Raw genomic sequence first — 57,311 nt, 5'->3', positions numbered from 1 at the left:
ACATGACAGTTCCGGCCGACGGCGCCACCGGCCCGCTCGGCTCGCTGATGATGTACAAGTCAGCCGAACTCTCGAACATGACCGTCAAGGTCGCCGACAAGACCGCCTTCTCGATGGATGGACTTGCCATCGAGATCACGCCGCCGGCGGACGGCAAGGCGATGGAATTCACCGCCACCACGGGGAAATTCAACGCCGACCTGACGCTGGTGGACGATCCCAAGTCCAAGGAAGTCATCAACGCGCTCGGCTACCAGAACATCGCGGGCAATCTCGAAATGGCCGGCACCTGGCAGCCCACGGACGGCAAAATGGAACTGTCGAAATACGACATCTCGGTCGAGAATGCCGGCACGCTCGGCATGACCTTCAATCTCGGCGGCTACACGCTGGACTTTATCAAGTCGCTGCAGGAAATGCAGAAGAAGATGGCGGCACAGCCTGAAGGCGCCGACAATTCGGCGCAAGGCATGGCCATGCTCGGCCTGTTGCAGCAGCTTTCGTTCAACAGCGCCTCGATCCGCTTCGACGACGATTCGCTGACCAACAAGGTTCTGGACTATGTCGGCAAGCAGCAAGGCATGTCCGGCAAGGACATCGCCAACCAGGCCAAGGCGATCGTGCCGTTCGGCATGGCGCAGCTCAACAATCCGGAACTGACGGCGCAGGTTACGGCTGCGGTCAGCAAATTCCTCGATGATCCGAAGAGCCTCGAAATCTCGGCCGAGCCGCCGGCATCCGTGCCGTTCGCACTGATCATGGCGGGCGCCATGTCCAACCCGCTCGACCTACCGAAGACGCTCGGCGTCACCGTCAAGGCCAACGAAGACTGATCGAAGTAGTTCCCTTCTCCCCGTCACTATACGGGGAGAAGGTGCCGGCAGGCGGATGAGGGGCAGCGCCGACGCCTACAAATTGCAATTCATGCCGAACCGATTGCCTGTCAGAAGGCGTCAGCTGCAACGGCCGTTCGCCAATTGCCCGCATCCGCGCTGCCCCTCATTGTCCTGCCGGACATTTCTCCCCGTATAGAGACGGGGAGAAAGGGCAGTTGCAACGCCGCCGTCAGTCCTTCTTGGGCACGGCAACGCGCAGCGCCAGGTCGCGAAGCTGCTGCGGGCTCGCTTCCGACGGTGCGTTCATCAACAGATCGTAGGCCTGCTGGTTCATCGGGAACATGGTGATCTCACGCAGGTTCTTGGCGCCGAGCAGCAGCATGACGACGCGGTCGACACCGGCGGCCATGCCGCCATGCGGCGGCGCGCCATACTGGAAGGCGCGGTAGAGGCCGCCAAAGCGCTCCTCGACCGTGGCTCGGTCCAGCCCGACCGTCTCGAATGCCTTGACCATGGTTTCGGGCAGATGGTTGCGGATACCGCCGCTGGCGATCTCGAAGCCGTTGCAGACCATGTCGTACTGGAACGCCTTGATGCCGAGCAGGTCCTCGCCATTCAGCGCATCGATGCCACCTTGCGGCATCGAGAACGGGTTGTGGGCGAAGTCGATCTTCTTCTCTTCCTCGTTCCACTCGAAGAACGGGAAGTCGACGATCCAGCACAGTTCGAAACGCTCGCGGTCGACAAGGTTCAGCTCCTCGCCGGCACGGGTGCGCGCAGCCCCCGCGAAGGAGACGAACTTCTTCGGATCCCCGGCGACAAAAAAGGCCGCATCGCCGTCGGCAAGGCCGAGTTGAAGGCGGATCGCCTCTGTGCGCTCCTCGCCGATGTTCTTGGCGAGTGGGCCGGCGCCTTCGAGCTTGTCACCCTCCTTGCGCCAGAAGATATAACCCAGCCCCGGCTGGCCCTCGCCCTGCGCCCAGGAATTCATGCGGTCGCAGAAGGCGCGACTGCCGCCGGTCTTTGCCGGAATGCCCCACACCTCAGCCTTCGGATCGTTGGCCAGGATGTTGGCGAACACCTTGAAGCCGGAATCGCGAAAATGGTCGGAAACGGCCTGCATTTCGATCGGGTTGCGCAGGTCCGGCTTGTCGGAACCGTATTTGCGCATGGCCACATCATAGGGGATGCGCTGGAAATTCTGCGTCACCGGCTTGCCGTTGGCGAAGGTCTCGAAGACCCCGCGCATGACAGGTTCCATGGTCGAAAGCACGTCGTCCTGCTCGACGAAGCTCATTTCAAGGTCGAGCTGGTAGAACTCACCAGGGAGACGATCGGCGCGCGGGTCCTCGTCGCGGAAGCAGGGCGCGATCTGGAAGTAGCGGTCGAAGCCCGACACCATGATCAGCTGCTTGTACTGCTGCGGCGCCTGCGGCAGCGCGTAGAAGGTGCCGGGATGGATGCGCGATGGCACCAGGAAGTCGCGCGCGCCCTCGGGCGACGACGCGGTGAGGATCGGCGTCGAGAATTCGGTGAAGCCGACCTCGCCCATGCGCTTGCGCATTTCCGCGATGATTTTTGTACGCGCAATGATGTTCTTGTGCAGCGTCTCGCGGCGCAGATCGAGGAAGCGGTATTTCAGCCTGATATCCTCGGGATAGTCGGGCTCGCCGAACACCGGCAGCGGCAATTCCTTGGCCGCCGACAGCACCTCGATCTCGCGGGCGAAGATCTCGATCTCGCCGGTCGGCAAATTGGCGTTCGTGGTCTCGGGCAAACGCGCCTTGACCTCGCCGTCGACCCGAATGACCCACTCGCCGCGCACGGTTTCGGCGACCTTGAAGGCAGGAGAATCCGGATCAGCGACGATCTGGGTCAGGCCATAATTGTCGCGCAGGTCGATGAAGAGCAGGCCGCCATGATCGCGCACGCGATGCACCCAGCCCGACAGGCGAACGGTCGAGCCGACGTCGCTCTTCCTCAACTGGGCACAGGTATGGCTGCGGTAACGGTGCATTGTCATTGGTAAAGTCCGGGGTGCTCTAGTTGCCGGCCAAGGCATCACGGCCCGGCCCTGAAAATTTGCGCGAAAAGCGCATGGGAGGCCGGATTTGTCAAGGCAAGCGGACTTCCGTGTCCATGGTGTTCGCCGCCCGGTAGCCGCAGAGAGGCAGCGCGAGGATCAGCGCGGCACTCAGCCTGTGAAGGAAACCGCCACAGGGCCACAACCGTCAGGCTTGCTCTTCAGCTTCATCGTTGCCTTCCAGTTTTTTCCGCAGCGCCGTCATGACCCTGTGCGTGGTGTTGATGTCCTCGACCAGCAGGCCATCCGCGAGGTTTTCGATCCATGGCGCCTGCAAATGCACCGCGGCATCGAAAGTCTGTCTTCCCTTGTCAGTCAAAACGACAAGCTGCGCACGCTGATGATGCGGATTGGCCTCGAAGGCGACGAGCCCTTCCCTATGCAGGTCGTTGACGATCCGTTGGACATTCTGGCGGCTGGCTCCCAGATCGCGCGCCAGCCACGCGACTGGCTGAGGGCGTTCGGCGGTCACGACAGCGCCGAGAATCTGCCAGCGGGCGCTCGTCAAACCGAGGTCGGCGACCAGCCTGTCACCCGATGTGAGCATTCGGCTGCTGAGCCTGAACAGGTCGAGAATGAGATCGGTCAAGGCATTGCCGGCAGGTGTTCGCTTGGCATCAGGCATATGACATCCTATATTGCTATTGACATTATGTTGTCAAATTGATAATGTAATCAAGGTAACAGATTGGCACCATAACACCAATTAACGGAGCTTATCATGTCGCTCATGCGCCCACTGAACCCCGCTTTCCCGATCGACCGCCAGATCGCGATCGATGCTACCTCCGTCGTGCTGGTCAACGTCTTCACGCTCGACAAGGCCGACGAGCAGACCTTCCTCCATGCATGGCAGGATGATGCGGTCTTCATGAAGCAGCAGCCCGGCTTCATCTCGACTCAGCTTCACCGCGCAATCGGCGAAAGTCCGGCCTATTTCAATTATGCCATATGGGAAACGATGGCTGACTTCCGGGCAGCGTTCTCGCATCCCGAGTTCAGGGCGAAGCTCTCGGCCTATCCGTCCTCGGCCGTCGCCTCTCCGCATCTGTTCCAAAAGGTGGCGGTGCCGGGCATCTGCCTGGCTTAAACGATTGCAAGAATGGTGGGAAAGCCATGATCAAGGTCATTCACCCAGTCGCCGGGACGGTCGCGATGCTGACGATCGCAAGCCTCTGGCTGTCGACGGTCCTCAGTGAGATGTTTGCCTCCCAGGTGGCGATAGCCGCCGTCAAGATGGCCATACCGTGGAGCTTCCTGTTGCTCGTTCCAGCGCTGGCGGCGGCGGGAGGTTCGGGCTTTGCGGCGGCCAAGGGCCGGCAGGCCGGGCTGATCGGCGCGAAGATCAAGCGCATGCCATGGATAGCCGCCAATGGTCTCCTGGTTCTCATCCCCTCCGCACTCTTCCTCGCATCCAAGGCGAGAGCCAGCGAGTTCGACACCAGCTTCTACGCCGTGCAGGCGCTCGAATTGGCCGCCGGCGCGACGAACATCACGCTACTCGGCCTCAACATGCGCGACGGGTTCAAAATGAAAGGCCGGCTCCGCCGTCGGCCCGCTCGGCCCGTCAAAGCATCACCTCTATGACCCAAGCGCCGACAGCCGGAGGCGATGGGAAAGGTGATCTACGACCAGTAAAGCGCTGGCGGAAGAGGTCTCCGCCCGGTGAAGACGAATCTCCGCCCCGGGCAGCGGCGGCGCATGGCGGCCTGGATGGACGCCGCGCAGGCCTGGCGCAAGCATGCTGCCTTTGACCACGGTGACCGCCAGGCCCTGTTCAACAATTGCCTCCGTGGCTGAGAGGCTCGGGCTGACATAGGCCAATCGCCATGGCCGGCCTGCCTTGTTGAGCGCCTCAATTGCCCAGGAACGAAATAGGCAATCGGGGCTCGACAGAGCGACGGGCAGCGGATCGAGTTCCTCGACGGCTCGCGTCGCCGCCGCTGCCCAAATCGCCCTTTCGCGGCATATCAAATCTCCCTCGGTCGTACCTTCCGGGTGCATGGCGATGACGGCGTCGAACGAGGACCCAAGCCGTTTCAGGAGCCGGGCGGTAAGACCAATCTCCATTTCGACCTGCACCAACGGAAATCGCTCGGCGATGCCCGAAAGGAGGCGCGGCAGGATCTTGGTGCCATAATCTTCCATGACCCCGATGCGAACCTGTCCGCCCACCTGCTGACCGGAAACACGCGCAATCGCCTGCTCATTGAGAGCAAGTATGCGGCGGGCATCGATCAGAAAGCCCTCCCCGGCGGCGGTGAGTTCAACGCGGGCTGTCGAGCGCCGGAACAAGATGGTCTCGATGCGCTCCTCAAGACGTTTCACCTGCAAGCTGACGGCCGCCTGCGTTCTATTGAGCTGCTCGGCGGCTCGCGTGAACGAGAGTCGCTCGGCAACGACGACAAAGGCCCGCAGAAGGTCCGGATCGAGATTCGGGATGCTCATAGTGGAATGTTATCAAACTCATTGAGCTTATTCGATTCCTTATGGCCCGCCTTCCCGATATCCCCGGTTCCGAGCCAGCAAGGTCGGGAACCATGGAAGTCACAGGAGTGCTCGCCGCGATTCTCTCCAGCGCTTTCGGGGGCACCGCCGTTGGCGCAACGCGATATCTCGCGGGCACGCTCGATCCTCTGGCTATCGGTGCCGTCCGGTTCGGCGGCGGCTTTCTGGTTTTGGCCGCCGTCGCTCTCTGGCGGCGAGACAGGTGGCCGCCGAAGAGCGATTGGCTCGGCACTGGTGCATTGGGCCTTCTGTTCTTCGGGCTGTTTCCGGTGCTCTTCAATGGAGCCCTTGTCTACACGACGGCCGCGCGAGGTGCGCTTGCGCTTTCGACACTGCCTCTGCTCACGATGCTTGCCGCGGCAGTTCTGAAGATCGAGCCGCCGACTATCCGCAAGATCGTCGGTGTCCTGATCGCAATGGCAGGAGTGGCCGTAGCGCTCGGCACGAGCCTGACGACTGCTCCCCCAGATGCCTGGCGCGGAGATCTTCTCATGGTCGCGGCCGCTTTCTGCATGGCGCTCTACAACGTCTGGTCGAGACCATTTCTATCCCGCACCGCGCCAATCCCGTTCGTGGCGTTTGGCATGGGCGTGGGCGCGGTCTGCCTATCGGTCCTGGTGGTTTCGAGCGGAGGCTTCGCGCGACTTGCCACTCTCAGTGCACCTCAGTGGATCGCGAGCGCTTATCTGGCCATAATTTGCGGCGCCTTCATTTTCTTCCTTTGGGCATTCGCGCTCGAGCGCGCGCCGCCGACACTGGTTGCCGTCTCCATTGCGGTAAATCCGGTGACGGCATCGATCTTCGGTGTCGTCTTCCTGGGCGAACAGGTAAGCGCGAACCTGATTGTCGGGCTGATGGCAGTCCTCGCCGGAATAGGTATCGCGACGGGAGCAACCGAGCGGCTCGGCCTGTGGCCCGACGATCGGCAGTCGCGTCGCCGGCAGCGCTGAGCGCTGACCAAAGCGAAATGCGATCATCCCTGTTGGCGCAGGGAATTGCTGCTGGCGTTGGCCAAGGCGATGGTCCAATAAGGGATCACCGACACGTGATCGCCTCTTCATGTCCTCCATCCGCCCGATGATCCCGCTCCTCCTCGCCGCCGGCATACTGCTCGGCGGCAATGGGCTGCAGAGCACGCTGATCGCGCTGCGTGGTGCGCAGGAAGGGTTTTCGGCTTCCGACATCGGCCTGATGGGAACCTTCTATTTCGCCGGCTTCCTGCTCGGCTGCCTTGCCATCACTCGGATCATGAAGGCGGTCGGTCATATCAGGGCGTTTTCGGCACTGGCGGCGATCGCTTCGGTCGGCACCTTGCTCCTGGTGCTGGTCATCGATCCGGTGATGTGGTGCGCGGTGCGCCTTGCCGGCGGCTTCTGCTTCGCCGGGCTGTTCACCATCGTCGAAAGCTGGCTGAATTCCGGCGTCGGCAATCACGACCGGGCACGCGTGCTGGCGATCTACCGGATGGTCGACATCGGTTCGGTGACATCAGCCCAGTTCCTGATCCCGGTCTTCGGCGCCGGCGGTTTCGCCATCTTCGCCATCATGTCGATGATGATCACCTTGTCGCTGGTGCCGGTGTCGCTCGGCGACCGCTCCAACCCGGCACCACCCGAAGAGGTCAAGCTCGACCTGGCGCGCGTCTGGCGGATTTCGCCGCTGGGCTGCTTCGGCTGCATCGCCGTCGGCGTCACCAACAGCGCCTTTCGCACCTTGTCGCCGGTCTATGCCGAGCAGATCGGCATGTCGGTCGCCGATGTCGTCACCTTCGTCAGCGTCGGCATCTTTGGCGGCGCCATCATCCAGTATCCGCTTGGCTACCTCTCCGACCGCTGGGATCGGCGCCGCGTGCTCTTGATCACGACCTGCTGCGCGATGCTTTCGGCGCTGGCGCTGGTGTTCATCGCCGGCAGCAATCCGGCGCTCAACTTCATCCTCATCTTCATCTTCGGCTGTTTCGCCATGCCGCTCTATTCGCTGTCGGCGGCGCATTCGAACGATCGCGCCGACACGGGCGAGTTCGTGCTGATCAACGCGGCGCTGATGCTGTTCTATTCCTTCGGCGCCATTGGCGGCCCGTTCGCCGCCTCGACGGCGATGCAATATTTCGGACCGGGCGCCCTGTTTGTATTCAGCGCGGTGGTCTATGCGATCTTCATCGCCGTCATCCTTTACCGCATGCAGGCCCGGTCCGGTGTGCCGGCAGGCAGGCGCGGCCGCTTCACCGCGCTCCTGCGCACTTCGACGGTTTTCGCGCGGCTGGCCAGGAGAAACGACGATTCCGATGGTCCGGGAACCTGATGATGGCGTTGCCAAAGCTTGACGAAAGCCCCGGCGGCTGAAATCTAGGAAGACCTTACTCCTGTCAAAAGCGATTTGATGCACGTCATCACCACCCAGAAAGAACTCGAGACCGTTCTCACCGCTTTCGAAAAGTCGGATTTCGTCACCGTCGACACCGAATTCATACGAGAAACGACGTTTTGGCCGATCCTGTGCCTCATACAGATGGCCGCACCCGGCGTGACGGCGCTGATCGATCCGCTGGCTCCCGATATCGACCTGAAGCCGTTCTTCAGGCTGATGGCCAATGAAGCGGTGGTCAAAGTCTTCCACGCCGCGCGGCAGGACATCGAAATCATCGTCCACCTCGGCGATCTGGTTCCGCATCCGGTGTTCGACACGCAAGTGGCGGCGATGGTCTGCGGCTTCGGCGACAGTGTTTCCTACGATCAGCTCGTGCAGCGCATCACCGGCGCACGGCTCGACAAGTCATCGCGCTTCACTGACTGGCGCCACCGGCCGCTTTCCGACAAGCAGCTCGACTACGCGCTGGCCGACGTCACGCATCTCATCGAGGTCTATCAGCACCTCAGCGCCGAATTGGAGCGGGAAAACCGCGCCCATTGGCTCAACGAGGAGATGGAGGTGCTGACCTCCCGCGAGACCTATGATCCGCATCCCGAGGACGCCTGGAAGCGGCTGAAGATGCGGCTGCGCAAGCCACAGGAACTGGCGATCGTGCAGGGCGTGGCGGCGTGGCGCGAGCGCGAGGCGCGCGAACGCGACGTGCCGCGCGGCCGCGTTCTGAAAGACGACGCGATCTACGAGGTGGCGCAGCAGGCGCCGCGCGACGCGGCAGCCCTCGGCAAGCTGCGCACGACGCCGAAGGGCTGGGAGCGCTCGTCGACGGCAACGGCGCTGCTTGGCGCGGTCAACACCGCGCTTGCCTTGCCCAAGGAAGAGATGCCGAAACTGCCAAAGAGTTTCCAGCCGCCCGAGGGCTCGAGCGCCGCGGCGGAACTGTTGAAGGTGCTGCTGCGGATCGTCGCCGAAAAGGAAGGCGTCGCTTCCAAGGTGCTGGCCTCCAGCGACGACATCGACCGTATCGCCGCCGAGGGCGAGGAAGCCGACGTACCGGCGCTGCAAGGCTGGCGGCGCGCGGTGTTCGGCGAGGCCGCGCTCAAGCTGGTGCGCGGCGAGATCGGCATCAAGTTCGACAAGCGCAAGATCGCGGTGTTCGACCTTTAGGCGAACGGACTTCCCTTCTCCCCTGTGGGAGAAGGCAGAAGCGCTCTGCTCAGACCGCGCCGAGCAGGTGCAGCGCGAACCAGATCCATCCCAGCAGGAGAATCACCGCACTGACGAAGAATGACCGGCTGCGCAGCAGCAGATTGTTGCTGGTCAGGTGAATCCAGGCATGGAAATAGCGGGACGCGACGAAAATCCACATCAGCGACAAGGTCAGATAGTTGACGCCGTTGGTCAGGTGCAGCGTCAGGCACAGCACGTAAAACAGCACCGGCAGTTCGAACTGGTTGGTGAGATTGGCGGCAACGGTGACGCTGGAGGCCGGTTCGGCCGAACGCACCTTGAACTGACCGGCCTTCGCCTCGCCTGACCTGATTGCGCCGTATCTGCGACGACCCAGGACGCAGTAGACGATGTAGATCAGCAGCACATGCGCGAGAACGGGCCAGAAGATCGTGGTCTGGTTCATCAAGTGCCCCCTGCCCGGTTGGGCTTCGCGTGCGGCATCAGGCCTGGCGTTTCTGGCCCGCCAGCCAGAAGGCCGCGATGACGATCACCGGTATGGCGAAAAGCGCGAATTTGGTGACGGTGAGCGCCGAGGCGAAAGACAGCGAGTCCGGGTTGGCCGACAGGAAATCGGACAGAAGCCGCGCCACCGCAAAGTTCTGAACGTAATGTGCAAGCGTGTAGGGAAGCACCAGGACCAACGCGAAAATCGACTGCAGCTGCGCCGGCAGCACGCGGAAAGCCTTCAATCGCCGGCCGGTGGCCAGGATGAGGCTGACCAGCGTGACCGACAGCAGCGCCGGGAACAACAGATCGAAGGTCAGATAGTGCCAGACGAGAATGATCTCGCCGCCGCGCCGGCCGAGCGCCGTCAGCCAGGCCATGCCTTCGTCCGGCGTAAACCCTAAAATGCGCATGTCGAGTGACGGCAAGCCGCCGCTCAACTGGCGGAAATAGAAGAATTCCAGAGCCGTCATGGCGATGAAAACCACCGCCGACAGGAAACAGAGCGCGCCTGCGTGGCGAGACAGCCGCAGGATCGTTGCCGTCAGGTTCCGCCCGAGCCCGTACTGGTCAGGCTCCACCGGGATAGTTCGGGCTTTCGCGGGTAATCGTGACGTCATGGGCGTGGCTTTCACGAAGTCCGGCATTGGATATGCGCACAAAAGTGGCGCGCTCGCGGAAATCGGCAAGGTCGCGGCCACCAACATAACCCATAGCGGCTTTCAAGCCGCCCGCAAGCTGGTGCAGCACGCCAGACACAGGTCCCTTGTAGGGAACCTGCCCTTCGATGCCTTCCGGAACCAGTTTCAGCGTGTCGCGCACCTCGGCCTGGAAGTAGCGATCGGCGGAGCCGCGGGCCATCGCGCCAACCGAGCCCATGCCGCGATACGCCTTGAAGGAGCGGCCCTGGTGCAGATAGACCTCGCCGGGGCTTTCGTCGGTCCCAGCCAGCAGCGAGCCGATCATGGCGGCACTTGCGCCGGCGGCGAGCGCCTTGGCGAGATCGCCGGAATATTTGATACCGCCATCGGCGATAACCGAGACGCCGGATTTGTGCGCCGTCTCGACCGCCGACATGATCGCCGAGAGCTGCGGCACGCCGACGCCGGCGACGATGCGGGTGGTGCAGATGGAGCCCGGACCGATGCCGACCTTGACGGCGTCGGCACCGGCGTCGATCAGCGCCTGCGTGCCCGCGGCGGTGGCGACGTTGCCGGCCAGGATGCGAACCGAGTTGGAGAGTTTCTTGGCGCGCGTCACCGCGTCGAGCACGCGTTGCGAGTGGCCATGCGCGGTGTCGATCACCAGAAGGTCGACGCCGGCATCGATGAGACGTTCGGCGCGTTCATAGCCGTCATCGCCGACGCTGGTGGCCGCGGCGGCGCGCAAGCGGCCCTGTGCGTCCTTGCTGGCGTGCGGGTTGAGCTGCGACTTCTCGATGTCCTTGACGGTGATCAATCCGACGCAGTTGCCCTGCCTGTCGACGACAACCAGCTTTTCGATGCGGTGCTGATGCAGAAGCCGCTTGGCCTCGTCCTGGTCGACGTTCTCCTTGACCGTGATCAGGTTGTCACGGGTCATCAGCTCATGGACCTTCTGCGCCGGATCGGAGGCAAAGCGCACGTCGCGATTGGTCAGGATGCCGATCAGCCGCCCGACCTTGTGGCCGCCAGTGCCACCATTCTCGACCACCGGAATGCCCGAGATCGAATAGCTGCGCATCAGGCCCAGCGCGTCGGCGAGCGTCGCGTCGGGGCCGATGGTGACAGGATTGACCACCATGCCGGATTCGAATTTCTTGACCTGCCGCACCTGCTCGGCCTGTTCGGCCGGCGAGAAATTGCGGTGGATGACGCCAATGCCGCCGGCTTGGGCCATGGCGATGGCGAGCCTGGCCTCGGTGACGGTGTCCATCGCCGCCGAGAGGATCGGCACGTTGAGGTCGATGTCGCCGGCGATGCGGGTGCGGACATCGGTCTCGCCGGGCATGACCTCGGAATGGCCGGGCTGCAGCAGCACGTCGTCAAAGGTCAGCGCCAATGCGCCGGTGGACGTTTCGATGATTTTTGCCATGGCCAGTCCCTTGAATATAAAACGCGGTGGGGGAATACAAAAAAGCGCTGGACCGGAATGGACAGCGCCGACTCGTTTCTTCCCTTTCAGAATTGGCGCTGGCTGGTACCACGTCCAAGCGCCGATGAAAAGCCGATCGTCTCGGTGTTTCGCGTTCTATCCAGAAGACTCCCCCAAGAGAGCATTGAGCAGTGCGTGACGCGGCGATGCGAAAGGGCTGACGACAGTTACGCCACCCCATGTGAAGCCATCTTGCAGGTCTTCCGAAAGGAGCATCCGACAACCGGTTTGCGAAGCGGTGGACAAAATGACCGCGTCCCAAATGCTGAAGTGGTGGTCCGTAGCCAGATCAGCCGCCATCATCATTACGTCTTGCACTGTCGCGGCAACTGGAAACGCGTCGCGCCAGCTCAGAAGGGCATCCCGAGCTTCCACAGGCGGTCTTCCGGCCTTGCGGACAAGAACATTGTACAGCTCACCAAGGACCTGGACGGGAATAACAGCAGCCTCTTGCGGCAGGTTGCGCAGCAGTTCGAGAACGATATCGCGCTTCTCGGCACCGTTGACCCCTTCCGCGTAGGCAAGGACATTGGTGTCGAGCGCGACCTTCACCGCTCGTCCTCGTAGAGCTCGTCACGGGTCCAGCGTCCGACATCCAAAACAGGCTGGCGTTCGAGGCGCGACAACAACGCTAAGCGCGAGCGGGAAGCCACACCCTGCTGTCGATCCGCGGGCACGATCCGCGCGACGGGTCGCCCATGACTGGTCACAACATAGCTTTGTCCTTCGCGAACACCGCGCAGGATGAGAGAAAATCTACGGTTGGCATCGGCTGCCGAAACGGCTTCTTCCATGACAAAGTCCATATAGTAGTTATATACACTACAATAGCGTGGCGCATCGCTATTCGCAAGCTATTCCTTGCTGCTTGGCCAGCGCCGGAGACGGAACGAGAGGACCTTAGCCGTCTCGGCAGTTCTGATTTAGGCACGGCGGCAGGCCAAGCGAACTGCCTGTCTCCCCGCAGTCGCACAAAAGTGACAGCAAATTAATGCGACATCAGAGCCAGCCCATGATAACCGCCCTGCATGTTGGCTTGCCTCCCGTCAACCGTAAAAGAATCAAGTCGGACGCGTTTTGTGAACCGCACCATCCCGCTCATCCTGGCGGTCGCCCTTTTCATGGAAAACATGGATTCGACCGTCATCGCGACATCGCTGCCGGCGATCGCCGTCGACATCCACACCAGCCCGATCGCACTCAAGCTGGCGCTGACTGCCTATCTGGTATCGCTGGCGATCTTCATTCCGATCAGCGGCTGGATGGCAGACCGTTTCGGCGCCAAGAATATCTTTCGCGCCGCGATCGCGGTCTTCATCGTCGGGTCGATCGCTTGCGCCCTCTCCGGTTCGCTGCCGGCTTTCGTGGTGTCGCGCTTCCTGCAAGGCATCGGCGGCGCCATGATGACGCCGGTTGGGCGGCTGGTGCTGGTGCGCGCGACACCGAAAAGCGAACTCGTCGCGGCGATGTCCTGGCTGACCGTTCCGGCGCTGGTCGGGCCGCTGGTCGGACCGCCGGTCGGTGGCTTCATCACCACCTATTTCACCTGGCATTGGATTTTCCTGATCAATGTGCCGATCGGCGTGGTCGGCATCTGGTTGGCGACGCGTTTCCTGCCGGAGACCGAACCCGCGCAGACCCCGCCACTTGATTTCATCGGCTTCGTGCTGAGCGGGCTGGCGGCATCCGGGGTGGTGTTTGGCCTGTCGGTGGTCAGCTTGCCCTATCTGCCGCCAATCGTCGGTGTCACCACCGTAACGGTCGGCCTCGTGTCGGGGGCGCTCTATCTGCTGCACGCGCGGCGCGCCAAAAACCCGCTGCTGGCGCTCGAACTGTTCCGCAACCAGGTGTTCCGCTCCTCGGTGCTTGGCGGCGGACTGTTTCGCATCGGCATCGGCGCGGTGCCGTTCCTCCTGCCGCTGATGTTCCAGATCGGCTTTGGGCTGACGCCATTCCAGTCCGGCATGATCACCTTCGTCTCTGCAATCGGCGCCATCGGCATGAAATTCGTCACCGCGCTGATCTTCCGCGTCGCCGGCTTCCGCCGCGTGCTGGTTGTCGGTTCGCTGGTCGCCGCCGCCTCGATCGCCATCAACGGCCTGTTCACACCCGACACACCTTATCTCTTGATGCTGGCCATGCTGCTCGTCGGCGGCTTCATCCGATCGATGTTCTTCACTGGCGTCAATGCGCTCGCCTATGCCGAGGTTTCGGCTGAAGACACCAGCAAGGCGACGCCGATTACAGCGGTGTTCCAGCAGTTGTCGGTCGCGCTCGGCGTGGCGCTGGCCGGCGGAATCCTGGAAGTATCGACGTCAATCCATGGCGGCCCGCTGTCGCTGGACGACTTCCACATTGCCTTCTTCATCGTCGCAGCGGTCTCGGCGGCGGCATCGCTATCCTTCGTCCGGCTGGCACCCGACGCCGGCAACGCCATCTCCGGTCACGGCCGGCTGACAACACCCAAGACGCTGGAAACGGTGAGCCCACCCGGCAACTGATGGCAGCCTACGCTTCGGTCTCACCTTCTCGACGGCCCGATTCGCCCGACGGCGGACCGGCGGTGCCCTGTCAGTCGTCGGCGTCCCCCGGCCCTTCGCTATGGCTCCGGGCGCTCGAGGCCTTCGGAACGTCCACTGGACGTTCCGATCCGCCTGACGGCGGACCGGCCTCTCGCCCTTTAAAATCTTTGGCCAGCAAATAGAGCTCGACCGATTCATCCCGCGACGCCGGCGGCTTGACGTGATGGACGGAGCGGAAGTTCTTCTTGAGCATGGAGAGCAGCTCGTTTTCGGCGCCGCCCTGGAAAGTCTTGGCGAGGAAATGCCCGCCCGGCTTCAGCACCGACAGCGCAAAATCGGCCGCCACCTCGCATAGATGCATGGTGCGGATGTGGTCGGTCCGCTTGTGCCCGGTGGTTGGCGCCGCCATGTCGGACAACACGATATCGGGATCGCCGCCCAGCGCCTCGGCCAGCTTCTGCGGCGCCAGCGGATCGAGGAAATCCATCAGCAGCACCGGCGCGCCGGGCACCGCGTCCATTTCGAGATAATCGATGCCGATGACATGCGGCTTGTCGGCCGTCGATTTCGTCCGCGCTGCCGCGACCTGGCACCAGCCGCCGGGGGCGGCGCCGAGGTCGATGACCTTCATACCGGGTTTCAGCAGATGGTGCTTGTCGTCGATCTCGATCAGCTTGTAGGCCGCGCGTGAGCGATAGCCGTCAGCCTTGGAGCGCTGGACATAGGGATCGTTGATGTGGCGCTGCAGCCAGCGGCGCGACGATTCCTTCAGCCCGCTCTTCTTCTTGATCCGCGTCTTCAGCACACGAATGCTGGCTGATCCTGGTTTTTCCGGTTTCTTGGTCATTGCTTAATTCTTCGGTTCGGGCTCACGCTCTGCCACGCCCATCGTTGCGCCAGACGCCATCATCGGCCATCAGTTCGCTCAAAATACCTTCGCGCAGGCCACGATCGGCGACTCGCAGCCGCTCGGACGGCCACACGGCGCGGATCGCCTCGAGGATAGCACAGCCGGCCAGCACCAGATCGGCGCGATCGGCACCGATGCAAGGGTTGGCGCAGCGCTGCTGGAAATCCCAGCCAACCAGTCGTTCGACCATGCGATCGACGCTGTCGCGGTCCATCCACAGCCCATCGACACGGCGGCGATCGTAGCGATCGAGCTCAAGGTGGACACCGGCCAGCGTCGTCACGGTTCCGGACGTGCCCAGCAGATGGAAATTCGGACTGGCCTTGAGATGGCTCAGCCGATCGCGACCGTCGAAGCTGGCCAGCCGGCCGGCAACGTCGTCGACCATGGCGGCGAAGATCTCGCGCGTCACCGTGCGGCCGCCAAAGCGCTCGGCCAGCGAGACGACGCCGACCGGCAGCGACGTCCACGACACGATATGATTGGCCAGCCTTGGCGAACGGCGGCCAGCGAGATCGATGAGCGCGATTTCCGACGAACCACCGCCAATATCGAACAGGACGACGCCTTGGGTGTCGCGCTCGACCAGCGAGCCGCAGCCGGACACCGCCAGCCGCGCTTCGGTCTGGCGGTCGATGATCTCAAGCTTCAGGCCGGCCTCGCGTTCCACGCGGTCGATGAACTCGACGCCGTTTTCGGCCGTGCGGCAGGCCTCGGTGGCGATCAGCCGGGCTTTTCTGATCTTGCGGTTGCGCAATTTGTCGCCGCAGATTTTCAGCGCCTCGACCGCGCGGTCCATCGCCGGCTGGCCGAGCCGGCCATTGGCGGTGAGCCCCTCGCCCAGCCGGACGATGCGCGAAAAAGCGTCGATGACGCGGAACTGGCCATGCCGCGTCGGCACGGCCACCAGCAGCCGGCAATTGTTGGTGCCGAGGTCAAGAGCCGCAAACACCGGAAGCTCCTGGACCGGCGGCCGACGGGCGCTCTGTTCCGGCCCTGGCACTACAGCGGCGGGCGAGGCCAGCGATTCCGACGGTCTGTGGGCCGCCGCCGCCGGGACACCGGTCTTGCCCGGCGCCGGCGATCGATTCTCCGCGGGACGTGTCTCGTCGCGCGCAAAAACCTTGCGCCCGCGCCTTCGCTTGCGCCGCTTCTTGGGCTTGCCTTTGTGGGGTGCGTCGCCCGCCTGCCCGTCCGCGGAGCGGAACTCCGTCGGGCGGCGTTGCTGCCAGCTTGCATTCCCCGGGCCAGCCGACCGCCGGGAAGCGCTGGACACGCCCACCTCCGGCGCGCTGGCGCCGGTGTCGTGGTCTTCCACTGTCGTTCCTTCCGGCGCCGCGCGAACCTATGATGGACGCAGCAGGCGCTTCAGTGTTTTAAGTTGCCGCCAGACTAACAGCGCCGCGCCCGATCACCAAGAGCCGCGTGCCGAATTTTGCCGGCAGGCCGCAAACCGCCGTTCCGGGGCGGCCGCGTAATGAACCCGCACGCCGCAGTTGCCGGCTACGCCTGCCGGCATCTCTTTCGGCCGCTCACTGCGGCAAATCTAGCCGGCCGACGCTGCGACAAGGGTTCGCGGTTGAATAGCCGGCTTCGATGAGGCATTTCTGAAATGAGCGGAAGAATCCGGCAAAGCCGGCCTCCCACCAGCCACGAAAAGGAAGCGGACCCGCAACGCATGGCAGTCAGGCAATGAACTGGAGACGCTATTTCTGGCCGGTTGTCGGCATCGCTGCCGTGATCTTCTCGCTGCTGCTGCTCTGGCACGAACTGCGCGGCGTTTCGCTCGACGACGTCTGGGACGGTATCACGGCCATTCCGACCCGGGGTTGGGTTCTTGCCGCGCTGAGTTCGATCATCGCCTATGCCTCGCTTGCCGGCTACGACCACATCGCGCTCCTGCATATCGGCAAGCGCGTGTCGTGGCTGTTCGTCACGCTGTGCTCCTTCACCACCTATGCGCTGTCGCACAACATTGGCGGTTCGGTGTTTTCGGGCGCCGTCATCCGCTACCGCGCCTATGGTACCAGGGGCCTGACCGGACAGGATGTCGGCGTGCTGGTGGCGGTCTGCTGGATCACCTTCGTGCTGTCGACGATTTTTGCCTCGGGCCTGGTTCTGGTGTTCGAGCCTGAGATACTCGACCGGTTTTCCGGCATCGCCCATCATGGCCTGTCGGAAGCGGCCGGTATCGCGATGCTGCTGCTCGTCGCCGCCTATGTCTTCGGCAGTTGGCTGCATCTGCGCCCGCTGAAGATCGCCAGCTTTCAGCTGCATTATCCGGCGCTGCCGATCGTCGCGCGGCAATTGCTGATCGGCCCGATCGAGTTGCTGGCCGCCGCCGCGATCATCTTCTTCGCCCTGCCCGCAGCCCAAAATCCCGGCTACTTCGTCATACTGGGCGTCTTCCTCGTCTCCTTCTCGATCGCGCAGATCTCGCATGCGCCGGGCGGGCTCGGCGTGTTCGAGGTGGTGTTTCTCGCCGGCCTGTCGGACATGGATCCGGTCGGCGTGCTGGCGGCGCTGCTGGTGTTCCGGCTGTTCTACCTGATCATCCCGCTGATTCTTGGCCTGGGTGTGGTGCTGTTCTTCGAACGCTCGCAGTTCAGCCGGACGGAGAGCTGAGGCGCGGAAACCGACACGAGGCCTAAGGGCCTCCATCTTCAAACGTGGCGTCTGAACCCGCTGAGGAAACGTAGCAATTGAAACGCCAAGCAGGCTTGACTATTTTCCACTGGCGGCTACAAGGCAGCGCTCAAGCGGCTCAGCCGCTCGGCCCGCGCGGTTCATGACCGCGCCTGCTGGGGAATAGGTTAACGGTAGACCCACGGACTCTGACTCCGTTAGTCCTGGTTCGAATCCAGGTTCCCCAGCCAGTTTAATTTCATAAGCTTTTGGCCTTTTCCTCAAAATATTTACCAACATCGATCCGGCTGGCGTCAAAATCTCGGAAGCTGCAAGCGGTCAATCTCACGCGCAATGATTTTCAAAGGAAATCGAACCAACCATCGGACCGACCTTCCCCTTTCGACGTCGTTATTCGCGGACGACGCCTTAGTTCGCCGCGGCGTCGAGAAATCGCTTCGCTAGCGCGTTGCTAGCGAAGCGCCCGATCTCTTCATAGTCGGGCTGATCCTGTGCATTATCTGGAGACCTTAAGACGACAAAATCACTCGCATCCGGTACAATGAGACGCGTGAGGTCTTCACTTTCAATTGGTGTAGCATGACGAGCGCCGCAATTTGGACAGTCATCGTCGCACATGCATGACCATTCGTCGACCCAATGTTCGCCGCACCTGTAGCATTCATAATGGTTTGCATACCAAGACATTTAGGCATCGTCCCTTTGCTCGGCCTTCAAAAACTCTCTTTCCTCAAGCGATAGCGGCCGCGGGCCACAAACTCGAGATATCCGTTGTCTCTGAGGAACTGCAATTGCTGACGAATCTTCGGTCTTACATTTCTGTTGTTCGGGTACAGAGCGCTCAGTTTCTTTTCGAAGGCGTAGATTTGTTCGATGTCGAAATCCGTCGCGCCGATCATATCGACACATCTCATTACTTCAATTAGCCAGCCACGAGCATCTGCCTTTTCCTCACGCAGAAAAAGGGTGTGCTGCCATTTTGCGACGACGACCTCCTTAGGGATCGGGACGCTGTTTCTAACCACAAATATTCGGCCCGCATCCGGGATGCGATGGAGCAGAATATTGGAACCAATCCAACCCGCCCTCCTCGCTGTCGGCGCCAGTGGGCTCCTCCTCTCGATGATGTCTGGTACGAAGAAATGCTTTGGAATAACGCAAACATGCCTTACCGTTTTTTGCGTCAAGTCATAATTCAGCAATATCAAATTCGGGTTGGTCGATGACGCCAATCTGTCAATTTTGGTAAAATAGGCTCCGTCGGCGACCTTCGTGCCAAATGCCTTCTTTTGGCTTTTCAGCTCGAATTGATCATTGCAATTGCTGCAGAAGAAGTCGGCAACCGGCAAATTAGCGATGAATTTTTCTAGACGGGGGCTTCCACAATTTGGGCAATAAATCCATTGGGAAGCCCACTGCTCGGTCCAAACTCTGGCTTGTTGTGATCCACTGTTATATTTTGCTTGTGTCTCTTCAAAACCAAATTTCATTCGCGGCTAAAACCATCTGTTTGCGGACGCCAAGAGCTTGAACTTACAGTTCGGCAATGGGCGAGCAAGAGCTTCTTGGCTGGCGCAGCCGGTTTGCCCTTGTCTCCACGGACGATATCTGCATTTTGTCGGACCGAGCATACATGGATCGCTTCAACCTCGGCGCCTAACGTCGCCCCATCACCACCCAATCAGCCGAAACCCAGCGCTGGTTCGATATCGGCCTCAACTGGTGCTACGGCTTCAACCATGAAGAAGGCATCAAGTGTTTCGAGAAGGCGCTGGAGACGGATCCGGACTGCCCGATGGCCCATTAGGGCATCGCCTATGCCGCCGGGCCTTTCTACAATCTGACCTGGAAGGAGCATGGCGCGGCTGAGGCCAGCAGCGCGACCAAGCGTTGCTTTGAGCATGTCCAGTTGGCGCGCGCCAATGCGGCTGCCGCCGGCGCCGGCGAGAATCCCGGAGCGAAAAAGATTGTTGGCCGCAGGCTTGTGCTACTGGCTAAGCTTCATGAAAAGCTCCTCCACAAGGCCGCGTCATGCTCACTGATAGCCAGTACATTCTCGAACGCATCAGCCAAGGCTGCGTGACGCTCTCCGACGACGAGTTCGTCATCGACCGGCTGGTCAAGTATTTCGGCAATGGGAGGATCCGCTGGCATGTCGAATTCCGTGGGCATCGCATCGAGCTGACGACAGGCCAGCTCAAGAAGCAGCCCACATTCCGCAGGAAGATACTCGAACAGGCTGGTATGCTGCCGCCCCAGCGTGCCGGGACCGACTACAGGCGATGGGCACTCGATCTGAGGAAGAATGCGGTCGAGCTTCCCTGGCGTGATAGACCGGTCGACGCCGGTTTCGCCATCGACAGGCTCACCAGCCATGGGGATGGGCGCTGGACGGTCGAATACCAGGGCAAGGCCATCAAATTCACGACGACGAAACTCCGCAGGCAGGTGAGTTTCCGCAAACGCATGCTGGCCAAGGCCAAGGTGCTGCCGCCCGAGTTGGCCCCGGCCGCCTATCGGAAGTGGATGGATTGGCTCATCCAAAACGCCACCGAGGCTGCTCCGCAGGCCGGCGATGCTTTGGTGACCGAGAAAAGCTGGCTGGACGACCTGCCTGAGCTAGCCGGCTGGCAAGATGAAACACCGTCCCGAGAGACCAGCTAAAAGCGGCGACAGTATCCAAATGCAAGCAGCGATGGCACTCGTTGCGTTTGCCATGCCTGCCAGTTTCGGCACACATTGATGGCGAAGGTAGTCTGACCAGAGCTGGCTCGCTGGCAATCAGAATTGAAATGAGACCCCATGGACCGCTTCGACCTCGGCACCTACCGCCGCCCCATCTCCACTTGCTCCACGGAAACCCAGCGTTGGTTCGATGTTGGCCTCAACTGGTGCTACGGCTTCAACCATGAGGAAGGCATCAAGTGTTTTCAGAAGGCGCTCGAAACAGACCCTGAATGTCCGATGGTGCATTGGGGCATCGCCTATGCCGCCGGACCTTTCTACAATCTGACCTGGAAGGAACATGGCGACGCCGAGGCCGACAGCGCGACGAGGCGCTGCTTCGAGCATGTCCAGCTGGCGCGGGCCAATGCGGCTGCCGCCAACGAAATCGAGAAGCGGCTGATCGAAGCGCTGGCCGCCCGCTTTCAGAAGCCGCACCGGGTGAGCCCGGAGGAATTCGAACGGTGGGATGACAGCTATGCCGCCGCGATGCGGCTTGTGTATCGGGACTTTCCCGACGACCACGATGTGATGGCACTGCTGGTCGAAGCGCTGATGATGCGCACGGTGCGGCGGCTGTGGAACCTCAAGACCGGCGCGCCGGCGCCGAATTCCGATGTCGTCGAAGCGCTCGACGTCTGCGAGCGGTCGATCCGGCTTGCCGATGCGGCCGGCGCAGTACAACATCCGGCGATCGTCCACCTGCACATCCATCTCCTGGAAATGTCCACCATGCCGGAACGCGGCATCCGGTCGGCGGATCTGCTCGGCGAGATGTGCCCCGATGCCGGGCACATGAACCACATGCCGGGGCACATCTATGTGCTGTGCGGCGAGTATGAGAAAGCCAAACGTGCCAGCGAAAAGGCGGTACGCGCCAACGACCTCTATCTCGCCTATGCCGACGAGCCGACCTACTATTTGCTCGGCTGCTGCCACGATCTGCACCTGATGATGTTCACCTGCATGTTGTCGGGCCAGTACCAGCCTGCACTGTGGGCCGCCGACAGAGTGCGCAGCCTGGTCGCGCGCGACGTGGTCGCCATCCCCGGCCGGCCCAAGCTCACGCAGACGGTGGAAGGCTACCATGCGATGAAATCGCATGTGCAAGTGCGCTTCGGCCGCTGGCAGGAGATCATCGACGAACCGGCGACCGCGGAGCCAGGCCTCTATGTACTGACGGCGGCCATGCAGCACTACGCCAAGGGTGTGGCCCATGCGACGCTCAGGCAATTTGCTGAAGCCGAGCGCGAGCGCGAAGCGTTCCATCGGCATCTGAAAGGCATTGCGCCCGACCGGCGCTTCCTCAGCAACCCGGCGCAGGCTTCGCTGGCTGTCGGTGTGGCCCTGCTCGACGGCGAGTTGGCGTACCATCAGGGCCGGCATGACGAGGCCTATGGCCATTTGCGGCAGGCGGTCGAGCTTGACGACAATTTGTCCTACACCGAACCGTGGGCCTGGATGCACCCGCCGCGCCATGCGCTGGCGGCGCTGCTTCTCGACCAGGGCCACGCGCAGGAAGCAGAACAGGTCTATCGCGACGATTTGGGCCTGAGCGGCTCGGTGCAGCGCTGCGCCCAGCACCCGAACAATGTCTGGGCACTGCACGGGCTGGTGGAATGCCTGAATCGGCGCGGCGAGACTGATGAATTGCCGATATTGCAGACAAGCCTTGCCGCGGCGCTGGCCAAGGCGGATGTGCCGATCACCTCCTCCTGCCTGTGCAGGACGAGCGCGCAACAAGGCTGCTGTCACTGACGCGAAGTCAGCCTACCGCCACTGTTGCGGCCGATCGGCTCGCCAAACAAATTGTCGGCCGATCAGCGTTGGCGGTGGAACCCTCGCCGCCCGGTCGTGTCACCTGCCGATCAGCCCAGGCTCCACGCTTTGTCTCGTATCACGCCTCCCTCGATCAGCACCGAGCAGTCTATCTCATCGTGAAGTTGGGCGTTTGGGTCGGACGAAAGCCAGGAAGCATAGGACCGAAGCTGCTTGAGCCTGGCTGTTTTCTCAAGCCGGGCCTGGCGCTCGTCCTCGGCTGCCGGTCTTCTGTCCTTCTGGGCAGGAAATTGCATGCTGGCTCTCCTCGGTCACCGAGCTGCGCTTCGACTTGAAGCCAACACATGCGCTGGCGAGAGTCGCCATCCATCTGGATGATGGCGGAGCCTTATCAACAATGCACCCGCGCCACCGCCGGGTGCTCCTGGTCCGGGTTCGCTGCGGCGCATCGGCACTCGGCAGCCGGACGCAGCCAGGGGAATGGAACCAGATCGGCCGTGCGACGTCATAGAAGCAGGTGCTCATACAGGAGTGTGACCTCCATGATCAGGCTCGTTCTTGCCGCTGCCGCCATGCTCGTCATGGCATGCGATGCAACGGCGGCGGCAAAACTGGACGCGGCCACTGTCAACAACGCCCAATTTGACGGCAGCGAAGCGAAAGGCGTCAGTGCGACCGTGCTGAAGGCGCAAATCCTCCTGGATCGTGCACGCTTCTCGCCAGGCCTGATCGATGGCCGCCAAGCAGAGAACTTCAGCCGGGCAGTCAGTGCGTTTCAAGCGGCCAACGGATTGCCTGCCGACGGCAAGCTTACCCGCGAGACATGGGACAAGCTGGTCGCGAGCTCCTCGCGCCCCGCGCTTGAGACCTACGAGTTGACGCGCAAGGATGTGCGTGGACCGTTCACCAGGCGAATTCCGGCGCGCATGGAGAGGATGGCCCGCCTGCCCCGGCTCGCCTATCACAATGCCCTGGAAAAGATGGCGGAGCGCTTCCACAGCAGCGAGGAACTGCTTGAACGGCTCAATCCCGGCATCGGCTTCAGGAAGGCGGGGCAAAAGCTGCTGGTGCCAGCTGTAACCCGAGGTGATCCGCCGCAAGACATTGGGAACGTCGAGGTCGACAAGAGCGCTCGCCAGGTTCGCGTGCTCGACCCTTCCGGCAAAGTGCTTGCGACGTACCCCGCCTCGATCGGGAGCCAGGAGAAGCCCGCGCCGAGTGGCGAGGCAGAGGTCAAACGCGTGGTGCGCCACCCAACCTATCACTACGATCCCGAGTTTGCCTTCAAGGGGGTGAAGACGAAGCGCCCCTTCACGATCGCTGCCGGGCCAAACAATCCGGTGGGATCGGTCTGGATCGACTTGTCCATCGACAGTTATGGCATTCACGGGACTCCGGACCCAGGCAAGATCGGAAAGACCTTCTCGCATGGTTGCATCAGGCTGACCAACTGGGATGCCGAAGACCTCGCCTCCGAAGTGCAAAAAGGCACAAAGGTCGTCTTCAAGGAGGAAGCGGCAGGATCGGTCGAACAAGGATCGCAGTAGGCAGGCGCTACGGCCTACCCACTTTCGACCGTGTGACTGGCGTCACCGAAGGCGTAGGGCGGCGCCCCTACCCCAGCCACTTCTCGTAGTCGGACACCAGCAGATGGACCGGGGCAACGTCTTCGTCGATGTTGGAAAAACGGCCGATCGGTTCGCGAAACACATTGTCGGTGAGATCGTCATTGACGGTCGAGACCTCGCCGATCAGCACATCCTTGCCCTCGGCCCAGAAGGCATGCCAGACGCCGGGCAGCAGCGTGACGCTCTGGCCCGGGTCGAGCTTCAGCAGCCCGCCCGCAGGCAGCCTGTGGATGGTTCCGTCGACCGGCACCGAAACCTCGGCCTTGGGATCGATGCCGCCGTCGCGGTCATGCATGAACAGTTCCAGCACCAGCTTGCCGCCGCCACGGTTGATGATGTCCTCGGCCTTGATGTTGTGGCGGTGCATCGGCGACAGCTGGTCCTTGCGCGAGATCATGATCTTCTCGGCATAGAGCATGCCCATGCCCTTCTTCATGTCCTCGTAGCGGCCGTTGCGAACGGTGAACAGGAACAGGCCGAGTTCCTTGAATTTCTCCTGGCCGTAATCGGTGATATCCCAGCCGAGCCGCGAGCTAAACACCGCCGACGAGTCGGCTTGGCGCGCCTTCGCCTCCTGCGGCGACCAATAGGCGAAGGGCGGCATGATGTAGCCGAACGAGCGGATGAAAGCGTCGGCTTCGCGGATGATGTCGTTGATGGCGGAGCGCTTCATGATCATGATCCCTTCGTATCGATTTGTCTGGCAAATCGCATAGCCGAACGCCGATGCGGTGTCGATCCATCTTGCCGCCCTGCCCGGCGTTGCGCAGGGCGTATGGACCACAGATCCGCTTGCCTGGCCGCGTGACATCACGGATTTTCAGGGCCATAAAACCCGCGGATTCCTCATGGGGTAAAAGATGATGCCGACCGTCCACGATCTCGATACGCCATCCATCCTGATCGACGCCGCGCGCGCGGAAGCCAACATTGCCCGCGCCCAGGCGCATGCCGACAAGAACGGGCTGAAGCTCAGGCCGCATATCAAGACGCACAAATTGCCCTACTGGGCGAAGAAGCAGGTAGCGGCCGGCGCGGTCGGCATCACCTGCCAGAAGATCGGCGAGGCCGAGGTGATGGCCGACGCCGGGCTGACCGATATTTTTCTTCCCTACAACATCCTTGGGCGCGCCAAGCTGGAACGCCTTCTGGCGCTGCACGGGCGCGTCACCCTGTCGGTGACAGCGGACAGCATGGAGACGCTCGAAGGGCTGGCAACCACCTTCACCGATGCCGGCCATCGACTGCCGGTGCTTGTCGAATGCGACACCGGCATGGGCCGCTGCGGCGTGCAGTCGGCTGATGAAGCGGTTGCGCTGGCAAGACAGATCGACAGAGCCGGTGGCCTCGCCTTCGGCGGACTGATGACCTACCCGGCCGCCGGGCGGGCAGCGGAGGCCGAAGCCTGGCTCGCCGGGGCCAAGCAGGCACTTGCCGCGTCGGGCCTCGCCTGCGACCGCATCTCCAGCGGCGGCACCCCGGATATGTGGCGCTCCAGCGATACATCTGTTGTCACCGAGTATCGTCCAGGCACCTACATCTATCTCGACCGCTATCAAGTCGCCAAAGGCGTCGGCGGCCTCGACGACTGTGCGCTGACGGTGCTGTCGACGGTGGTCAGCCATCCCGCAGCGACGCGCGCTATCCTCGATGCCGGGAGCAAGGCGCTGTCCAGTGACACGCTGGGTCTCGCCGATTTCGGCGAGTTGCTCGGCGTGTCGGGAGCGCGGGTGACGGGCCTGAGCGAGGAGCACGGCACCGTCACGCTTTCGGGCGACGGCAAGCTGCGCATCGGCGAGCGCGTGCGTGTCGTGCCCGACCATTGCTGCGTCGTCACCAATTTGTTCAACGAGGTCAATCTGGTCGACGGCGACAAGGTGCTGGAAACGCTGCCGGTGGCCGCGCGGGGAAGGATGGGGTGAACTAAGAAGCGTCTTGCCTTCTCCCCCTGTGGGAGAAGGTGGATCGGCGCGCAGCGCCGAGACGGATGAGGAGTGTTCCAGCGGAATGAGACGTTGGCGTTCCCTGGAACACCCCTCATCCGTCGCCTTCGGCGACACCTTCTCCCACAAGGGGAGAAGGGGGAGAGCGCTCTGCCTGCCTAGCCGCGACCCGTCTCATGGCAATCACCCGGCGGCGGCGGATTTCGGTGCGCATCGCCATCAGGTGCAGCGCGAAGAACAGCACGGTAAAGCCGAGCGCCATCACCAGCAGCGGCCATAGCAGGCTGGGGTCGATGGTGGAGCCGCCCATGCGGAACACCGAGGCCGGCTGATGCAGCGTGTTCCACCAGTCGACCGAGAATTTGATGATCGGGATGTTGATGAAGCCTACCAGCGTGATGATGGCCGCGGCCCAGGCGGCGCGGCTGGCATCGTCGAGCGCGCGGGTCAGCGCGATGATGCCGAGATACATCAGGAGCAGCACGAACACCGAGGTCAGCCGAGCATCCCAGACCCACCAGGTGCCCCACATCGGCTTGCCCCAGATCGAACCGGTGATCAGCGCCAGCGCGGTGAAGACGGCGCCGATGGGTGCGGCTGATTTCAGCGCGACATCGGCCAACGGATGCCGCCAGACGAGCGTGCCGAGCGCCGAGACCGCCATCAGCGTGTAGCACATCATGGCGAGCCAGGCGAAAGGCACGTGGATATACATGATGCGGACGGTGATGCCCTGCTGGAAATCCTCAGGCGCGGCGAAGCTCATATAGAGCCCCACGGCGAGGATCAGTGTGGCGATCGTGGCCAGCCATGGCACGACCTTGTCCGCCAGCCCGACGAAGCGCGTCGGGTTGGCGAGGTCCATCCAGCCGGTCAGGCGTGAAGTCGTATCGCTCATGCGGTTCTACATAAACCGCCGCGGCGTTCGGGGCAATCGAGCGGTGGTGTCGCAGACGCAATTGGGGCGGCCGTGCCTGTACTCTCACCCGGACCTACGGTCCGACCTCCCCACAAGGGGGAGGTAAAAGAAAGAGGCTCAGGCAGCCGCTTCCTGCTGTTGCTGCACGGTGCGGCTGAGGCGGCGAACCTCCTCGTCGTTGAGCAGGCCGCCGGCGCGCAGCAGGCTGGCGAAGCGGCCATTGCGTAGCGACAGCTCGGTGAAGCCGCCCATCTCGACCACCCTGCCCTTGTCCATGAACACGACCAGATCGGCGTCGCGAACGGTGGTCAGGCGGTGGGCGATGATGAAGGTCGTGCGGTCGCGGCGCAGCTCGTCGATCGCTTCCTTGACGCGGTCCTCGGTCTCGACGTCGAGCGCGCTGGTCGCCTCGTCGAGCACCAGGATCGGTGCGTCCTTCAGCACGGCGCGGGCAATGGCGATGCGCTGACGTTCGCCGCCCGAGAGCTGCCCGCCACGTTCGCCAACCACCGTGTCGTAACCATTGCTCTTGGACAGGATGAAGTCCTGTGCGGCAGCCGCATTGGCGGCGGCATGGATCTCGTCATTGCTTGCATCGGCGCGGCCAACACGGATGTTGTCCTCGATCGAGCGGTTGAGCAGCCCGGCATCTTGGAACACGGTGGCAATCGAATGGCGCACCGACTTGCGGGTCACGGTGCGGGTGTCGATACCGTCGATCAGGATACGGCCATGAGACGGCGAGAAGACACGCTGCAGCAGGTTGATGAGCGTGGTCTTGCCGGCGCCCGTCGGGCCCACGACGGCGACGGTCTGGCCGGCCTGCACCTCGAAGGACACGTCGTCGATGCCTTGGCCGGAATTGGCGAATTCGAAGCCGACATTCTCGAAGCGGACATGGCCGGTGACGTTGGCAAGATCGCGCAGGCCGTCCGGCTCGGCGGCATCAGCCGCGGAGTCCTCGAGATGGTAGAAATCCTCGAGCTTGGCACGGGCCTCGGAAATCTGGTTGGCGAAAGCCGACATCTGGTCGAGGCGTGCGATCAACATCGTGGCAAAACCGGTGAAGGCAATGACGTCGCCGACACCCAACTGACCACGAGTGACGAGATAGGAGCCGATCGACAACACGATCAGCATCGAGATTGCCGATGACAGACGGTGCAAGGCATTGGCCAGCGCCCACCAGTCGAGAACAGGGTTCTGCGCGTCGAGCAGGTTCTTGACGTAGCGGCGCAGCGTATCGGCCTCGTGGCCGAGGCGATTGTAGCTCTGCAGCACCGCAACGTTGCTGACCGAGTCGGTCACATGCGCGAACACCTTGTGGTAGTGGCGCTCGACCGCGGCCTGGCCCGCCTTGGTGCGGCGCATGACCATCCGGCCGATGCCGACATAGAGCAGCCCGAGGCCAAGCAGCACCAGCGACATGCGCAGGTCCATGCTGATCGCGGTCGGGACCAGCAGTACGAGGGCGACAGCCGTGGACAAATGCTGGCGCATGAATTCGAGCCAAAGGCTGAACAGGGTTTCGACGGCGCGCAGCATCGTATGCAGCGCATTGGAGGTGCCGTGCTGATGGTGCCAGGCGAGCGGCATGGTGATCACGCGCTCGAAGGACTCGCAAAGCACTTCGCTGCGCCGGGCATGGGCAAAACGGTCAGCGCCGCGCGCCACCATGACGAAGGCAACGATGTTGAAGGCGCCGAGACCGGCCCACATGACCAGCGTGGTGAAGACAGAGCCACGCTCGGAGATGGCGCCGATGACGCGACCGAACATAATCGGCTCGAGAAGCGCTACGATGGCGAGAGCCACGTTGGCCGAACAGATCAACGCAACGCGTTTCCTGTCCGCGGCCAGATAACCGAGAGCTCGCCAGTAGATTTGCAGAAGGGTCACCCCAGTTACTCCGCCACGCTGTTTATTGTGCACTGCATCATTTTATTCGTACCGGTTGATACGTCGCAAAACAATGGCCGTGTACCCCTTCAGTTCCCTTAGAGCGAACAAAAGATGGCGACGTTCCGAAATCTGCCGTGATCACCTAACGGTTTGAGAAGACAGGTAAAATGTCAGGCATGCGGCGAAATCATGGCAGTTGGCACGTGCTGCCACAATTTTAATCAGCAACAATGTCGGGCGGATGACTAAGGCCGAAATCGCCTTTTGCGAAGTATAGAGCGAAACAAAGCTGCAGGACGCCCTCCAGGCGAAGAAAGGGCAAACTCTCACTGCTCGTGGCGCCCCCTATCGGACGCCCCAAGCCTTTGATTTCATGCACTCCTCGGTGGCATGTCCTTCAATCGGCAGGCGGCAACGCCAGGCGGGACGGTGCCTCTCATCCCGCCGTGGCGGCAAAAGTTGCGCCCCGGATCCCAGGCCCGAGCGCATAGTTTTTGAGCAACATGCATCAAGCCGGAATCCGGATGACCACCTCGGCAACTTCGCCGTCCTTCAGTTCGACTGCCGAACCCTTGGCCTTTGTCCCATTCACCTCCAGCGACACCGCCTTGGCCTTATTGTCGCGGATGACGCGAACCTTGAGTTCCGCCCCCAGCATTTTGAGATTTGCCGAGTAGCCGTCCCAGTGGCTCGGCAGCTTCGGCTTGAACTGGACACGCTTGCCGCGCCGCTCGATGCCCAGGATGCCTTCGACAGCAGCCCTGTAGAGCCAGCCGGCAGAGCCGGTGTACCAGGTCCAGCCGCCACGGCCGCCCTTGCCGTTGCCGGCAGTGTCGTCCCCGGCATAGATATCGGCCGCCACGACATACGGCTCGACACGATAGTGCTCGGCCGTGGCCTCGTCGGTCGCATGGTTGACGGGGTTCAACATCGAGAAACAGCGATAGGCCTCGTCGACCTGGCCCATCTCGGCAAGCGCGATGACGAACCATGTGGCGGCGTGGGTGTACTGGCCGCCATTCTCGCGCACGCCAGGCGGATAGCTTTTGATGTAACCCGGGTCCTTCTCCGTCTTCGAGAAGGGCGGCGTGAACAGTTTGACGATCTTCAGCTTGTCGTCGACGAGCAGCTTCGTTGCTTGCTCCATCGCGGTCGTCGACCGTGCCGGATCGCCCTCTCCCGAAAGCACGCTCCAGGACTGGGCGATCGAGTCGATCTTGCACTCCTGCGAGTTGCGGGACCCCAAAGGGGTGCCGTCGTCGAAACTGCCGCGCCGGTACCATTCGCCGTCCCATGCGGTGCTCTCAAGCGCCCGCTTCAGCACATCGGCATGCTTTGCCCAGGCCTGTGCTCGCTTGGCATCGCCCTCGGCCTTGGCGACGGGGGCGAAATCGCCCAGCGTCTTCAGCAGGAACCAGCCGAGCCAGACGCTCTCGCCCTTGCCGTGCTCGCCAACGCGGTTCATGCCGTCGTTCCAGTCGCCGCCGAGGATCAGCGGCAGGCCCGCGGGGCTGCTGCGCTTGATGGCGAGGTCGAGCGCACGCGCGCAATGGTCGTAGAGCGACGCCGTCTTCTTCGAGATTTCCGGGGTGAAGAAGGCATCGTGTTCGCCATCGCCCAGCGGCTGTCCATCGATGAACGCCAATTGCTCCTTGAGGATGGTGGCATCGCCGGTGACCAGCAAATAGCGCGCCGTGGCGTGGGCAAGCCAGACCACGTCATCGGAGATCAGCGTGCGTACGCCAGCACCCGTGCGCGGCAGCCACCAGTGCTGCACGTCGCCTTCGGGGAACTGCCGCCGTGCCGCATTGAGTATCTGGTCGCGCGCCAGTTGCGGGTCATGCGCCAGCAGCGCCAGCGTATCCTGCAACTGGTCGCGGAAGCCGAAGGCACCGCTGGCCTGATAGAAGGCGGAGCGGGCACGGATGCGGCAGGCCAGGCTCTGATAGGGCAGCCAGTGATTGACCATGGCGTCGAGCGCCTTGTCAGGCGTCTCGACCTGGATGGTGTCGAGGAAGCCGCGCCATTCGCGCTCATTGTCGGCCAGCCGCTGGTCGAAGTCCTTGACCTTGTGCTCCTGCACCAGCGCGCTCGCCTCCTCGGCGGACTCGGCGTCGCCGAGCAGCCAGAGCAGCGTCACGTCGCCGCCAGCCGGAATCTGGACGTCGCGGGCAATCGCCGCGCATGGATCGTCGCCGGCCTCGACACGGCCAGACAGCGCTGCACCACTCAGCACCGCCTGCGGCAGCTCGCTGGAGCCATGCCGGCCCAGGAACTCCGTCCGGTCTGTCGTCACCGAATGAACGCCGCCGTCAGCCGCGAGGAATGCAACGCGCTCGCCGAAATCCAGCCCGTAGGGGTTTTGTGCCAGCAGCGCCCCGCTGGCGGCATCCCGCGACGGGACGATGGTTGCCGCAGTGCGCGACCGGTGCCCGCCGAGCACCCATTCGGCATAGGCATAGACACGCAGCCGCGCCGGCACCGAGCCGGAATTCTGGATGCGCAGCCGCGAGATCTTCAGCGGATCGACCGGATCGACGACATGGGTGAGATCCATCGACAATGGTCCGCGTCTCGAGCGGAAGGTCGAGAACCCCTGGCCGTGCCAGGCCTCGTAGGTCATCGAGGGATCGCGCACCATGGCGGCGAGCGGCGAGAATGCCTTACCGCTGGCCTGATCGTAGATATAGAGGCCTTCGCCCGGCCGGTTCGAGACCGGATCATTCGACCACGGCGTCAACTGGTAGTCGCGGCTGTTTCGGCTCCAGGTGAAGGCAGCGCCCTCGGCGGAGGTATGGAAGCCGAACGAGGCGTTGGAGACGACGTTGATCCAAGGCTGCGGCGTCGTGCGGCGGCCGGCCAGGCGCACGACATAATGCCGCCCGTCGCCGTCGAAACCGCCAAAGCCGTTCCACTGGCTGAGACCGCTTCCATCGGCGCTGACATTGGCCACTGCCTGCGAGGCAGGAGTATGCGTCGTGGGTGCCGGCGACGGCAACTCACGCGGAATTGGCAATGCTGCCAGAGCGTCGCGCGCCTGCAGAGCCGCGGCTTCGGCGCGCTCGATCTGGTCGAAGATGGTGCCGTTGCGCGTGTGCAGGACCACCCGGGCGACAGCGAGCAGCGTCTTGTAGGTGGTTTCGTCCATGAGATCGCGGCGCACCGCGAATATGTGCTGGCGAGGTCCGAGTTCCTTGCCGCGCAGGCGGCTGTTTTCGCACAGCGTCTCGACCGCCCGCTGCAGGTCCTGGACATAGGAGGACGCCTGCTCGTTGACGACGACGAAGTCGATCATCATGCCGCGGGTGCGCATATATTCCTGGAAACGCAGCGCCTGGGCAACGATTTCGAGATCGGCGACGTCGCCGATCCTGACCAGGAAGATCGGGAAATCGCCGGAAATGCTTGTCGGCCACAGGCTCGACTGCTTGCCCAGCCCCGAGGCGATGGATTCAGCGGGAAGACGCAGGAACGGATCCGGATAGATCAGGTAGCGCGCCAGCTTCTGCACATTGGCGGCATCGGTCAGACTGAGGCCCATATGGCGGGTCTGCACCTGGCTGCGCGTCCAGGCAAGCATGGCCTGGCGGGCAAAGCTCTCCGGATGGTCGAGGCGGGCGATGGCTTCGTCCAGCTCGGTGCGGCCAGCGCCGACGACGGTCCAGAAGGTCAGCGATATCTTCTTGTTGGCCGGCACGCGCACCTGGCGGCGCAGCGAGGCGACGGGATCGAGCGTAAAGCCTGAGTGGCCGCCCAGCCTGGCGCCCGGGTCGAAAGCGGCCGCATCGACGATGGTACGGCCACGGCCGATGAAGGCGCGCCTGTCGGTTTCGGCCTCGGCATCGCGCGCCGATCCGGACGGATCGGTGACGAAATGCACCATGGCGATATCGGGCTCGCTGGTCTCGCGCTTGCGCCGCGTGGCGAAGATCGCCGCGTTGTTGGCAGAGATTTCGGTTTCCACGAACATCTTCGAGAATGCCGGATGCGCGTTGTCGGACGCCTCCAGGCCGAGCACCAGTTCGGCAAAGGAGGTCACTTCGATGTGACGGTCGGACGGACCGTCATTGTAGAGCGTGACCCGACGGCCCTCGCCATTGCCTTCCGAGATGACAATGCATTCGACCTCGGAGCGCAACGTGCCCACGGATTTGACGAAGCTCGCCTTGTCGTCGGAGAACAAGGTCTGCGCCTTTTCCTCGGCGGCGCGCTTCGGCTCGGCCGTAGCCGACCACCAGTCGCCGGAACCGGCGTCACGCAGGAAGATGTAGGAGCCGAGCCGGTCCTCGGTCGGATCCGGCTGCCAGCGTGTGACGGAGAGATCGCCCCAGCGGCTGTAGCCCGAGCCGGTCGCGGTGACCATCACCGAATAGCGGCCGTTCGACATGACGTTGGTCGACCGCAGCGACTGCAGCGGATTGAGCACGATGCGGGTGTCGGGGCTGTCGACTTCGGTCTCGTCCTTGGAGCGTTCGTCGGCCTCGGTCCTGACGGTGGCGGTCGGGATGTCGCGCGGCGCCCTCTCCTGCAGCAAGAGTTCGGCCGATTCGATGACCGGATCGCTGTGGAACCGGTCGCGCATGCGACCTTCGAAGATGGCGTCGGCAACCGCCGCGATCGACATGCCCGAATGGTGGGCCATGTAGTTCTGGACGACGACATGATCCGTGCCTTCCGGCACGCGCTGTGGCGTGAAGTCGACGGCATCGTAGTAGCCGTGGCGGCCGAGCGCCCCGATCTCCCGCAAACGGGCGAGATTCAGCACGGCTTCACGCGGATTGAACTGGGCCGCCAGTATGGTGGCGTAAGGCGCGATCACCGTGTTCTGGCCAAGGCCGCGCTTCAGCCCGAGGCCTGGAACGCCGAAATTTGTGTACTGGTAGGTCAGCTCTCGGTCGCGCGCATTGTAGGCGGCCTCCGAAATGCCCCACGGCACGTTCTTCTGGCGGCCATACTGGATCTGGCGCTTGATGATCAGCTTGCTGGTCTGGTTGAGGATCGAGCCCTGCGGCTCCTTCATCACCAGCGGCGGCATCAGATATTCGAACATCGAGCCGGACCAGGACATCAGGGCGCCCTGGAAACCGATTTCGACGATCGGCCGGCCAAGCCGGAACCAGTGCTCGGTCGGCAGGTCGCCCTTGGCGATGGCGAACAGGCTGGTCAGCCGGGCTTCGGAAGCCAGAAGGTCGTAGCAGCTCTCGTCGAGCTGGTGTTCCTCGACCCGGTAGCCGATCGACAACAGCTTGCGCTCCGGCCGCATCAGGAAGGAGAAATCCATCTCGAAGGCGTAACGGCGCGTGCGCTCGCGCAAGGTGAGCAGCTTGGCACGGAGCGCCTCGACGGCATTGTCGTCGCTGTGCGCGTCATGGACGTGCGCTTCGCAGGAGGCTTCCAGCCTTGCCGCCCAGTCGACAATGACGTCGCTCTGGGGCGACACCGCCTCGGTATGGATGGCGGTGGCCAATTTGCGGATCTCGCCGGCCAGCACAGCCAGGTTGATGGTGCGGATCGACGCCATTTCGGGCTGCGCCTTGATGGTGTCGACAGCGCGCCGCATGCCGTCGAGGCGGTCGGCGAGACGCTGGCGCAGCGGGCGCAACTGACGGCGGTCGTCGGGCAGATCATCGAGGCTTTCGCTGAGAATGGTGACCGTGTCGAGAATGCCTTCGAAATCGCCCTGGAGATGGACGGAAGGTGCTTCGGCCCATTCGGCGCAGGCCGCAGCCACCGCCACCAGATGGCCAGCGAGGTTGCCGCTGTCGACAGCCGAGATGTAAAGCGGATAGAGCGGCTTCAGTGTCGTCGTGTCGTACCAGTTGAAGAGGTGACCGCGCTCACGCGGCATGCCCTCGATCGTCGCCATGGTGGCGTCGATGCGGGTGATGGCGTCGGACAGGCTGATCCAGCCGAAGTCGCGGGCGGAAACGACGGACAACAGGTAGACGCCGATGTTGGTCGGCGAGGTGCGTGGCGCCACCACCGGCGCCGGGCTTTCCTGGAAATTATCGGGCGGCAGATGGTGATGTTCTGCCGTCACGAAGCTTTCGAAATAGTGCCACGTGCGCCGCGCCACCGTGCGCAACGTATGGATGTCGGCCTGCGATATGCGCAGCCGATCCTCGGTTTCAGCCGAACGGCTGATCCAGCTGGCGATGGCGGGCGAGCCAATCCAGAACAGGGCGAAGAAGAAAGCCACGAAGGCGCCGGTCGAATCGGCCAACACCGGAATGGCAAGGCCGACGAAGCCAATGATCACGGCGCCATACATCATGCCGTAATACGACCCGACATCGTTGTCGCCCGCCTTGTGCGCCTGCGAGGCGGTGCGCCATTCCAAAAGGTTCTGGCGGCTGACGAACAGCCGGTAGAGCGTACGCACGATGGCATCGCCCATCATCCAGGCATTGTGTGCCATCAGCACGATCTTCAGCGCCACCATGGCGGTGCCGAAGGCGACGTCGCGCGCCAGAGCCGAGAAATGGCCGCGTGGCGTCTGGTCGCCGCTCTTGGGCAGGATGGCGTTGACGATATCGAATGTCGGCGCCATGAACAGGCTGAGGATCAGCAGGGCCTGCCATTGCGCGGCCTGCGTGAAGGGCAGCAGCGTCCAGCCGGCGATCGCCGCCATTACCCAGAAGATCGGAGTCAGCGAGCGGCGCAGATTGTCGATCATCTTCCAGCGCGACAGCGCCGGCACGCCGGAGCGCGGATCGAGCATGAAGCCAAGCAACTGCCAGTCGCCGCGCGCCCAGCGATGGTGGCGCGAGGCGTCGACCGAGTAGCGGGTCGGATAGTCCTCAACCAGTTCGACGTCGGTGACCAGCGCCGCGCGCGCCAGCGCGCCTTCCAGCAGATCATGGCTGAGGATGGTGTTTTCCTCGATGCGGCCCTGCAGGGCGGCCTCGAAGGCGTCGACGTGATAGAGGCCCTTGCCGGTGAAGGACCCGTCGCCGAAGACGTCCTGATAAAGATCGGACACGGCAAAGACATAAGGGTCGAGGCCGCGATTGGCCGAAAACACCCGCTGGAAGAACGACGCATCGTCGCCTGATGTCAGCGACGCGGTGATGCGCGGCTGCAGGATCGCGTAGCCGGCGGTGACGACGCGCTTGCTGGCATCGAAATGCGGCCGGTTGAGCGGGTGGCAGAGCTTGCCTACGAGGGTGGCGACCGCGTCACGGGTGGTGCGCGTGTCGGCATCGAGCGTCATCACATGGACGACATTCTCCGGCAGCGGCACGTCGAGCGGCAGGAACGTGGTGTCGCTGTCGCCGCGCAGCAGAAGATCGAGCTCGTGCAGCTTGCCGCGCTTGCGCTCCCAGCCCATCCAGGCCCCTTGCGCCGCATTGAACAGCCGGCGCCGGTGCAGGATGTAGAAACGCGGCGCGCCTTCGGAGGGATAGCGGGCGTTGAGACGGGCGATTTCGGTACGGGCGAATTCGAGGATTTCGGTGTCCGCCGCATCGATCTCGGTCTTCGAGTCTGGCCAGTCCGACAGCAGCGCGAAATGGATTTCATCGGCCGTGTTGGCGAGATGATGCACCTCGATATTGCGGATGTTTTCCTCGACATCGTCGCGCGAGCCGATCAGCGACGGCACCACCACCAGCGTGCGCGCCTCGGGCGGCACCCCGTGCCGGTAATCATAACCGACAAGACGCGTCGGTTTCAGGAACAGCGATACGACCGTGTTGAAGAAGGCGAGCGCGCCCTCGCTGGCCGGCACGGCAAACAGCGCCAGCATCAGGACGATCGAGGGCACCGACAGGCCGAGATTGGCAAGCGCGTTGCCGGAGAGGACGAGAAGCAGGGCCGTCAGCGCAAACACCGGTACGACGATGCCGAGCCACCCGGTCTTGCGGAAGGCACGCTTGACTGTCTGGCTGATGGTGGGCCGATAGCCGATCGCCTTCTCCAGCTCAAGCCGGCGTGGGCCGACGAGAAAGAAGCCGACATCGGTGTGGGCGGACCCGGTTAAAACGACGTCGCCGTCACCATCGCTGGCGGCGTGGCCGGCCAACTCGATGGCCTTCTCGGCAACGCGATATTCCGAAAGGTTCGAGCGGCGCGCCAATTCCTCGATCGCGGTCCGGTACTGATCGCGCGAGAAGAAGTCGAGCGCGGCGAAATCGGTGCGCTCGCGCAGCACGGTGTCGATGCGGCTGACGCCTTCGAACCACACCGTCCAGTCGACGTCGTTGATGAGGCGCAGGCCGCGGATGATGTTGCCCGTCGTCACATTGCCGCTGGACAGCGTGTGATGTTCGGAAATGATGATTTCCTCGGCATCGGAGCCGGTCTTTTCGAGCTCGCCTTCCAGCCATTCCAGAGCCTTGCCGGCATTCTGCGATCCATCACGCAGGCGGTAGAGCAGTTGGGTGGCGAAGGTGGTGTCCTGCGCATGCGCGCTGAAATTGGACAGGATCGACTGCCGGTCGGCGCTGTCGTCGGTCGCCAGGACCTTGTCGGCCACATCGTTGGCGATCTGGCGCATCTGGCGGGTGCGATTGACCCTGACGGCCAGCCGGCGGAGATTTTCGATCAGGACGAAGCGCAACAGCGAAGGCAGCGCCCAGAGTTCGCCGATCTTCAGTGGCTCGACCGACTGGAAACCCTGGACGATGGACTTGAACATCGTCGCCGAAACGGAACTGTCCGAATGCGCCACATAGGTCCAGGCCAGCGCCAGCGCGCGCGGCACGCTGCCGCCGTCAGGCAGTTTCAAGGTCGGCAACTGGCGATAGAAGCGGCGCGGCAGGTCGCGCTTGACCTGGAAAATGGTCTCTTCGACCAGGTAATTGTTGTCGAGCAGCCATTGTGCCGCCGGCGTGATCGTCTCGCCCCTCGCCTGCGCCGCATTGGTCGACCGATAGACTTCCAAAATCTTCTTGGCGCTGTCCCGGATACGGGCCTGAAAATCAAAGGGCGTCAGGCCGAATAGATCGGTGAGGTCGCCTTTTGCCAGGCTTTCGCCAAGCACACGAAGACGCTCTTCGGGCAGAAAGTTGGATCGAATCGGCTCTTCCGTGATGGCCGGGAAGCTCGCGCTTGTCTTCTCGATTTGGGCAGGATTCGTCTGAATATTCATTGAAAATTCCGTAAGCGGGCACTGAGCGGCGTCACCGCCACGGCAATGGCCCTAAAACCGGTTCAAATGCAATTGGTTGCATAAACCCCACTTGCCGAAAGTTTGTTTCCGCACCACGACAGGGCGTCGTCTCTCAGCAAAACTCAAAGACAAGCACCCCTCTTCCCGCCAGCCAGATCGGCGGAGAGGATTCAGGCTTTTTCGTGATGCCGCCAGCAGCTTACGCTATATTTCGCCGGTGCCGCGATCATGTTTGGAAACAAGCGTTAATCGTTGCCGGCGACAGAGCCGATCCGGATCACGAACAGCGTTGCCTCATGGGCGGGTTGGACGAGCAGGCCGGTGCTGACCGGACCGGACAGCAGCGTGTCGAGCGGCCCGAGGCGAACCGGTTCAGCGGCGGGCACGCTGACGTCGCCGTCCAAGCACAGGATGAGGGTTGTGCCGGCTTCAGTCCGGATTTCCACGGGGGCGGAAATCACCAGGCGTTCGACCGAATGTGTCATCCGGCTTCGGCGGGTCATGACATTGAGATCGGTGATCGGCCCGCCGATCAGCGCAGCCGAGGTCTGCACGTCGGCAGGGAAAGAAAACAGGTCGGTCGTCCTGTTTATGGATGTCGGCTGGTGGCTGGCAATCTCAAGGACGATGCCCTCGCCTTCGAGCACGGCAAGGGTGCGATCGATGCCGGCGAATTGCGAGAACGGCCCGCTCAATTCGACGCGCGCCATCGAGACGCGCCAGTCGAAGTCGTCGAGACCGGCACCCGAGGGCGAAACGGCGATTTCCGTCGTCACGCCGCCGCCGTTCTTCCACGGCATCGACCGGTATTCGGCTGCCCGCAGGATGCGCATCGGCTCAGCCAATCAGCCGAGAATGCCGGGCAAATTGAGTTGGTGCTCCTTGGCGCATTCGATGGCGACGTCGTAGCCGGCATCGGCATGGCGCATGACACCGGTCCCCGGATCGTTCCACAACACCCGCTCCAGGCGCCTTGCGGCGTCCGGCGTACCGTCGGCGACGATGACCATGCCGGCGTGCTGCGAGAAACCCATGCCGACGCCGCCGCCATGGTGCAGCGACACCCAGGTGGCGCCGGACGCCGTGTTGAGCAACGCGTTGAGCAGCGGCCAATCGGACACAGCGTCCGAGCCGTCCTTCATGGATTCCGTTTCGCGGTTCGGCGAGGCGACCGAGCCGGAATCGAGGTGATCGCGGCCGATGACGACAGGCGCCTTCAGCTCGCCCTTGGCCACCATTTCGTTGAAGGCGAGGCCGAGCCTGTGGCGGTCGCCAAGGCCGACCCAGCAGATGCGCGCCGGCAACCCTTGAAAGGCGATGCGCTCGCGCGCCATGTCGAGCCAGTTGTGCAGATGGGTGTTGCCGGGCGTCAGTTCGCGCACCTTGGCGTCGGTCTTGTATATATCCTCGGGATCGCCGGAAAGGGCCGCCCAGCGGAACGGCCCGATGCCACGGCAAAACAGCGGACGGATATAGGCCGGCACGAAACCGGGGAAGGCGAAAGCGTTCTCGAACCCCTCCTCCTTGGCCACCTGGCGGATGTTGTTGCCGTAGTCGAGCGTCGGGACGCCGGCGTTCCAGAACGCCACCATCGCCTCGACATGTTCGCGCATCGAGGCGCGTGCCGCCTTCTCGACCGCCTTGGGGTCGCTGACGCGCTTCTCGAGCCACTCGGCCATCGTCCAGCCCTTCGGCAGGTAGCCGTTGATGGGATCATGCGCCGAGGTCTGATCGGTGACCATATCGGGGCGAATGCCACGCCTGAACATCTCCGGCACGATGTCGGCCGTATTGCCAAGCAGGCCGACCGACTTCGCCTCCCCGGCCTTGGTCCAGCGTTCGATCTTTTCCAGCGCCTCGTCGAGCGTGTCGGCGCGCTCGTCGACGTAGCGGGTGCGCAGGCGGAAATCGATCGAGTCCGGGTTGCATTCGATCGCCAGGCAGCAGGCGCCGGCCATGACGGCGGCGAGCGGCTGGGCGCCACCCATGCCGCCTAGACCGCCGGTCAGGATCCATTTGCCCTTGAGATTGCCGCCATAGTGCTGGCGGCCGGCCTCGACGAAGGTCTCGTAGGTGCCCTGCACGATGCCTTGCGTGCCGATGTAGATCCACGAGCCGGCCGTCATCTGGCCGTACATCATCAGGCCCTTCTTATCGAGCTCGTTGAACTTTTCCCAATTCGCCCAGTGCGGCACCAAATTGGAGTTGGCGATCAGCACACGCGGGGCGTCCGGATGGGTGCGGAACACGCCGACCGGCTTGCCCGACTGCACCAGCAAAGTCTCGTCATTGGCCAGCGTCCTCAAGGAGGCGACGATGCGGTCAAAGTCGTTCCAGGTGCGCGCCGCCCGGCCGATGCCGCCATAGACGACCAGCTCGTTGGGATTTTCAGCAACATCCGGGTCGAGATTGTTCATCAGCATGCGCAGCGGCGCTTCCGTCAGCCAGGAGCGCGCGCTGATTTCGGTGCCGCGCGGGCTGCGGACTTCGCGGATGTTGTGGCGAGGATTGTTCATGGCGTCACTCCATAAAAGGCCTGATGTCAGACGCGCGCCCAGGACGTCGCAGTCTCGAGGATTTTCCGCAGCGTGGCGCGGATCGGTGCGGCAAACTCGGCATCGTAAGGCACCGGCCAATTGTCCGGCGTACCCTTGCCATCGGGCTCGCGCATATAGCCGCGATTGGAGAGTTCCATCTGCAGCGCATGCACGCCTTGTTGCGGCTGGCCGAAATGGCGTGTGATCCAGCCACCCTTGAAGCGGCCGTTGATGACAAAGGTTTCACCGGTTTCGGCCATGATCTGGCCGACCATCGCCTGCAGCGTCGGATCGGCGCTCCTGCCGTCATTGGTGCCGAGGTTGAAAACCGGCAGCGTGCCTTCAAACAGGCGCGGCAGCACTGAACGGATCGAGTGGCAGTCATAGAGGACGATCTTTTCGTGCAGGCCACGCAACCGGTCGATCTCGACCTGCAAGGCGGCATGGTAGGGCCCGAAGAATTTCTCGCGACGCTCGTCGATCTCCGACGGCCCCGGTTCTTCGCCCTCGCGATAGAGCGGATCGCCATCGAAAGTCTCGGTCGGGCAAAGGCCGGTCGTCGCCTGGCCGGGGTAAAGCGAGGCGCCGGAGGGATCGCGGTTGACGTCGATGACGGTGCGCGAGATCGCGGTGTGCACCACCGTCGCCCCGAGGCCGGCAGCAAAGTCATAGAGATTATCGATCCACCAATCGCAGTCGCGGCGGCCGAGCCAGGGTGAGACCAGCCGATTCTCAAGGCCGGCGAGGTCGATGCCGGTGTGCGGGATCGACACCAGCAACGGGGCTGTGCCGGGCGTGACCGTCAGCCAGGGCGCGCTTGCCATCACATCGCTCCGGAAATCGACGGCAGAGCCACGCCGCCGGCGGCCACGATGGCCGCACCGCTGCGCACCATGGCGATGGCTTTTTCCATATCGGGGTGGAAATGGCGGTCATTGTCGAGATGCGGCACTTCGGCCCGGACCAGCTTGCGCACTGCCTCCAGGGCGTCGCTCGAGGCCAGCGGCGCATGGAAATCGCAGCCTTGGGCCGCGGCCAGCAATTCGATGCCGATCACGGCGGTGGCGTTCTCGACCATCCCGATCAGCCGGCGTGCACCGTGCGCCGCCATCGAAACATGGTCTTCCTGGTTTGCCGAGGTGGGGATCGAATCGACGCTGGCCGGATAGGCTTTCTGCTTGTTCTCCGAAACGAGCGCCGCCGCCGTCACCTGCGGGATCATGAAGCCGGAGTTCAGACCGGGCTTCGGCGTGAGGAAGGCCGGCATGCCGGACAGCGCCGGATCGACAAGCATGGCGATGCGGCGTTCCGACAGCGAACCGATTTCGCAGATGGCGAGCGCGATCATGTCTGCGGCGAAGGCCACCGGCTCGGCGTGGAAATTGCCGCCGGAAAGCGCGGTGTCATCCTCGGCGAAGATCAGCGGATTGTCGGTGACGCCATTGGCTTCGGTGCCCAGTGTGTCGGCCGCCTGGCGCAGCACGGTGAGTGCAGCGCCCATCACCTGCGGCTGGCAGCGCAGGCAATACGGATCCTGCACACGTTCGTCGCCAATCCGATGCGATTCACGGATGGCGCTGCCGGCCATCAGATTGCGCAGGGCGTCGGCCGTCTCGATCTGGCCGGGATGCTTTCTCAGCACATGGATGCGCGGATCGAAGGGGGCGTCGGACCCTTTTGCCGCGTCGGTCGACAGGGCACCGGCGACCAGCGCCGATTGGTAGAGCACTTCGGCCTCGAACAAGGCGGCCAGCGCATAGGCGGTCGAAAATTGGGTGCCGTTGAGCAGCGCCAGGCCCTCCTTGGCGCCCAGCGTCACCGGTTCCAATCCATGCGAGACGAAGGCGACCTTGGCCGGGAAACGGCCATGCGGGGTGAAGCATTCGCCGACGCCGATCATCACCGCCGTCATGTGCGACAGCGGGGCGAGGTCGCCGGAGGCGCCGACGGAACCTTGCGCCGGCACCACCGGGATGACGTCGTTGGCCAGCATTGCTTCCAGCAATTCGATGGTTTGCGGCCGCACGCCGGAGGCGCCCTGCGCCAGGCTGGCGAGCTTCAGCGCCATCATCAGCCTGCAGACGGCAACCGGCATCGGCTCGCCAACGCCGGCGGCGTGCGACAGGACGATGTTGCGCTGCAAGGTCTCGAGATCCTCGGCCGGGATGCGGACGCTGGCCAGTTTGCCGAAGCCGGTGTTGATGCCATAGACCGGCTCGCCCTTGGCAACGATCCTGGCGACAGCCTCGGCGCTCGCCTTGATTTTCGGCCGGCAGGCATCGTCCAGCTTGGGCACGGCGCCACGATAGATGGCGCGCCAATCGGCCAGCGTCGCATTGCCGGGCTTCAGGGTCAGTTCGGTCATTGTCCTCTCCAGATGCGGGCATGCAGCGGGTTGAAGCCCATGCGGTAGACGAGTTCGGCGGGGCGCTCGATGTTCCAGATCGCCAGGTCGGCGGATTTTCCGACCTCAAGCGTGCCGGTTTCTCCCAGCAAACCAAGCGCGCGGGCGGCCTCCCGGGTGACGCCGGCAAGGCATTCATCGACGGTCAGGCCAAACAGGGTCGCGGCCATGTTCATGGTCAGAAGCAGTGAGGTCAGCGGCGAAGTGCCGGGATTGTTGTCGGTGGCGACAGCCATCTTGACGCCGTGCTGGCGAAACAGGCCGATCGGCGGCTTCTTGGTTTCGCGAATGAAATAGTAGGCGCCGGGCAAGATCGTCGCCACGGTTCCGGCCTTGGCCATCGCCGCTGCACCGGCATCATCGGTGTATTCGAGATGGTCGGCCGACAGCGCACCGTAACGGGCGGCGAGTTCGGCGCCATGCAGGTTGGACAGCTGGTCGGCATGGAGCTTGACCGGCAGGCCTGCTGCCTTGGCCGCATCGAAGACGCGCGCCATCTGTTCCGGCGAAAAGGCGATGCCTTCGCAGAAACCGTCGGCGGCATCGGCCAGCCCCTCGGCGGCAACCGAAGGAAGAATCTCATTGGCGACCAGATCGATAAAAGCGTCCTTGTCGCCCTTGGCTTCCGGCGGCAGCGCGTGAGCGCCGAGGAAGGTCGTGCGGATCGTCACCGGCCGCTGGTTGCCCAACTGCCGTGCAGCACGCAGCGACTTCTTCTCGTTTTCGAGGTCGAGGCCATAGCCGGACTTGATCTCGACGGTGGTCACGCCTTCGGCGATCAGCGCATCGAGGCGCGGCAGCGATTGAGTGACCAATGCGTCTTCGCTGGCGGCGCGCAAGGATTTGACCGACGAAACAATGCCGCCGCCGGCCCGGGCGACCTCTTCATAGGTGGCGCCGGCCAGCCGCATCTCGAACTCGTTGGCGCGGTTGCCGGCATGGACCAGATGGGTGTGGCAGTCGATCAGGCCAGGCGTGATCCAGCGGCCCTCACAATCGACCGTTTCTGCGGCCAGGGCAAGTGTTGGGGGCAGCTCCGACTCGGGGCCGGCATAGACAATGCGGCCGTCACGCGCAGCGACCGCGCCATGTTCGACGACGCCAAGTCCGGCAGACCCGTCGGCCATTGTCGCCAGCCGCGCATTGCGCCACAGACGAAGATCCCCTGCCCGGCTTTTGCTCTGTCCAGCCATCATCTTTTCCGTTTCAATCGATGACGATTATGTATATACATATTGAAACGCACTGCAAGTGCCATCATCGCATGAGAGACAGAGAACCGGAGAGAAAAGTGGCAGCGATCTTTGCGGAACAGGCGCTCCTTCCCGATGGTTGGCGCGATAATGTGCGGCTCACCTTCGCCGAGGGACGCATCGCGACCGTCGAGCCTGGAGCTACCGCGCTAGCCGGCGACGAACGCCACGCGATCCTGTTGCCCGGCATGCCCAACCTTCACAGCCACGCCTTCCAGCGCGGCATGGCCGGCCTTGCCGAACTTCGCGGCCCCTCCGCCGACAGTTTCTGGAGCTGGCGCGAGGTGATGTACCGCTTTGCCCTGTCGATGACACCCGATCAGGTCGAGGCGGTTGCAGCACAACTCTATGTCGAGATGCTGGAGGCCGGGTTTTCCCGCGTCGGCGAGTTTCACTATCTGCATCACGACCGCGATGGAAAATCCTACGCCAATCTTGCCGAGATGGCCGAGCGCATCGCGGCGGCGGCCGGCGAGACGGGCATCGGCCTGACGCTTTTGCCGGTGTTTTATGCGCACTCGTCTTTCGGCGGCGCCGCGCCAAACCAAGGCCAGCGGCGATTCATCAACGATGTGAATCGGTTCTCGCGGCTTGTTGAGAAATGCCGCGAATCGGTTCGCGCGTTGGATCAGGCTGTCGTCGGCGTCGCTCCGCACAGTTTGCGTGCCGCGACGCCGCAGGAGCTAGCCGAAGTCGCCGCGCTGGCGCCGGAGGGGCCGATTCACATCCATATCGCCGAGCAAGTGAAAGAGGTCGAGGACTGTCTTGCCTGGTCCGGCGCGAGGCCCGTGGAGTTTTTGCTCGCCAATGCCAAGGTGGATAAGCGCTGGTGCCTGATCCACGCCACGCACATGACCGATGCGGAAACCGTTGCCATGGCCAGGAGCGGTGCCATCGCCGGTCTTTGCCCGATCACCGAGGCCAATCTCGGTGACGGCACATTTGCCGCGCCGCTGTTCAGGGAACATGGCGGCCGCTATGGCGTCGGCTCCGATTCCAACGTGCTCATCGGCCTGCCCGACGAATTGCGCCAGCTCGAATATTCACAGCGCCTCGCCCACCGCGCCCGCAATGTGCTGGCGGTCGCGGGCGGCTCGACCGGCCGGGCGCTGTTCGACGCCGCGCTGGACGGGGGCAGCGTCGCGCTTGGCGCCGGCATCTCGCAGATCGCCGCCAGCGCATCCGCCGATCTCGTCTCGCTCGATCCCCAAAATCCCTCGCTGGCCGGCAAGAGCGGCGACGCGATCCTGGACGCCTGGATCTTCGCCAATGGCGGCAAGGTCGACTGCGTCTGGGTGCATGGGCTCAAGCAGGTCAGCGGCGGCAGGCATGTGAAGCGAGAGGCCATCGCCGAGCGATTTCGCAGCGTGATGACGGCGCTTTCGGCATGAGCATGGCCGGCACAGTGGTAGCGGACGGTGGCGGCTCGCTGCACCAGCGCATCCTGACCGACATCAGCGAGAAAATCACGTCCGGTGCCTGGGCGCCCGGCCATCGCATCCCGTTCGAGCACGAACTGAGCGTGCAATACAATTGCTCGCGCATGACGGTGAACAAGGCGCTGTCACAGCTTGCCAAGGCCGGGCTGATCGAACGTCGCCGCCGCTCAGGCAGCTTTGTGCGCCGGCCGCAGTCGCAAGCGGCGGTGCTGGAAATCCACGATATCCGCATCGAGGTCGAAGCGCTCGGCCTGCCTTACCGCTACGAGCGCGTCGCTCGGCACAAAAGGCGCAGCAGCGCCGAGGATCGCGCCCTGCTGGAATTGGGCTTGGCCGGACCGGTTCTGGCGCTGGAATGCGGGCATTTCGCCGGCGAGCGGCCGTTCGCGCATGAACAGCGGCTGATCAACCTCACCGCCGTACCCGAGGCAGCGGACGAGGAATTCGTGGCCATCGCACCAGGACCATGGCTGATCGGCCGCGTGCCGTGGAGCGAAGCCGAGCACCGGATTCGCGCTGTCGCCGCCGACAGACATATAGCGGCCGCACTCGACATCGAAGCCGGCGCGCCGTGCCTGGTGGTCGAGCGACGGACATGGAGCGCCGAACATCCGGTCACCCATGTGCGCTTTACCTACGCGGCCGAGAGCCACACGCTGGTGGCAAGGTTCAGGCCGCAGGGGTAGCGCCGACGCTCCCTTCTCCCCTTGTGGGAGAAGGTGGATCGGCGCGACAGCGTCGAGACGGATGAGGGGTGTTCCAGCGGAGTGAGACGTTGGCGTTCCCTGGAACACCCCTCATCCGTCGCCTTCGGCGACACCTTCTCCCACAAGGGGAGAAGGGAAAGTCGACGCTTTAGATCGCCGCAGTAATAATAATCTCGACCAGATAGTCCGGGGTGGCGAGCTTTGCTTCGCCGGTGGCACGGGCTGGCGTGTTGCCCTGCGGCACCCACTTGTCCCATTCCGCGTTCATCTCGGCAAAGGTGCTCATGTCGGCCAGCCAGATGATCGCCTGCAGGATCTTGGTCTTGTCGGAGCCAGCCTTGGCCAGCAATTCGTCGACAGCCGCCAGGATGTCCCTGGTCTGCGAAGCGACGTTGCCGGTTGGCTGGCCGACCTGACCAGCCAGATAGACGGTATTGCCATGGATGACGATCTGGCTCATGCGCGGGCCGACATCGATGCGACGAATGCTCATTGGATGGTTCCTTCCTGTGACGGTTGCGCTTCTTTAGAGTCGCGGCCGGCTTGGGGCAAGGTCGCCGGGTCGAATCCCCTTGGGCCAACGGCATATGGCATGCACACACGGCAAGTTGACCCTGCGGCCGCAATTCCGCCGGATTGGCTTGTTGACTAATGTAATAACATCACATATCCAATCGGCCGCTGCCAGCAGCCGGATTTCGCCGCCTACGGATCGCAGAATGACAAATACCTGCCTGACATTCCGCGACCTGACGCTTGGCTACGGCAGCCATCCGGCGATCCATCATCTCGACGGCACCATCCACAAGGGCTCGCTGACCGCTGTGGTCGGCGCCAACGGCTCCGGCAAATCGACGCTGATGAAAGGCATTGTCGGCGTCCTGAAGCCAATGGCCGGCGAGGTTATCCGCGCGCCCGGTGTACGTGCCGCCTATCTGCCGCAGCAATCGGAGCTCGACCGCTCTTTTCCAGCGCGCGTGGTCGATCTGGTTTCGCTCGGCCTGTGGCCACGACGCGGCCTGCTTGGCCGCTACACCAAGGAAGATCGCGATGACGTCAGCAAGGCGCTGATGGCGGTCGGCCTCGGCGGCTTTGAAAAGCGCCCGATCGACACGCTGTCGGGCGGCCAGTTGCAGCGCACGCTGTTTGCGCGCGTCCTGCTGCAGGACGCCGACCTCATCCTGCTCGACGAACCCTTCAACGCCGTCGACGCCAAGACGGTCGGCGACCTCATTGCCCTGATCAAGCACTGGCACGGCGAGGAACGCACCATCATGGTTGTCGTCCACGATCTGGACCTGGTGCGGCAGAATTTCCCCGAAACGCTGCTTCTCGCCCGCCAGCCGATCGCCTGGGGCGAAACCAGGGAAACGCTGAAACCTGACAACCTGTTGCGCGCCCGCCGCTTCCACGAAGCTTGGGAAGAAAATGCACCCTGGTGCGAGCCGGGCGAGGACGCTCATGGTGACGATCACCATGGCCACGATCACGACCGCCAACATGGCGTCGGACCGAGGGCTGCCTGATGGACATGCTTTACGGCCTTGTCATCGCGCCCTTCGCCGATTTCGGCTTCATGCAGCGGGCTTTGATCGGTTCGCTGATGCTGTCGCTCGGCGCCTGCCCTATCGGCGTCTTCCTGATGCTGCGGCGCATGAGCCTGTCGGGCGACGCGATGGCGCATGCAATCCTGCCCGGCGCGGCCGCCGGCTTCCTGTTCTATGGGCTGGAGATCCTGCCGATGACCATCGGCGGCCTGATCGCCGGCGTCATCGTCGCGCTCGGCGCCGGCGCCGTCTCGCGCTTCACCATACAGCGCGAGGACGCCTCGATGGCGGCGTTCTATCTGATTTCGCTCGCCATCGGCGTGCTGATGGTGTCGATCCGCGGTTCCAGCGTCGATCTCATGCATGTGCTGTTCGGCACCGTGCTGGCGCTCAACGATGAGGCCCTGACGCTGATCGGCGGCATCGTCGCGGTGACGCTGGTCAGCCTCGCCATCTTCTGGCGGGCGCTGGTCGCCGAATGCCTTGACCCGCTGTTCCTGCGCTCGGTCAGCCGGCTCGGCAGTCCGGTGCATTTCATCTTCCTCGGCCTTGTCGTGCTCAACCTTGTCGGCGGCTTCCAGGCACTCGGCACGCTTCTGTCGGTTGGGCTGATGATGCTGCCGGCCGCAGCTGCCCGCTTCTGGACAGCTCGCGTCGAGCCGATGTGCGTGCTGGCGGTGCTGATCGGCTTCGCCTCCTGCGTCGCCGGGCTGCTTTTGTCCTATCACGCGTCGCTGCCATCCGGCCCGGCCATCATCCTTTCGGCCGGCGTGGTCTATTTCGCCTCGATCCTGTTTGGCACGCGCGGCATTCTGCGCGCGCGCATCATCCATCACCGTCACAGAACGGCCTGATCCCCGCCCCTAGAAGGAGACCGTCTATGCTGAAATCGATCCATGCCGCCCTGGCGATGAGCGTTATAACATTAACCGCTTTTGGCGCATCGTCGGCCTTGGCCGCACCGCTGAAAGTGGTCGCCAGCTTCACCGTCATTGCCGATTTCGCCAAAAATGTCGGCGGCGACCGTATCGACGTCACCACCATTGTCGGGCCGGATGGCGACGCCCATGTCTACGAGCCGAGCCCGGCCGATGCTGTGGCCATGGCCAAGGCCGACATCGTGCTGGTCAACGGCTTGCATTTCGAAGGGTTTCTGCAGCGGCTGGTCGATGCCAGCGCTACCAAGGCGTCTATCATCACCTTGACCACGGGCGTGACGCCGATCGATTTCAAACCTGAATTCGCCGATGCCGACGCGGCCGAAGGTGCCGGCACCGGCGGCGGCAAGACGGTCACCGATCCGCACGCCTTCCAGTCGATCGCCAATGCCAGGATCTACGTGAAGAACATCGCCGAGGCTTTCTGCGCGGCGGATGCGGAAGGCTGCGTCAGCTACCAGACCAATGCCGCCGCCTACACGAAGAAGCTCGACGCAGTCGAAGGCGAAGTGAAAGCGGCGATCGCCTCAATCCCGGAGAGCAAACGCGTCGTCATCACCTCGCATGACGCCTTCGGCTATTTCGAACACGCATACGGCCTGACCTTCCTCGCTCCGCAAGGCATCTCGACCGACTCCGAGCCATCCGCCGCAGACGTCGCCAAACTGGTCAATCAGGTGAAGCAGGACAAGGCGGCTGCGATCTTCGTCGAGAACATCACCAACCCGCGCCTGATCGAACAGATCGCCAGCGAAACCGGCATCAAGGTCGGCGGCACGCTCTATTCGGATGCGCTGTCGCAGCCCGACGGCCCGGCCGCGACCTATATCGACATGATGCACAACAACATCCGTCAGATCAAAGGCGCCATTCTCGGCAGCTGAGTATGAAGGATTGTCCAGCCGGGCCGCATCGGCCCGGTTGGATTTTCCGGCACGCAGTGTCTATTTGGCAGAGAATTCCTTCGGTACGGATTGCCGCCCATGTCGGGGAGTGGCAAGACTGCCGCCTGACCAGTTTGCGAGGATGCTGCCATGGAATACCGCGAAATCAGCGAGGACTATTCGGTTTCGGGCCAGATCCAGCCTGAGGACGTCGCCGCCATCAAGGAAGCCGGCTTCAAGAGCGTCATCTGCAACCGGCCCGATGACGAACAGCCCGGCCAGCCTTCTGCCGACACCGTCAAGGCAGCGGTCGAAGCCGCAGGGCTCGCCTTCCGCTACATTCCGGTGATCAGCGGCCAGATCACCGCCGAGAATGTCGAGGATCAGGCCGAAGCGCTCAACGAACTCGACGGCCCGGTCTTCGCCTATTGCCGCTCCGGCGCCCGCTGCACCAATCTCTATGGGCTGATCCAACAGTCGAAGGGCTGAACGGCCAGGGCTTAAATCGGCAGTGCGCCGGTCTCCTTCAACGTCTCCAGCACGATCGCCGTCTTCACGTGCTGCACGGATTCGTGTGGCAGGAGCACGCCGTTGACGAATTCCGACAGCGACTTCAGGTCGGGCGTCACCACTTTCAAAATGTAATCCATCTCGCCGGTCAGCGCGTGCGCTTCCTGCACCTCAGGCAGCCGCGCCACCAGTTCGCCGAAGCGCCGCGCATTGTCGCGGTTGTGCGTGGCGAGCGTCACCGAAATGACGTTGACCAGGGAAAAACCGAGCTTGTCGCGGTCGAGAACGGCGCGATAGCCCTTGATAAAGCCGTCCTCCTCGAGCCGCTGGCGGCGGCGCGAGCATTGCGACGCCGACAGGTTCACCCGCTCCGAAAGATCGTTGTTGGTCAGCCGCGCATCACCCTGCAACAGCGCCATTATCTTGCGATCAAACTGGTCAATGCGCGCCTCATCCATGGTTTTTCCTCACATCATGCACGCTTCACGCATGACATCATCATTTCAAGCGTTTGAATGCAAGCACCGTGCGCCTCCTCCGCGCTATGATCGTGTCAAATGGGCTTTGAGGCCAGGCCAGTTTTCGGAGGAATATCATGGGTCCCTTCCCGCACGACGCCCCGCCCGCCAGGATCCGCAAGGACAACCCGGCCGGCACCGACGGCTTCGAGTTTGTCGAATTCGCGCATGCGGAGCCGGAAAAGCTGGCCGAACTGTTCACCCGCATGGGCTATCTCGCCGTGGCCAGGCACCGCACGAAAGACATCACCATCTGGCGCCAAGGCGACATCAACTATGTCGTCAATGCCGAGCCCGGCTCGCATGCGCTGAAGTTCGCCGACAAGCACGGCCCCTGTGCTGCGTCTATGGCCTGGCGGGTGGTCGATGCCAAGCACGCCTTCGACCATGCGGTTGCCAAGGGCGCCACGCCTTACGAAGGCGCCGACAAGGCGCTCGACGTGCCGGCAATCGTCGGCATTGGCGGCTCGCTGCTCTATTTCATCGAGACCTATGGCAAGAAGGGTTCGGCCTATGATGCCGAGTTCGAGTGGCTGGGCGAGCGCGACCCGCGGCCGCAAGGCGTCGGCTTCTATTACCTCGATCACCTGACCCACAATGTCTATCGCGGCCAGATGGACAAGTGGTGGGATTTCTATCGCAATCTGTTCGGCTTCAAGCAGATCCATTTCTTCGACATCGACGGCAAGATCACCGGCCTGGTGAGCCGCGCCATCACCTCGCCCTGCGGCAAGATCCGCATTCCGCTCAACGAGTCCAAGGACGAGACCAGCCAGATCGCCGAATATCTGAAGAAATACAATGGCGAGGGCATCCAGCACATCGCTGTCGGCACCGACGAGATCTATGCCGCCACCGACAGGCTGGCCGAGAACGGGCTGAAATTCATGCCCGGTCCGCCGGAGACCTACTACGACATGTCGTACGACCGCGTGAACGGCCATGACGAACCGATCGAGCGCATGAAGAAGCACGGCATCCTGATCGATGGAGAAGGCGTCGTCGACGGCGGCATGACCAAGATCCTGCTGCAGATCTTTTCGAAGACCGTGATCGGCCCGATCTTTTTCGAGTTCATCCAGCGCAAGGGCGACGAAGGTTTTGGCGAGGGCAACTTCCGCGCGCTGTTCGAATCGATCGAGCAGGATCAGATCAAGCGCGGGGTGATCAAGGTGGACGGCAAAGCGGCGTAAGGTTACTCTCGCTGCGGCCCGGCTTTGGCTTAAGGTTGGGCCTAGCGAGGTCGAGCCGTGCACGTCTCTATTTACGGAAGCCAGAGCCAAACTGTCGGAACTCGTCAGGCGTGCAAATGCCGGCGAGGAGATCGTAATCACCCGGCGCGGCAGGGTCGTAGCGCGTCTCTTGCCGCCCCCCGGCAAGGAAAGACCTATCGGCGCCACCGCTGCTCTGAAAGGGCCGAGCGGCTTGACGATTAATTAGAGCCCCAACCGCTCGACCTCTCTCTCCCTCAGCTTCGCATCATAATAGAGCATAAACTCATCCAGTTGCGGCGGCTTGACCGACGTCCCCGAAAGCATGGCGTGCACCTGGCCGCGGTGATGGATGTCGTGCAGGAAGACATGGGCGAGGATATCGCCGATGCGCTCGGGGATCATGCCGTCCTCGCGCCGGTCGGTGATAACCTGCCGATTGAGGTCGTCGGCCGACAGTCTATCGCAAAAGGCGATCAGCCGCCGGTCGGCTGCGACCTGCACCGCAAACAACGCCCCCGGCTCGTCGAGGGGCACGAAGTCGTCATGGGCGGCAGCACCGAGACCACCCTCTTCGAGAAAATCGAGATAGAGAAGATCGACCGCAAGGATGTGGTTGAGCGTCGCCTTGATCGATGGAAAGAAGCTGGTGCGTTCGGCCTCGAACTCACCTGGCTGGAGCGACAGCACCGCGCGGTAGAGCCGGTCGTTCGACCACAGATTGTTGCCGGCCATACGGCGCAGATGGTCGAGCAGGTTCACGAGATCATCCCCCTGCCCGCATCAGATGCAAGCCTGCCCCCATGATCGCGAATCCGGCAAGAACGATCAGCAGAAGCCGGTTCATGCGCCGCCGCATGGCTTGCGTTTCCTCGTCGCGCGCGACGTTCATGTTGGTGATGGTGTGGAACATCATCGCCTTGCGCGGAAAGCCGCTGCGGTTGGTCAGGCCGGGCGATCGCGCCTCAATGCGGTAGCTCAGCCGGATCGCCTGGATGAAGACCGCCAGTATGGCGAGTGCCCAGACACCGGCCAGAAGATAGTCCCCCGTCATGCCCTTACCTCTCGTATTTCTCGACCTTCTGCTCAATGGCGCCGAAGATCGAATGCCCAGTCTTGTTCTTCATCTCGATGCGCACCGTGTCGCCGAAGCGCAGGAACGGCGTTTTGGGTTCGCCTGACACAATGGTCTCGATCATGCGCAGTTCGGCGATGCAGGAATAGCCAGCGCCACCGGCCGAAACAGGCTTGCCCGGCCCGCCGTCGAGCTTGTTGGAGACGGTCCCCGAGCCGATGATCGTGCCGGCCGCCAATGGCCGTGTCCTTGCTGCGTGAACGATCAGCGCCGGAAAATCGAAGGTCATGTCGATACCGGCATTGGCCCGGCCGAACGGCTTGCCATTGAGATCGGCGAGCAGCGGCAGGCTGACCTTGCCGCCATCCCAGGCATCACCCAGTTCGTCCGGCGTCACCGCGACAGGCGAAAACGCCGAGGACGGTTTTGACTGGAAAAAACCGAAACCTTTGGCCAGTTCCGGTCCGGTGAGCGCGCGCAGCGTGACGTCATTGACCAGCATGACCAGCCGGATCGCCGCGCGCGCCTCATCGACACTGGCGCCCATCGGCACGTCGTCGACAATGACGGCGACTTCGCCTTCCATGTCGATGCCGAAGGCTTCGTCAGCCATGCGGATCGGATCGCGTGGCGGAATGAAAGTGTCCGAGCCGCCCTGGTAGATCAGCGGGTCGGTCCAGAAGCTCGCAGGCATCTCGGCGCCACGCGCCTTGCGCACCAGTTCGACATGATTCACATAAGCCGAGCCGTCGGCCCATTGATAGGCGCGCGGCAGCGGCGAGTGGGCGTCATGCTCGTGGAAGCGCTCCGCCGGCATCGCATTGTTCTCAAGCGATTCCGCTATTGTCGCGAGATGTGGGGCGACGCGGCGCCAGTCGTCGAGCGCCGCCTGCAGCGTGCGCACCAGGAACGAGGCGTCGGTGAAGCGTGTCAGGTCGCGCGAGACGACGACGAGTTTTCCATCGCGCGTCCCGTCCTTCAATGTGGCAAGCTTCATGCGGTTTCCTCTCCTGCTGCAGCTTTGGCGCTGCTTAAGCCCACAACAAGACCGTCGCGGGCGATCGTCAAGTCGCCGGCCCATGTTTTCCTGACAGCGGCAGTCCAATCGGCCTCGCCGATCCCGGGATCGTCGGCCGGAATGAGATGATTGAGCACCAGTCTCTTGACGCTGGCATCGCTGGCGATGCTGCCGGCCTCTTCGGCAAAGCTGTGGCTGGCGAGCAGGTGGTCTTTCAGCCGCGCGCCATTGCCGGTCCTGGCCACCAGCCGCTCGATGCCTTCCTCCAGCATGGCTTCATGGACGAGGATATCCGCACTCCGGGCGAACTCCGCAAGCGGCGGATAAAAGACCGTGTCAGCGGAGAACACCACGCTTTTTCCGCCGTGTTCGAAGCGCAGGGCAAAACAGTCGGTCACCGGCGGATGCTCGACGCGCAGCGCCGAAACCGTCAAGCCGCCCTGCTCGAGTACCTGGCCTTCCCCGAATTCGACGATCGAAACCAGGCCTCGAATATCCGGCCGGCCCTCGTCGACGATGCGGATTTCGATATCGAACTCCATCGCCTGGCAAAAGCGCTGCCAGTAATGATCCGTGCCGGGCGGACCGAACACGTGGACCGGGGTCGCCAGACCCGCCGTCCAGGCGGTGTGATCAGCGGCCCCAGTTCCAGCACATGGTCGGAGTGCAGATGCGTGATGAAGATCAGATCGAGCGATTTCAGGCCGATGCCGGCATCGACCAGACCGCGCGTGACGCCAAGTCCGCAGTCGACGACGATGCTGCGGCCGCCGATCTGCAGCAGCGAAGAGCTTGGCCACGGACCGCCTGGCCGCAGCGCAGGGCCGCCCTTCGAGCCCAAAATCACCAACCGATCCGGCATTGGCTCGGTGCTCAAGACCAGTCGCCCTCGGGCGTGCCGTTGAAACGCTTCTTCAGATCCGCCCAGCAGTCGATGTAATTGTCCTGCCGGGTTTCGAGTTCGGCGCCGTAGCGGGTCAGCATTTGCGGAAATCGGGTCTCGAACATGAACGCCATGGTGTTGTCGAGCTTGACCGGTTTCAGGTCCGCGCGCGAGGCCTTTTCGAAGCCAGGCGCATCCGGCCCATGGGCCAGCATCAGATTGTGCAGACTGATGCCGCCGGGCACAAAGCCTTCTTCCTTGGCGTCGTACTGGCCATGGATCAGGCCCATGAACTCGCTCATGATGTTGCGGTGGTACCAGGGCGGCCGGAAGGTATCTTCGGCCACCAGCCAGCGTGGCGGGAAGATGACGAAGTCGATATTGGCCGTGCCCTCCTCGCCGCTCGGTGCGGCCAGCACGGTGAAGATCGACGGGTCGGGATGGTCGAACAGCAGCGCGCCGACAGGCGAAAAGGTAGCCAGATCATATTTGTAGGGGGCGTAATTGCCGTGCCAGGCAACGACGTCCAGCGGCGAATGGCCGATCTCGGTGACATGGAAATTGCCGCACCATTTCACCGTCAGCCGGCACGGCGTTTCCTTCTCCTCGAACCAGGCGCAAGGCGTCTTGAAATCGCGCGGATTGGCCAGGCAATTGGCGCCGATCGGGCCACGGTCGGGCAGCGTCAGCTTGGCGCCGTAGTTCTCGCAGACGTAGCCGCGCACCTCCTTGTCGACCAGCTCGACCTTGAAGACCAGACCGCGTGGCAGCACCGCGATCTCGCCGGGCCGCAGCTCAATGACGCCCATCTCGGTGACGAAGCGCAAGGCGCCGACCTGCGGCACGACCAGCAATTCACCGTCGGAGTTGAAGAAATGGTCGTCGACCATCGAGGTGTTGGCGACATAGACATGTGCCGCCATGCCCGTCTGCCCGAGCACGTCGCCAGCGGTGGTGATGCTGCGCATGCCGGCGATGAAATCGGTCGGCTCCTTCGGCATCGGCACCGGATTCCAGCGATACTGGCCAAGCGCCAACTCATGGTCGCCGACATTGGGCGCACTCTTCCATAAGGGATAGCTCGCAGGCTTGAAGCGGCCAGTGTGCTTGACGCTCGGTCGGATGCGGTACAGCCAGGAGCGCTCATTGGTGCCGCGCGGCGCGGTGAAGGGAGAGCCGGAAAGCTGTTCGGCGTAAAGACCGTAGGCCGGCCGCTGCGGCGAATTCCGTCCCTGCGGCAGCGAGCCGGGCAGCGTCTCGGTTTCGAAGTCGTTGCCGAAGCCCGGCATATAGAAAAAGGCCATTGCTTCCTCCCCGGAATGGATCTCAATTGACCAAACTGGTTTCATTTGTAACCATTGAAAATGTAACCATCAATGGCGGCTTTGAAAAATGGCGATCAAGAGCGAAGCGTCCGACGCGCCTGAAATTCTCAATCTGGAAAATTTCCTGCCCTACCGGCTCTACCGGCTTGCCGATGCCGTCAGCCGCGAATTTTCGCGGATCTACAAGGATAGCCACGGCCTGACGCGGCCGGAATGGCGCACCCTTTCGGGGCTGGGGCAGCATGGAACGATGACGGCGTCTGCAATCGGTGAGCAATCGGCCATGCACAAGACAAAGGTTTCGCGCGCTGTCGCCGAGCTCGAACGGCGTCGCTGGCTGACGCGAAAACCGGACGAAAAAGACCGCCGTATCGAACATCTGACGCTGACCGGAACGGGACTTGCCGCCTATCGCGAGATGGTCCCGCTGGCCAAGGCGTTCGAACGGGATTTGCTGGCAAGGCTCAGCGCTGAAGAGCGCACGGCGATCACCAGCGGACTGGCTGCATTGGAGACCAGTCTGGTCCCGAGCAAGGGTTAGTCCAAGATCAAGCCAATCACTCTGAACGACGGAGTTCGAGCGAGACTGCGTGGGAGCTCCCACCACAGCCAAAGCATAGCATTGCCTTCGATTTGTTCGTGATTTGCGTTGTCAGGCCGCGTATAATGCCCATTACACCGACGGGAGGACTACGATGAGCATTCGCGCATTAAGTGTCCTGGTGACGCTACTTGTAGGCACCTGCACATTTGCGCAGGCCCAGCAGACAAAGCCGATGTCGATCGAAGTGTTCCCTTTCGAATTGGAGGACAAGAGCGCCGGGGCGGGAATAATTCCCCCGGATGAATATGACAGGCGCTATCTGTCGGAATCGGCACAAGTTGCAAAGGACATGCTCTCCCAGTCTGGGCGCTTTACAGTAATTGATGTGCCGGCGAGGGATACACAGGCTGCTGCGCCGCACGGATTGCGCAACTGCGCTGGTTGTGAAGGACCGATTGCCAAGGAGCACGGCGCGTCGCTTGCCTTGCTTGGCGTCGTAACGCGCGTCAACCGAACGGAACATACTATGTTCATTCGCATCCTTGACGCCGAAACCGGGAGACATGTTTCGGAGGGGTTTACCGATCTTCGCATGGGTGCGAACCACGCATGGCCCCGCTCCGTGAAATGGCTGATGAAAAACAGAATCCTGCGCTAGGCGGCATCTACCAGTCCATCACCACCTTGCCGGAACTGCCGCTGCGCATCGCATCGAAGCCGGCCTGAAAATCGTCGATGCCGATGCGGTGGGTGATCAGGCCGGAGACATCCAGCGGGCCCTGCACAAGCGCGATCATCTTGTACCAGGTTTCGAACATCTCGCGGCCGTAGA

The 57,311-nt window shown here is 62.9% G+C and carries 47 protein-coding genes, 1 tRNA gene and 4 pseudogenes (1 of these 52 running past the window's edge); 24 read left to right on the top strand and 28 right to left on the bottom strand.

All coding sequences use genetic code 11. From position 1 onward, the window contains the following. On the top strand, positions 1 to 833 hold the 3' portion of the coding sequence (locus tag EOB80_RS22840; RefSeq protein ID WP_127329899.1) for a hypothetical protein. Its footprint begins 358 nt before the window's first position; 833 of the gene's 1,191 nt are visible here — the last part of the coding sequence; the start codon falls outside the window, past its left edge; the stop codon is at positions 831 to 833. 232 nt (positions 834 to 1,065) lie between these two features. Here EOB80_RS22840 and aspS read toward each other — a convergent pair whose 3' ends face one another. Together aspS and EOB80_RS22830 are read right to left on the bottom strand one after the other, a co-directional pair. Next, positions 1,066 to 2,853 carry an aspartate--tRNA ligase gene (gene aspS / locus EOB80_RS22835; protein ID WP_164762687.1) on the bottom strand — a complete coding sequence of 596 codons (1,788 nt, stop codon included), beginning with the start codon at positions 2,851 to 2,853 and terminating at the stop codon, positions 1,066 to 1,068. 214 nt (positions 2,854 to 3,067) lie between these two features. Then, on the bottom strand, positions 3,068 to 3,544 hold the full coding sequence (locus EOB80_RS22830; RefSeq protein ID WP_127329895.1) for a MarR family winged helix-turn-helix transcriptional regulator: 477 nt from the start codon (positions 3,542 to 3,544) through the stop codon (positions 3,068 to 3,070). Between the two features lie 96 nt (positions 3,545 to 3,640). On the opposite strand from EOB80_RS22830, the gene EOB80_RS22825 reads away from it, so the two are divergent. Then, a complete protein-coding gene (locus tag EOB80_RS22825; RefSeq protein ID WP_127271415.1) occupies positions 3,641 to 4,009 on the top strand; it encodes an antibiotic biosynthesis monooxygenase family protein in 369 nt (122 codons plus the stop codon). A 26-nt stretch (positions 4,010 to 4,035) separates the two neighbouring features. Beyond that, the gene (locus EOB80_RS22820) at positions 4,036 to 4,506 is read left to right on the top strand and encodes a hypothetical protein (protein ID WP_127329893.1); all 471 of its coding nucleotides are present in this window, start codon (positions 4,036 to 4,038) and stop codon (positions 4,504 to 4,506) included. Here the strand turns inward: EOB80_RS22820 and EOB80_RS22815 are convergent. Further along, positions 4,501 to 5,367, bottom strand: coding sequence for a LysR family transcriptional regulator (locus EOB80_RS22815; RefSeq protein ID WP_127329891.1), 867 nt, complete (start codon positions 5,365 to 5,367; stop codon positions 4,501 to 4,503). The genes EOB80_RS22820 and EOB80_RS22815 overlap by 6 nt on opposite strands. A gap of 92 nt (positions 5,368 to 5,459) precedes the next feature. Here EOB80_RS22815 and EOB80_RS22810 point away from each other — a divergent pair, with 92 nt between their 5' ends. The 3 genes from EOB80_RS22810 to rnd all read left to right on the top strand — a co-directional run bounded on the left by EOB80_RS22810 (position 5,460) and on the right by rnd (position 8,958). After that, positions 5,460 to 6,377: a DMT family transporter gene (locus tag EOB80_RS22810; protein ID WP_127329889.1), complete on the top strand. Its 918-nt coding sequence runs from the start codon at positions 5,460 to 5,462 to the stop codon at positions 6,375 to 6,377. A gap of 109 nt (positions 6,378 to 6,486) precedes the next feature. Further along, positions 6,487 to 7,728 (top strand): MFS transporter, encoded by a 1,242-nt coding sequence (locus EOB80_RS22805; protein ID WP_127273376.1) that lies wholly within the window; start codon positions 6,487 to 6,489, stop codon positions 7,726 to 7,728. A gap of 78 nt (positions 7,729 to 7,806) precedes the next feature. Further along, entirely contained in the window at positions 7,807 to 8,958 is a 1,152-nt protein-coding gene (gene rnd, locus EOB80_RS22800) for a ribonuclease D (protein WP_127329887.1), read from the top strand. A 49-nt stretch (positions 8,959 to 9,007) separates the two neighbouring features. Here rnd and EOB80_RS22795 read toward each other — a convergent pair whose 3' ends face one another. From EOB80_RS22795 to EOB80_RS22775, 5 genes are all read right to left on the bottom strand, one after another. Next, positions 9,008 to 9,427 carry an MAPEG family protein gene (locus EOB80_RS22795; RefSeq protein ID WP_127269489.1) on the bottom strand — a complete coding sequence of 140 codons (420 nt, stop codon included), beginning with the start codon at positions 9,425 to 9,427 and terminating at the stop codon, positions 9,008 to 9,010. Between the two features lie 37 nt (positions 9,428 to 9,464). Continuing rightward, positions 9,465 to 10,088: a hypothetical protein gene (locus tag EOB80_RS22790; protein WP_127269488.1), complete on the bottom strand. Its 624-nt coding sequence runs from the start codon at positions 10,086 to 10,088 to the stop codon at positions 9,465 to 9,467. Beyond that, a complete protein-coding gene (gene guaB / locus EOB80_RS22785; RefSeq protein ID WP_127269487.1) occupies positions 10,039 to 11,541 on the bottom strand; it encodes an IMP dehydrogenase in 1,503 nt (500 codons plus the stop codon). The genes EOB80_RS22790 and guaB overlap by 50 nt, the downstream gene beginning before the upstream one ends. Positions 11,542 to 11,697: 156 nt before the next feature. Continuing rightward, the gene (locus EOB80_RS22780; protein ID WP_127329885.1) at positions 11,698 to 12,153 is read right to left on the bottom strand and encodes a PIN domain-containing protein; all 456 of its coding nucleotides are present in this window, start codon (positions 12,151 to 12,153) and stop codon (positions 11,698 to 11,700) included. Then, positions 12,150 to 12,395, bottom strand: coding sequence for a type II toxin-antitoxin system prevent-host-death family antitoxin (locus tag EOB80_RS22775; RefSeq protein ID WP_127329883.1), 246 nt, complete (start codon positions 12,393 to 12,395; stop codon positions 12,150 to 12,152). Before EOB80_RS22775 ends, EOB80_RS22780 begins: the two co-directional genes overlap by 4 nt. A 285-nt stretch (positions 12,396 to 12,680) precedes the next feature. On the opposite strand from EOB80_RS22775, the gene EOB80_RS22770 reads away from it, so the two are divergent. Beyond that, positions 12,681 to 14,102, top strand: coding sequence for an MFS transporter (locus EOB80_RS22770; protein WP_127272687.1), 1,422 nt, complete (start codon positions 12,681 to 12,683; stop codon positions 14,100 to 14,102). Positions 14,103 to 14,172: 70 nt separating this feature from the next. Here EOB80_RS22770 and EOB80_RS22765 read toward each other — a convergent pair whose 3' ends face one another. Together EOB80_RS22765 and EOB80_RS22760 are read right to left on the bottom strand one after the other, a co-directional pair. After that, the gene (locus EOB80_RS22765) at positions 14,173 to 14,970 is read right to left on the bottom strand and encodes an RlmE family RNA methyltransferase (RefSeq protein ID WP_127272688.1); all 798 of its coding nucleotides are present in this window, start codon (positions 14,968 to 14,970) and stop codon (positions 14,173 to 14,175) included. Between the two features lie 22 nt (positions 14,971 to 14,992). After that, a complete protein-coding gene (locus tag EOB80_RS22760; protein ID WP_127329881.1) occupies positions 14,993 to 16,351 on the bottom strand; it encodes a Ppx/GppA phosphatase family protein in 1,359 nt (452 codons plus the stop codon). Between the two features lie 374 nt (positions 16,352 to 16,725). Here EOB80_RS22760 and EOB80_RS22755 point away from each other — a divergent pair, with 374 nt between their 5' ends. Then, positions 16,726 to 17,658 (top strand): lysylphosphatidylglycerol synthase domain-containing protein, encoded by a 933-nt coding sequence (locus tag EOB80_RS22755; protein ID WP_127329879.1) that lies wholly within the window; start codon positions 16,726 to 16,728, stop codon positions 17,656 to 17,658. 177 nt (positions 17,659 to 17,835) lie between these two features. Beyond that, a tRNA-Gln gene (locus EOB80_RS22750) sits at positions 17,836 to 17,909 on the top strand. 483 nt (positions 17,910 to 18,392) lie between these two features. Here the strand turns inward: EOB80_RS22750 and EOB80_RS22740 are convergent. Further along, positions 18,393 to 19,169, bottom strand: a complete 777-nt coding sequence (locus tag EOB80_RS22740) for a DpnI domain-containing protein (protein ID WP_127329875.1) — start codon at positions 19,167 to 19,169, stop codon at positions 18,393 to 18,395. A gap of 179 nt (positions 19,170 to 19,348) precedes the next feature. Between EOB80_RS22740 and EOB80_RS35465 the strand changes: the two are divergent. The 4 genes and pseudogenes from EOB80_RS35465 to EOB80_RS22715 form a co-directional block, all read left to right on the top strand. After that, a pseudogene (locus EOB80_RS35465) lies at positions 19,349 to 19,615 on the top strand (hypothetical protein); the annotation flags it as partial. Between the two features lie 95 nt (positions 19,616 to 19,710). After that, on the top strand, positions 19,711 to 20,343 hold the full coding sequence (locus tag EOB80_RS22730) for a hypothetical protein (RefSeq protein WP_127329873.1): 633 nt from the start codon (positions 19,711 to 19,713) through the stop codon (positions 20,341 to 20,343). 138 nt (positions 20,344 to 20,481) lie between these two features. Next, positions 20,482 to 22,161 (top strand): hypothetical protein, encoded by a 1,680-nt coding sequence (locus EOB80_RS22725; protein WP_127329871.1) that lies wholly within the window; start codon positions 20,482 to 20,484, stop codon positions 22,159 to 22,161. A gap of 365 nt (positions 22,162 to 22,526) precedes the next feature. Continuing rightward, positions 22,527 to 23,729 (top strand): L,D-transpeptidase, encoded by a 1,203-nt coding sequence (locus EOB80_RS22715; RefSeq protein WP_245466418.1) that lies wholly within the window; start codon positions 22,527 to 22,529, stop codon positions 23,727 to 23,729. 67 nt (positions 23,730 to 23,796) lie between these two features. Here EOB80_RS22715 and EOB80_RS22710 read toward each other — a convergent pair whose 3' ends face one another. Further along, positions 23,797 to 24,483 carry a D-lyxose/D-mannose family sugar isomerase gene (locus tag EOB80_RS22710; RefSeq protein ID WP_127329869.1) on the bottom strand — a complete coding sequence of 229 codons (687 nt, stop codon included), beginning with the start codon at positions 24,481 to 24,483 and terminating at the stop codon, positions 23,797 to 23,799. A gap of 190 nt (positions 24,484 to 24,673) precedes the next feature. On the opposite strand from EOB80_RS22710, the gene EOB80_RS22705 reads away from it, so the two are divergent. Further along, on the top strand, positions 24,674 to 25,732 hold the full coding sequence (locus EOB80_RS22705) for a D-TA family PLP-dependent enzyme (protein ID WP_164762686.1): 1,059 nt from the start codon (positions 24,674 to 24,676) through the stop codon (positions 25,730 to 25,732). Between the two features lie 115 nt (positions 25,733 to 25,847). Here the strand turns inward: EOB80_RS22705 and EOB80_RS22700 are convergent, their stop codons facing one another. From EOB80_RS22700 to hutI, 8 genes are all read right to left on the bottom strand, one after another. Further along, entirely contained in the window at positions 25,848 to 26,651 is an 804-nt protein-coding gene (locus tag EOB80_RS22700; protein WP_127322087.1) for a heme ABC transporter permease, read from the bottom strand. 138 nt (positions 26,652 to 26,789) lie between these two features. Then, positions 26,790 to 28,571, bottom strand: a complete 1,782-nt coding sequence (locus EOB80_RS22695) for a glucan ABC transporter ATP-binding protein/ permease (protein ID WP_127329865.1) — start codon at positions 28,569 to 28,571, stop codon at positions 26,790 to 26,792. 511 nt (positions 28,572 to 29,082) lie between these two features. After that, positions 29,083 to 37,665 (bottom strand): glucoamylase family protein, encoded by an 8,583-nt coding sequence (locus EOB80_RS22690; RefSeq protein WP_127329863.1) that lies wholly within the window; start codon positions 37,663 to 37,665, stop codon positions 29,083 to 29,085. A gap of 266 nt (positions 37,666 to 37,931) precedes the next feature. Next, the gene (locus EOB80_RS22685) at positions 37,932 to 38,519 is read right to left on the bottom strand and encodes a HutD family protein (RefSeq protein WP_127329861.1); all 588 of its coding nucleotides are present in this window, start codon (positions 38,517 to 38,519) and stop codon (positions 37,932 to 37,934) included. A gap of 12 nt (positions 38,520 to 38,531) precedes the next feature. Beyond that, positions 38,532 to 40,202: a urocanate hydratase gene (hutU, locus tag EOB80_RS22680; protein ID WP_127329859.1), complete on the bottom strand. Its 1,671-nt coding sequence runs from the start codon at positions 40,200 to 40,202 to the stop codon at positions 38,532 to 38,534. 26 nt (positions 40,203 to 40,228) lie between these two features. Beyond that, on the bottom strand, positions 40,229 to 41,047 hold the full coding sequence (gene hutG, locus EOB80_RS22675) for an N-formylglutamate deformylase (protein WP_127322097.1): 819 nt from the start codon (positions 41,045 to 41,047) through the stop codon (positions 40,229 to 40,231). Beyond that, positions 41,047 to 42,588, bottom strand: a complete 1,542-nt coding sequence (gene hutH / locus EOB80_RS22670) for a histidine ammonia-lyase (protein ID WP_127329857.1) — start codon at positions 42,586 to 42,588, stop codon at positions 41,047 to 41,049. The genes hutG and hutH overlap by 1 nt, the downstream gene beginning before the upstream one ends. Beyond that, positions 42,585 to 43,820, bottom strand: a complete 1,236-nt coding sequence (gene hutI, locus EOB80_RS22665) for an imidazolonepropionase (RefSeq protein WP_127329855.1) — start codon at positions 43,818 to 43,820, stop codon at positions 42,585 to 42,587. Before hutI ends, hutH begins: the two co-directional genes overlap by 4 nt. 98 nt (positions 43,821 to 43,918) lie before the next feature. Here hutI and EOB80_RS22660 point away from each other — a divergent pair, with 98 nt between their 5' ends. Continuing rightward, the gene (locus EOB80_RS22660) at positions 43,919 to 45,271 is read left to right on the top strand and encodes a formimidoylglutamate deiminase (protein ID WP_127329853.1); all 1,353 of its coding nucleotides are present in this window, start codon (positions 43,919 to 43,921) and stop codon (positions 45,269 to 45,271) included. Between the two features lie 2 nt (positions 45,272 to 45,273). Next, entirely contained in the window at positions 45,274 to 46,005 is a 732-nt protein-coding gene (gene hutC, locus EOB80_RS22655) for a histidine utilization repressor (protein ID WP_164762685.1), read from the top strand. Between the two features lie 169 nt (positions 46,006 to 46,174). Here hutC and EOB80_RS22650 read toward each other — a convergent pair whose 3' ends face one another. Beyond that, positions 46,175 to 46,519 (bottom strand): RidA family protein, encoded by a 345-nt coding sequence (locus EOB80_RS22650; protein ID WP_127271894.1) that lies wholly within the window; start codon positions 46,517 to 46,519, stop codon positions 46,175 to 46,177. 226 nt (positions 46,520 to 46,745) lie between these two features. Between EOB80_RS22650 and aztA the strand changes: the two genes are divergently transcribed. From aztA to EOB80_RS22630, 4 genes are all read left to right on the top strand, one after another. Further along, positions 46,746 to 47,552 (top strand): zinc ABC transporter ATP-binding protein AztA, encoded by an 807-nt coding sequence (aztA, locus tag EOB80_RS22645; protein ID WP_127329849.1) that lies wholly within the window; start codon positions 46,746 to 46,748, stop codon positions 47,550 to 47,552. Then, positions 47,552 to 48,427: a zinc ABC transporter permease AztB gene (gene aztB / locus EOB80_RS22640; protein ID WP_127322949.1), complete on the top strand. Its 876-nt coding sequence runs from the start codon at positions 47,552 to 47,554 to the stop codon at positions 48,425 to 48,427. The genes aztA and aztB overlap by 1 nt, the downstream gene beginning before the upstream one ends. A 26-nt stretch (positions 48,428 to 48,453) precedes the next feature. Beyond that, a complete protein-coding gene (gene aztC / locus EOB80_RS22635; protein ID WP_127329847.1) occupies positions 48,454 to 49,395 on the top strand; it encodes a zinc ABC transporter substrate-binding protein AztC in 942 nt (313 codons plus the stop codon). Between the two features lie 150 nt (positions 49,396 to 49,545). Next, complete coding sequence (locus EOB80_RS22630) at positions 49,546 to 49,884, top strand: TIGR01244 family sulfur transferase (protein ID WP_127321732.1); 339 nt, start codon at positions 49,546 to 49,548, stop codon at positions 49,882 to 49,884. Between the two features lie 11 nt (positions 49,885 to 49,895). Here EOB80_RS22630 and EOB80_RS22625 read toward each other — a convergent pair whose 3' ends face one another. Continuing rightward, positions 49,896 to 50,363 carry an Lrp/AsnC family transcriptional regulator gene (locus EOB80_RS22625; RefSeq protein ID WP_127270128.1) on the bottom strand — a complete coding sequence of 156 codons (468 nt, stop codon included), beginning with the start codon at positions 50,361 to 50,363 and terminating at the stop codon, positions 49,896 to 49,898. Positions 50,364 to 50,500: 137 nt separating this feature from the next. Between EOB80_RS22625 and hppD the strand changes: the two genes are divergently transcribed. Continuing rightward, positions 50,501 to 51,616 carry a 4-hydroxyphenylpyruvate dioxygenase gene (hppD, locus tag EOB80_RS22620; RefSeq protein WP_127329845.1) on the top strand — a complete coding sequence of 372 codons (1,116 nt, stop codon included), beginning with the start codon at positions 50,501 to 50,503 and terminating at the stop codon, positions 51,614 to 51,616. 82 nt (positions 51,617 to 51,698) lie between these two features. Further along, positions 51,699 to 51,863: pseudogene (locus EOB80_RS22615) on the top strand (type II toxin-antitoxin system prevent-host-death family antitoxin); the annotation flags it as partial. Here the strand turns inward: EOB80_RS22615 and EOB80_RS22610 are convergent. From EOB80_RS22610 to hmgA, 5 genes and pseudogenes are all read right to left on the bottom strand, one after another. Then, positions 51,860 to 52,396, bottom strand: coding sequence for a DinB family protein (locus EOB80_RS22610; protein ID WP_127321734.1), 537 nt, complete (start codon positions 52,394 to 52,396; stop codon positions 51,860 to 51,862). The pseudogene EOB80_RS22615 and the gene EOB80_RS22610 overlap by 4 nt on opposite strands. A 4-nt stretch (positions 52,397 to 52,400) precedes the next feature. Beyond that, the gene (locus tag EOB80_RS22605; RefSeq protein WP_127270135.1) at positions 52,401 to 52,688 is read right to left on the bottom strand and encodes a hypothetical protein; all 288 of its coding nucleotides are present in this window, start codon (positions 52,686 to 52,688) and stop codon (positions 52,401 to 52,403) included. 4 nt (positions 52,689 to 52,692) lie between these two features. After that, on the bottom strand, positions 52,693 to 53,706 hold the full coding sequence (locus EOB80_RS22600) for a fumarylacetoacetate hydrolase family protein (protein ID WP_127329843.1): 1,014 nt from the start codon (positions 53,704 to 53,706) through the stop codon (positions 52,693 to 52,695). Next, positions 53,703 to 54,589, bottom strand: a pseudogene (locus EOB80_RS22595) (MBL fold metallo-hydrolase). The gene EOB80_RS22600 and the pseudogene EOB80_RS22595 overlap by 4 nt, the downstream one beginning before the upstream one ends. 11 nt (positions 54,590 to 54,600) lie before the next feature. Next, positions 54,601 to 55,914: a homogentisate 1,2-dioxygenase gene (gene hmgA, locus EOB80_RS22590; protein ID WP_127329841.1), complete on the bottom strand. Its 1,314-nt coding sequence runs from the start codon at positions 55,912 to 55,914 to the stop codon at positions 54,601 to 54,603. Positions 55,915 to 56,002: 88 nt separating this feature from the next. On the opposite strand from hmgA, the gene EOB80_RS22585 reads away from it, so the two are divergent. Continuing rightward, positions 56,003 to 56,476 (top strand): MarR family transcriptional regulator, encoded by a 474-nt coding sequence (locus EOB80_RS22585; protein WP_127329839.1) that lies wholly within the window; start codon positions 56,003 to 56,005, stop codon positions 56,474 to 56,476. 154 nt (positions 56,477 to 56,630) lie between these two features. Further along, complete coding sequence (locus tag EOB80_RS22580; protein WP_127269415.1) at positions 56,631 to 57,137, top strand: DUF2380 domain-containing protein; 507 nt, start codon at positions 56,631 to 56,633, stop codon at positions 57,135 to 57,137. Positions 57,138 to 57,144: 7 nt separating this feature from the next. On the opposite strand, the pseudogene tdh reads toward EOB80_RS22580, so the two are convergent. Further along, positions 57,145 to 57,311: pseudogene (gene tdh / locus EOB80_RS22575) on the bottom strand (L-threonine 3-dehydrogenase); the annotation flags it as partial.

The sequence above is a fragment of the Mesorhizobium sp. M7A.F.Ca.MR.245.00.0.0 genome (genome assembly GCF_003997415.1).
Classification (GTDB): domain Bacteria; phylum Pseudomonadota; class Alphaproteobacteria; order Rhizobiales; family Rhizobiaceae; genus Mesorhizobium.
Note: the sequence above shows the minus strand (reverse complement) of the source record. Positions and strands in the feature narration are given on the sequence as shown.

What these genes read in the sequence shown, in the direction of transcription:
- aspS (WP_164762687.1), bottom strand. Translation starts at nt 2,853, where the DNA reads ATGCACCGTTACCGCAGCCATACCTGTGCCCAGTTGAGGAAGAGCGAC.
- EOB80_RS22830 (WP_127329895.1), bottom strand. Translation starts at nt 3,544, where the DNA reads ATGCCTGATGCCAAGCGAACACCTGCCGGCAATGCCTTGACCGATCTC.
- EOB80_RS22825 (WP_127271415.1), top strand. Translation starts at nt 3,641, where the DNA reads ATGTCGCTCATGCGCCCACTGAACCCCGCTTTCCCGATCGACCGCCAG.
- EOB80_RS22820 (WP_127329893.1), top strand. Translation starts at nt 4,036, where the DNA reads ATGATCAAGGTCATTCACCCAGTCGCCGGGACGGTCGCGATGCTGACG.
- EOB80_RS22815 (WP_127329891.1), bottom strand. Translation starts at nt 5,367, where the DNA reads ATGAGCATCCCGAATCTCGATCCGGACCTTCTGCGGGCCTTTGTCGTC.
- EOB80_RS22810 (WP_127329889.1), top strand. Translation starts at nt 5,460, where the DNA reads ATGGAAGTCACAGGAGTGCTCGCCGCGATTCTCTCCAGCGCTTTCGGG.
- EOB80_RS22805 (WP_127273376.1), top strand. Translation starts at nt 6,487, where the DNA reads ATGTCCTCCATCCGCCCGATGATCCCGCTCCTCCTCGCCGCCGGCATA.
- rnd (WP_127329887.1), top strand. Translation starts at nt 7,807, where the DNA reads ATGCACGTCATCACCACCCAGAAAGAACTCGAGACCGTTCTCACCGCT.
- EOB80_RS22795 (WP_127269489.1), bottom strand. Translation starts at nt 9,427, where the DNA reads ATGAACCAGACCACGATCTTCTGGCCCGTTCTCGCGCATGTGCTGCTG.
- EOB80_RS22790 (WP_127269488.1), bottom strand. Translation starts at nt 10,088, where the DNA reads ATGACGTCACGATTACCCGCGAAAGCCCGAACTATCCCGGTGGAGCCT.
- guaB (WP_127269487.1), bottom strand. Translation starts at nt 11,541, where the DNA reads ATGGCAAAAATCATCGAAACGTCCACCGGCGCATTGGCGCTGACCTTT.
- EOB80_RS22775 (WP_127329883.1), bottom strand. Translation starts at nt 12,395, where the DNA reads ATGGAAGAAGCCGTTTCGGCAGCCGATGCCAACCGTAGATTTTCTCTC.
- EOB80_RS22765 (WP_127272688.1), bottom strand. Translation starts at nt 14,970, where the DNA reads ATGACCAAGAAACCGGAAAAACCAGGATCAGCCAGCATTCGTGTGCTG.
- EOB80_RS22755 (WP_127329879.1), top strand. Translation starts at nt 16,726, where the DNA reads ATGAACTGGAGACGCTATTTCTGGCCGGTTGTCGGCATCGCTGCCGTG.
- EOB80_RS22740 (WP_127329875.1), bottom strand. Translation starts at nt 19,169, where the DNA reads ATGAAATTTGGTTTTGAAGAGACACAAGCAAAATATAACAGTGGATCA.
- EOB80_RS22730 (WP_127329873.1), top strand. Translation starts at nt 19,711, where the DNA reads ATGCTCACTGATAGCCAGTACATTCTCGAACGCATCAGCCAAGGCTGC.
- EOB80_RS22725 (WP_127329871.1), top strand. Translation starts at nt 20,482, where the DNA reads ATGGACCGCTTCGACCTCGGCACCTACCGCCGCCCCATCTCCACTTGC.
- EOB80_RS22715 (WP_245466418.1), top strand. Translation starts at nt 22,527, where the DNA reads ATGCGCTGGCGAGAGTCGCCATCCATCTGGATGATGGCGGAGCCTTAT.
- EOB80_RS22710 (WP_127329869.1), bottom strand. Translation starts at nt 24,483, where the DNA reads ATGAAGCGCTCCGCCATCAACGACATCATCCGCGAAGCCGACGCTTTC.
- EOB80_RS22705 (WP_164762686.1), top strand. Translation starts at nt 24,674, where the DNA reads ATGCCGACCGTCCACGATCTCGATACGCCATCCATCCTGATCGACGCC.
- EOB80_RS22700 (WP_127322087.1), bottom strand. Translation starts at nt 26,651, where the DNA reads ATGAGCGATACGACTTCACGCCTGACCGGCTGGATGGACCTCGCCAAC.
- EOB80_RS22690 (WP_127329863.1), bottom strand. Translation starts at nt 37,665, where the DNA reads ATGAATATTCAGACGAATCCTGCCCAAATCGAGAAGACAAGCGCGAGC.
- EOB80_RS22685 (WP_127329861.1), bottom strand. Translation starts at nt 38,519, where the DNA reads ATGCGCATCCTGCGGGCAGCCGAATACCGGTCGATGCCGTGGAAGAAC.
- hutU (WP_127329859.1), bottom strand. Translation starts at nt 40,202, where the DNA reads ATGAACAATCCTCGCCACAACATCCGCGAAGTCCGCAGCCCGCGCGGC.
- hutG (WP_127322097.1), bottom strand. Translation starts at nt 41,047, where the DNA reads ATGGCAAGCGCGCCCTGGCTGACGGTCACGCCCGGCACAGCCCCGTTG.
- hutH (WP_127329857.1), bottom strand. Translation starts at nt 42,588, where the DNA reads ATGACCGAACTGACCCTGAAGCCCGGCAATGCGACGCTGGCCGATTGG.
- hutI (WP_127329855.1), bottom strand. Translation starts at nt 43,820, where the DNA reads ATGGCTGGACAGAGCAAAAGCCGGGCAGGGGATCTTCGTCTGTGGCGC.
- hutC (WP_164762685.1), top strand. Translation starts at nt 45,274, where the DNA reads ATGGCCGGCACAGTGGTAGCGGACGGTGGCGGCTCGCTGCACCAGCGC.
- EOB80_RS22650 (WP_127271894.1), bottom strand. Translation starts at nt 46,519, where the DNA reads ATGAGCATTCGTCGCATCGATGTCGGCCCGCGCATGAGCCAGATCGTC.
- aztA (WP_127329849.1), top strand. Translation starts at nt 46,746, where the DNA reads ATGACAAATACCTGCCTGACATTCCGCGACCTGACGCTTGGCTACGGC.
- aztB (WP_127322949.1), top strand. Translation starts at nt 47,552, where the DNA reads ATGGACATGCTTTACGGCCTTGTCATCGCGCCCTTCGCCGATTTCGGC.
- aztC (WP_127329847.1), top strand. Translation starts at nt 48,454, where the DNA reads ATGCTGAAATCGATCCATGCCGCCCTGGCGATGAGCGTTATAACATTA.
- EOB80_RS22630 (WP_127321732.1), top strand. Translation starts at nt 49,546, where the DNA reads ATGGAATACCGCGAAATCAGCGAGGACTATTCGGTTTCGGGCCAGATC.
- EOB80_RS22625 (WP_127270128.1), bottom strand. Translation starts at nt 50,363, where the DNA reads ATGGATGAGGCGCGCATTGACCAGTTTGATCGCAAGATAATGGCGCTG.
- hppD (WP_127329845.1), top strand. Translation starts at nt 50,501, where the DNA reads ATGGGTCCCTTCCCGCACGACGCCCCGCCCGCCAGGATCCGCAAGGAC.
- EOB80_RS22605 (WP_127270135.1), bottom strand. Translation starts at nt 52,688, where the DNA reads ATGACGGGGGACTATCTTCTGGCCGGTGTCTGGGCACTCGCCATACTG.
- EOB80_RS22600 (WP_127329843.1), bottom strand. Translation starts at nt 53,706, where the DNA reads ATGAAGCTTGCCACATTGAAGGACGGGACGCGCGATGGAAAACTCGTC.
- hmgA (WP_127329841.1), bottom strand. Translation starts at nt 55,914, where the DNA reads ATGGCCTTTTTCTATATGCCGGGCTTCGGCAACGACTTCGAAACCGAG.
- EOB80_RS22585 (WP_127329839.1), top strand. Translation starts at nt 56,003, where the DNA reads ATGGCGATCAAGAGCGAAGCGTCCGACGCGCCTGAAATTCTCAATCTG.
- EOB80_RS22580 (WP_127269415.1), top strand. Translation starts at nt 56,631, where the DNA reads ATGAGCATTCGCGCATTAAGTGTCCTGGTGACGCTACTTGTAGGCACC.